The following is a 57,671-nucleotide window of genomic DNA, read 5'->3' on the forward strand; positions in this document are numbered from 1 at the left end:
TAGTATGATTTTGCTATATCGCTTCTGGCATGAATATCGCAGCTTTTAATGCCGGGGTTGTCTTGGGTTCTATAATGGGTGGTACTACGGTACGAGGGTGGGGATTAGACACACTGACATGGGTAGGTGCAGGAGTGAGTATACTGGCTATCATATCCCTTGTGTGGCAAATGGTTATTCCATCCATGCGTGAGAAACGTTCAATTTCTCACTCGCCATAATATCCAGTTACAGGAAGAAGCGAACACTTCGGAAGTTATCGTGGCTTCCAAAGCAACAGATTGCGTGGTTATGCTGTAAGATTGGCCAGGTATGCAATATTACAGTGACAACCCCGCAATGCCCCGCCAGTATTCATCACGGTCAGGGTTATTTTCTAATACCAGTGGTATTCCTTTTTGTTCATTAACCCTAAATTGTGCCACCCCCCCCCCCCAGAGAACTCAGTTTGTCTGCGAAGTTCTGACAATATAGACCTATATAAATTGCAGCAGTACTATTATTGACAGCCGATTTCAAGGCAGGCAAATTACCTGTGGGGCAAAGTAGCTCCATGACATAACCCCTGAAAAGTGAATGGTAGCGGTGAATGGTAGTGACGCAGATTATTAAATGTATTGATTTGGGGCTGTTTCCGTGCGAATGTCACATAGCTATTTGCCCTACAGAACCCAGTATTGGCACAATGGCTCGGCTGGTAATTTCGTGAAGCATTAGCAGAAGATAAGCTGACATTTTTGTAATTGTATTGGTTGAAAAATAAAGGCGTTAACTTCAATAATTTCATCTTTATAGCTGCCCGCAGGGAATATCCTGAAACATAGCTTTTCAGCGTCGTTTATGGGTTGAAGGGAATACAAAATTGGGACTACATGTGAAAAATCAGATGAATTCCATTGACGTGGGATCTATGCCATCCATCCTTCACTTTGGTCTATTGCTTCTGGCTGAATTGATCAAAGCGGGACAGAAAGAGGGCGCTGATCAGAATGATCGCGCGTTATCGTCATGTTAATCAGGGTCGAAATTCCTGTCGATGCTATGGGGATTGATCGTTTGTTGCGGCAATCTTTTGAAACATCGGCAGAGGCTGAGTTAATTCATCAACTAAGAGAAGATGGTTTATTGACACTAGGTATTGTTGCGACTGACGATGAAGGCCATGTGATTGGTTATGCCGGTTTTGCGCCCGTTGATATCAATGGTGAAGATCATCAATGGGTAGGTTTGGCACCATTGGCAGTGGCGGAACAGTATCGTAGTCATGGGCTTGGTGAAAAATTGGTTTATGAAGGATTGGATAGCCTGAACGAGTTTGGCTATGGCGCGGTAGTGGTACTGGGAGAGCCAGAATACTACAGCCGTTTTGGTTTTAAACTTGCGACTGAATATCAGGTATATTGCCAATGGCCCGATTGCGAGAATGACTTCTTGATCTATCCCCTGGCTGATATTTCGCAGGGAGATTGTCACGGTCTGGTTACTTATCCTGCCCATTTTGATCACCTGTGGGCATGACCTGAGTGAAAGATTTCTCAGATGAACCGATTTTGGTTAAATAAGTCGTTATGCAGAGAGGCTGGTCGATAACTAGCCTTTCTTTTTGCTGTTTATTCAGTTTCTTCACACGATATTCCATTTTCAATGCTACGCCTTTATCCCCTACCTGACTTTGATAGGCCAACGTTAAGGGATCTTTCCCTCTTAGGCATTTTGCGCCTTTTCCGGCTGCATGTTGCCTAAATCGACGAGATATATTGGTCGTTATTCCGGTATATAAGCTTCCGTTTCGTGTTCTGATCAGATAGATATGCCAGTTAGATACGTTAATAGTCATTATTTATTTTTAATAATTTCAATAAGTTAATTTGTATGGGAAATTAATTCATATTTTAGTGATAAATGTGGTTATAAGCTGAGTTTTTGATGGTTTTTAAATATAACAAAATGAATTTATTTAAATTATATGCCATTTATTAACCCATCGCGGTATTTTTTTTCAAAAAAATTGAAAGAATATAGCAATAATTGTTAATTATAATAATCTGAACAAGTGTATAACATGCTCACAGTTACAAGAGATTAACTCTATTTTAAAAATGATTAGAGGAGAAAAACATGAAAAATGTCAAAAATATTGTCGCTGTCTTAGCATTAAGTGCAGTTTCTTTCGGTTCTTTTGCCGCTACCGAAGTTCAGGTTGCTAAGGGAGAAAAAATCGGTGTTATTTCAGTGAGCGGTGCAGAGACACTCGATAGCCTGACCACAGAGTTATCCAAAAAAGCTGATGAAGCTGGCGCAACCTATTTCCGTATTGTGTCGGCAAATGGCCAGAATCAACTCGCTGGTGTTGCTGAAATTTATAAATAATTTATCGTGTTTCTATATAAATCTCAGGGTTTATTGAGTCAAATACATAACACGTAACTGGATAAGGCGCCTATCGTGTTCTGTTATGATTTGAATAAAATAACGGTATGGAAATATATGGATTTAAATAAAGAAATTTTAATAATTCGTCAATATCTTGCCAGGCAACATGTCATCACGCTTTGCACTTCTTCAAGCCAGGATTTATGGTGTGCGAACTGCTTTTATGTCTTTGATGCGGATAGCATGGCATTCTGGTTTATGACGGAGTCCGATACTCGCCACGGTCAGATGATGCAAAACAATCCTATCGTTGCAGGTACGGTTGCCGGCCAAACCCGCAATATTGCACAAATCAAAGGGGTCCAATTTCGTGGTGAAGTCGTGCGATTGGCAGGTGAAGCCGAATCCATCGCCAGAGCGCATTATTGCCGCCGTTTTCCCATCGCTTTAGCCGCCAAACCTCCCATCTGGCAACTTAATATCAATGAAATCAAAATGGTCAATAACACCCTCGGTTTTGGCAAAAAATTACACTGGCAGCGTTAATTTTCCTATCATAAATAGTGGATAACCTGATTATGGCTGCCTCGCCAAATTAACGTGGGATCATACAGCGCTTGTTCAAACTTCCCATCCACTACCACATGAACGTAACTGATAACTTCCTGCTGAATTTCACTTAATTCATTGAGGACATAACCTGTCCACAGCCAGATATCCTTATCCGGGCCTTCTTCCCGTACACGTTTAACCAGTTGCAGTATGCGGCGAACATTATGAGGATGCAGCGGATCGCCGCCAGACAGTGACAGACCTTGCCGTTTAATCCGGTGATCGTTCAGGTCGGCAATGATCTGATCTTCGAGGGCTTGCGTAAAAGGCTGACCTGAATCGACTCGCCATGTACTTTGGTTGTAGCAGCCACGACATTGATGCAAACAACCTGACACGAACAGCGTACAGCGGGTTCCGGGACCATTCACCACATCAACCGGATAATATTGATGATAATTCATGTTATTAACCTATCTGCCCATGGCCGAAATGTTTCACGCGGCGTTTCACTTCTTCCTGCTTACCTGCATTGAATGGGCGGGCATCTGGGCTGCCAAGGTAACCACAAACACGACGAATCACTGAAACATGGGCTGGATCATGGTTGCCACATTGAGGGCAGGTGAACCCTTTGCTGGTACAGGCAAATTCTCCGGTAAAGCCGCATTGGTAACACTCATCAATGGGCGTATTGGTGCCATAGTAAGGCACACGTGAGTAACTGTAATCCCAGACATCTTCCAATGCTTTCAAATTATGTTGCAGATTGGGATACTCGCCGTAGCAAATAAAACCCCCGTTTGCCAATGGCGGATAGGGCGCTTCAAAGTCCAGTTTATCGTAGGGATTGACCTTCTTTTCTACATCCAGATGGAAGCTGTTGGTGTAATAGCCCTTATCAGTGACACCCTGGATTACGCCAAACTCAGCGATATCCAAACGGCAGAAACGGTCACATAAATTCTCGCTGGGTGTACTGTACAAACTAAAACCATATCCCGTCTCCTGCTTCCACTGATCGACGGCCTTACGTAAGTGTTTAACAATCTCGATGGCTTTCTGCTGGCGCTGTTGATCATCAAACAGATGAATGTGATTGCCATATAACGCATTTATCGTTTCATGAATGCCAATATAGCCCAACGATATAGAAGCACGACCCTGTTTGAAAATATCGGTAATATTGTCATCCGCTTTCAGGCGTACACCACAGGCACCTTCCATATAGAGGATCGGGGCAACGCGAGCTTTAGTCTTTTCGAGGCGAGAGATTCGCGTCATCAGCGCTTTTTTGGCGAGTAACAAGCGTTGATCTAAAATTTGCCAAAAATCATCTTCATTACCCTTGGCTTCAAGCGCAATGCGGGGAAGATTCAGGCTGATAACGCCTAAATTGTTACGCCCTTCGTGAATTTGCTGACCGTTTTCCTCATAAACACTGAGAAAACTGCGGCAACCCATTGGCGTTTTAAATGATCCCGTTACCTTGATCACTTGATCATAATTGAGAATATCGGGATACATGCGTTTACTGGCACATTCCAGGGCCAATAATTTAATATCATAGTGCGGATCACCAAACCGGTGATTCAATCCATCACGAATAGTAAACACCAGTTTTGGGAAGACAGCGGTCTTGTGGTTTTTTCCCAAACCCGCAATGCGGTTGCGCAGAATTGAGATTTGAATCAGGCGGGCTTCTTTGGTTGTTCCCAAGCCGAAACCGAAAGTGACAAACGGCGTTTGCCCATTAGCGGTATGCAGCGTATTGACTTCATATTCCAGGGACTGAAAAGCGTCATAACACTCTTTTTCTGTGCGGGCTTCTGCATAGGCAGCCTGATCTACGATATTCCACTCTTGGGCAATGGCCAGATGCTTGTCATAACTGGCTTTCACAAAAGGAGCGAGGACTTCATCAATACGATTAATGGTTGTTCCGCCATAAATGTGGCTGGCAACTTGCGCGATAATCTGGGCAGTAACCGCAGTGGCGGTAGCAATGGATTTAGGCGGTTCAATTTCCGCATTGCCCATTTTAAAGCCGTTAGTCAGCATGCCCTGCAAATCGATCAGCATACAGTTGAACATAGGAAAAAACGGGGCGTAATCCAGATCATGATAGTGAATTTCGCCTCTATCGTGTGCCTGCACCACATCATGCGGCAGCATATGCTGCTTGGCATATTGTCGGGCGACAATCCCCGCCAATAGATCACGCTGGGTTGGAATAACCTTACTGTCTTTATTGGCGTTTTCATTAAGAAGAGAGAAATTACTTTGCTCGATCAGGCCCCGAATGTCTTGATCCAATCGATCATGCCATGCATGGGAAGCCTGTTCACAGGTATTGCCTTTACTCACATCATCCTGTTGCATCACAACCATTTTCACAATATGGCACCTCAATATGTTATCCACAGCAAAAATAAGAGGAAGACTCTCTTTCTGTTTTGATGTGGATAATTTTGTGTATAAATACTATATATAGTGGATTTATTATATTAAAGCACAATATGTAGGTTTTATAAGTCAATATACAACCTAAAAAGTTGATCTCAGACAAAGAAAAAGAGGAAAACCAGACGGGAATATCAACCCTGATACCGAGTGATCAGGGCTGGGAAAACGGCAAATTAGCGACGAACGGCGATGGCTTCGATTTCGATTTTCACATCTTTTGGCAGACGGGCAACTTCAACGCATGAACGGGCAGGGAACGGCGCATTATGTTCAGCGAAGAACGCTTCGTAAGTTGCGTTCACGGCAGCAAAATCATTCAGATCCTTAACGAACACCGTGGTTTTTACGATATCAGCGACTTTCAAGCCGGATTGTTCAATAATCGCTTTAACGTTTTCCAAAGATTGACGGGCTTGAGCCGTCACCTCTTCAGGGATGGTCCCCGTTTTGGGATCAACAGGGATCTGGCCGGAAGTGATAACCATGCTGCCCAGATCAACACCCTGAACATAAGGGCCGATTGCGGCGGGGGCATTCTCGGTATGGATAGAACGTGACATTAGAAACTCCTGTTTGACATCTAAATGGAAAAATTTACGGGATCGCCATTATAGTGATCCTCTGTCCCACATCAATTGATACAGGACATTCTTACAGATTGCGTGAACGGGTCGCGGGTAGATTGTTTGAACCAGCGGTTAACCGTTATTGATAACGGCCTGGCGATCAAACTCTTTTTCGCAGTACTTACAGCGCAATACCACATCGTCTTTTTCTGACATCACATGGAAGCTGCTGTTGACAGGTTCATTATGGCTGATGCAATTGCTGTTTGGGCAGACAAGAACACTGTTGATCTGGTCGGGCAGATTAATTGGCATTTTTTTAACCACAACGTAATTCTCAATGTTATTGATGGTGGCATGTGGGGCATACACGGCGAGTTGATTTGCCTGTTGCTCTGTCAGAAAGGTGTTTTCAATCTTAATCAGATCCTTTTTACCCAAATGGTTGGAAGGCAGGTTCAGGCCAATAGTAATGCGCTGGTCTGTTTCGGTGAGTTTGAACAGCGACAATAATTTAAAGCCGACATGAGCGGGGATGTGATCGATAACCGTGCCGCATTTAATCGCTTCTACTTGTAGTTGATGGTCTTGAGTCATGTTGTGTCATGAATACCGTCTCGGTATTCCTCCTCCAGGTATTAGGGGATCAAGGAAATCGGCTTATTTTGTCACAGACGATTCGGCATTTCATCTGATTAGCTTTTGAATATATACTCGATAAACTTCAAGTTGCAATCCGCAAGACGACGCGAGGCCTCATATTTCCCCGCTACGCGGGTAAATATGACACGCATCTTGAAGTTGGATTGGTATAAAAGATGATTCAATTTCATAACAGTAAATAAAATTTGATGGCTTGCATCTCTGTTGTCAATCTGTAATTGTATTGTTATTCAAATGATGCCTGTTCCAATATGATAGTGTGAGGTCAAATATGTTGTTATCTGCTTCTTCTGGAAATGTCGATTTGGGAAAATATTCTGCGGAAAAGATCCCACAAGAAAGAGATTTTAATTGGAAAATAATTAATAAAATTCCTATTTATGAATGTGATGAATATTTAGAAATTATTACTGACTCGAATAAATTAAAGCAAAAATCTGTTTATTATCTGGCGGGAATAAAAGGCGCGATTAAATATGGTATGGTAAGAAAAAGTGTGGCGGAAAAATTAAGATTGGCATCACAACTGCTTCCTGCCCATTTAGGGATTTTGGTATTGGATGGCTGGCGTTCACGGGAAACTCAACAGGCATTGCAAGAGATAACACAGGCAAAGATTGCAGAGCAATATACTGACTTATCGGCAGAAGAACAACGAAAACTCTTGCAGCAGTTTGTCGCTCCGGCGCCCGTAGAAGAAAATCAGATCAGCCCGCATCTGACAGGGGGATCCGTGGATGTCACACTCTTCGATATCGCATCGGGTCATCCACTGTTTTTGGGAACTGAGTTCGATGAAGTGAGCGAACTTTCCTACACCGCCGCATTAGAAAAAGCGCCGGAAAAAAATATGCCTGCTACTTTATATCGCCGATTACTCTATCAAGCCATGACGCAAGTAGGGTTTACCAGTTTACCCACTGAATGGTGGCATTATGATTATGGGAATTCTATGTGGGCATTTTATAAAAATCAGGCTGCTATTTATGGTGCCATAGATACAACCCCATGTTTTTAATAATTAAATCATTTAATAAGTCAGTGCGTAACTATTTTCTTTTTTATTTGATAAACATCAGGGGAAATAATGAAAAATACACTTATTGCATCTGACAATTCATTACTACTTTGGGCTTTTATCATGATTGCTGTTGCTGCCGCCATAATGGTGGAACAGCGTTTCAAATGGGCCTCTAAAATACCGGGCGCAGTGATTGCATTGATCATTGCTATCATTGCATCCAATTTCAATATTATTCCAGTCGAAGCACCGGCTTACGATGTTGTTTGGCAATATATTCTGCCATTGGCGATCCCTTTATTATTATTTAAAACCAACCTGCATAGCCTCTTTAAAGAAAGTGGGAGGTTACTGATACTTTTTCTGATTTCCTCTGTAGCGACCATGATTGGTACGATTGCCTCCTTCTGGCTTTTCAAGGCGTACATACCGGAATTAGATAAAATCAGTGGCATGATCTCTGCTTCTTACACGGGAGGCGCGGTTAATTTTGCGGCAATGTCCGCCAAACTGGGCACTTCCCAGAGCATGGTCGCTGCGACTATCGTGGCTGATAATTTTATGATGGCCGCCTATTTTATTATTCTGATACTTTTATCCGGTTGGACTGTGGCGAGGAGATTCTGGGGCAGTCCATATACTGATCAGATGGAGAAGATACCTAATTCAGATAAACCCCAACCTTTGGTGACGACTTATTGGAAACCGAAAAATATTGCCCTGAAAGACATCGCCTTATCGCTGGCATGGTCGATTTTTATCGTCGCGCTCTCATTCCATCTTTCATCATGGTTAAAAACCTTACTTGGGCAGCCAAACAACATTTACCAAGAGCTAATTTTCGGCCTGATTTCTGATAAATATCTGCTTCTGACGACAGTCACCTTCATTATCGTCTCAATATTTAAAGAGACATTCAGCAAACTGAATGGCACTCAGGAGTTGGGGACTTACGCCATTTATATGTTCTTTGTTGTCATTGGCATACCGGCATCCGTCCAGGTCATTATCAGCCATGCGCCCCTGTTGTTTGCTTTCGTCTTTGTCATTGCCATGCTCAACTTGATACTGACTTTTGCCGTGGGGAAAGTGTTTAAGTTCAGCCTGGAGGAAAATATTTTGGCGTGTAATGCCAATATTGGTGGACCAACTACCGCAGCAGCAATGGCAATCAGCCGTGGTTGGTTCAATCTGGTCGGCCCGATTATGGTCATTGGTACATTCGGCTACGTAATTGGTAATTATGTGGGGACGTTTGTTTATTTTGTGGTGGGATGAACAAGTGCAGCCAACAACACTACCAATTCATTGGAATTGTATATTTAATCGTTGCCCCACTGTTGTTATCACGCCTCTTGTTGCTATTTTGTTTGAAATAAAATCGATCTTTTCAAAAAGAGTTGTAAGTTTAGGTCGTTAGGTAAAAACGCCAAAGCCTAATGGCTCGGTTTTTTCGTGATATAACCACGGAATAATTATCACTATAGGCAGATAGGCGTATGATCACATCGGCGCTAAACCGCCAATGAATGAAATCGACGTGACGGGTTCACCTGTAGATATGTGGCCCGATGCTGGCTACGACATAAAAAATAGAGATTTTTATGAAATTCAAATCAAAAATAAAACCTTACCATGCGGCGGCGGGGGGTTGGGGTTCACTGGAGGCAACAACCCGTTTTGTCTTTGATAGTAAACAAGCACTGAAAAATATGGTTAACCTGATGCGCATGAACAAGCCCAGAGGCTTTGATTGCCCCGGATGCGCATGGGGAGATGACAACAAAAGCCTGTTTAGCTTTTGTGAAAACGGTGCCAAGGCAGTCACTTGGGAAGCGACTCGTCGGTATGTTGATCGGCAGTTTTTCGCAACCCATAGCGTTAGTCAACTCTACCAACAAAGCGATTATTTCCTTGAATACCAGGGAAGAGTGGTTGAGCCGATGAGCTATAACCCGCAGACGGATCATTACGAGCCGATCCGTTGGGATGAGGCTTTTGCCCTGATAGCCAACCATATTCAGGCGATGGATAACCCCAATCAGCTTGAACTATACACTTCGGGGCGAGCCAGTAATGAGGCTTCGTGGCTGTACCAGTTGTTTGGCCGTGTAGTGGGAACCAACAACTTCCCGGATTGTTCTAATATGTGCCATGAAGCCAGCGGTTCCGGTATGTTGGCAAGCTTAGGCGTTGGGAAAGGCACTGTCCGGCTGCAAGATTTTGATCATGCCGATGCCATCTTTATATTTGGTCAAAACCCCGGAACAAATCACCCACGAATGCTGCATAGCTTACGACATGCGGCTGAACGCGGCGCGCGCATCGTCACTTTTAATACCCTGCATGAGCGCGGTTTGGAACGTTTCGCTGATCCACAAAAACCGCTTGAAGTGATCACCCCAATGGCGGGTGAAATTAGCCATCGTTACTATCAACCGAAACTTGGTGGCGATATGGCTGCGGTACGAGGGATAGTCAAGGCACTTTTAGAAACCCATAACGCCCTGCTGGCTGAGAGCAAATCAGGTATTTTTGATCTGGCATTCATTGCCACTTACACCAACGGCGTGGAGGCTTATTTGCAAGAAGTGATTGCAACCGAGTGGTCATTGATTGAAGAGCAATCGGGATTGACCGAAGCACAACTGCGTGAAGCGGCAGCCATTTACCAGAATGCCGGGCGCGTCATCTGTACCTGGGCAATGGGGATAACCCAACATAAACACTCTTTAGTTACGGTGCGTGAAATCGTCAACCTGCAATTGCTTTTTGGACAATTGGGTAAATCGGGCGCAGGGCTTTGTCCGGTACGTGGACACAGTAATGTACAGGGTAACCGGACGATGGGAATTAATGAGAAACCGGGCAAACTTTTTTTGGATAACATGGCTGCTCATTTTGGTTTCGAGCCACCCCGAGCTCATGGTCATCATGTTGTGGAAGCGTTGAGTGCCATGTTGCGTGATGAAGTTAAGGTTCTGATCGCATTGGGTGGGAACCTCGCAGCAGCGGCTCCGGATAGCCCACGAACAGAAGCAGCACTCAGGCATTGTGATTTGACGGTACACATCAGCACAAAATTAAACCGGAGTCATCTTATTACCGGTAAAAAAGGCGCCTTGATTCTGCCGGCATTAGGGCGCACTGAACGAGATATTCAGGCTACCGGCGCACAGTTTGTGACGGTAGAAGACTCGTTCAGCATGGTTCATGCCTCAGAGGGCGTAAATAAGCCATTATTTGATAGCCAGCGTTCTGAAACAGCGATTATTGCCGGTATTGCTAATGCGACAGTCGGCAATACCACAACCATTAACTGGTTGGAACTAGCGGGAGATTACAATAAAATCCGCGATCATATTGCAGCGACTATTCCCGGGTTTGATGATTTTAATAAAAAATGTGAACACGCTGGTGGCTTCTATCTTGGCAATGCTGCGGCCGAATTACGTTTTGCAACACCGAGCAAAAAAGCTGAATTCAGTCATGCACCGTTACCAAAAACGCGGTTCCCACAAATTGAAGGCGCTGATGTTCCTTTCACTTTGCAAACCTTGCGTTCGCACGATCAATATAACACCACGATTTATGGGCTGGATGATCGTTATCGCGGGGTGTATGGTCAGCGGGAAGTGTTATTTATGAATGAGGAAGATATTGCCCAATTGGGCTATCAGGCCGGTGATTTGGTCGATATCGAAACCGTATGGCATGACGGTATTAAGCGTAAAGTTTCCGGCTTTAAGTTAGTGCCTTATGCCATTCCGCGCGGGAACCTTGCTGCTTATTACCCGGAAACCAACCCATTAGTCCCAATGGACAGTGTTGGTGATGGGACTGGCACGCCAACTTCAAAATCTGTACCGGTGAGATTATCCCTTACTGAGCTGAATGGATTTGATCCTCAGCGCATTGTATAAGGCGTTTATGGTTCTTTTGTTTAATAATCATCACAAATATGTCGGTTCAGGTCCGGTTTTTGAAAATTCATTGAGATTTGTATTCATTATTTTAAAGACGCCCCCAATCAGGAGGCGTTATCATTTTCGTTCTAACGCATTTGCTCTCTGGCTGACCTGTTTTGCTTATTTTTTCGCTATCTCGCCTATCCAATTCCGCCAAAATACGCTCAAGTTGCTGATCAACATCAGCTGGTTTCTTATCCTTGAACAAGAACAGGGCACAAGTGGACGATTTTCATCGGGTCGGTTTGATTGGAAACGCCTGCCTGCGAATAACGGGCGGCATAGATCTTGCCTCTATACTGTTCAGGGGTGGCTTTTTTTATCTCCTTCTGTCGTTCAACGGGATCATGCAGGATCACAATCTCACAACACGTCCACCAACTCCACCGCCTCCCTTGCTAATTTACCCATCGTTCGCCACTCTTTATCTCGGATCAACTGTGGGCTGACCATCCAGGAACCCCCACATGCCACAATTTGTGGGATAGCAAGGTAATCGAGAATGTTCTTAACACTGATCCCACCGGTTGGCATGACGTGTAACTGTGGGTACGGAGCGAGTAGTGCTTTAATCATCGCAATGCCACCCGAGGGTTCAGCCGGGAAAAATTTGACAAAATTGATGCCTGATTCCAGCGCTTGTTCAATCGTGCTGGCGTTATTTACGCCGGGAATGATAGGAATACCGATTTGCTGGCACGCCTGAACGGTATTTGGATTAAACCCGGGTGAAACAATAAACTCTGCCCCCGCTGCTTTTGCCTGACGTACGTGTTCACGATGAAGCACGGTTCCCGCCCCGATCAGCATATCTGGCCGCGCCGCTTTTAGCAGGCTAATCGCTTCGGCGGCACTCTCGGTACGAAACGTGATTTCAGCCACAGGCAGGCCGTTGTCTGCTAACGCGTGACCAAGGGGAATGATATCTCTGGCCTCTTCAATCGCTATCACAGGCACAATTTTAATCTGACGCAGACGTGCCATTATCTCTTGCATTATCATTCTCTCCGATTTCGTTCAAATTAAAAAAACGCGCGATAACTTCTTGTGTCGCCGCCGGTGGCACAATCGCCCCTTTATGCTGGATCACAACCCCTGCGAGCTGATGCCCCATTAATGCTGAATCATGAATGGATTTCCCATTTAACCGCCCCACGATAAAACCCGCATTAAACGCATCGCCTGCCGAAGTGGTATCAACGACAGAGGTAACAGGTTGCGTCTTAATATGTTGTGTGGCATTGCAGCCGCTTAAGTCACGATAAAAACAGCCCCGTTCACCCGCTTTGATAATGGCATGTTTAACCCCGATTCTTTTCAGGCGGTTAACGCTCTCCTCAATTGACGTGTCTCCCCAGAGACGTGCTTCGTCATCGTCAGTCACTAACGCAATATCAGTGATGGCATACATTTGCTGATAACACTCACGGGCTTGCGTTTCATTTTCCCATAAGGCCGGACGGTAATTACTGTCAAAGAAAATCAATTTCCCTTCAGAAGCTAACTGTTTCAAATCAATTAACAGCAACTGGCGATCATTTTCGGGCAAAATAGCCAGGCTGATCCCACTGAGGTAGAGCACATCCATATTCCGCAATTGTTGGCGCAACAGGGGATAATCAGGATGGCGCAAGAGATAACGCGCCGCCGAGTTATCGCGCCGGTAAAGAAACGTGCGTTCACCTTTTTCATCGAGCTGGATCAGGTATCGACCGGGCTGATGCGCGTTATCACGCAACACGAGCGAAGTATTAATGCCCTCTTGCTGCCAGCGTGAGATCATGCCTTCGCTCAAAGGGTCCGTGCCCATCGCCGTGACGAAATGGACATCAAGTGTATCGCCGCCAGCGCGAGCCAGATAAACGGCACTATTCAGCACATCACCGCCATAATTTTGTGTCATGGCACCACATGGCGTGCCATTTAGCTCAATCATCCCTTCGCCAATCAGGGCAATTTTCCACATCTGCATACTTTAATCCTTTACAGCCTGAAAATAACGTTCAGCATTATTGAAGCAGATATCCTGAACTATCTGCCCCAGCATTTTTTCATCATGGGGAATTTCACCATTTTCGACCCAATTCCCCAGCATATTGCAGAGAATGCGCCGAAAATATTCATGGCGGGTATAGGATAAGAAACTGCGTGAATCTGTCAGCATACCGACAAATTGGCTTAATAAGCCTAATTGGGAAAGTTGCTCTAATTGACGCTGCATACCGTCTTTTTGATCGTTGAACCACCAGCCCGATCCAAATTGGATCTTGCCCCTAATACTTTTATCACCCCGATTCCCGCCCTGAAAATTGCCGGTCATAGTTGCGATCACTTCGTTATCACGGGGGTTTAAGCAATAGAGAATAGTCTTTGGTAATTGGTCTGTTTTATCCATTTCATCCAGCAAGCGAGATAATGGGTAAGCGATAGGATTATCCCCAATGGAATCAAAGCCGCAGTCTGGCCCTAACCGATTAAACATACGTGTGTTGTTATTGCGCAAGGCACCAATATGCAGTTGCATGACCCAGCCGCGTTTTGCGTACTGCTTACCTAACCAAACCAGCACCGCTGTCGTAAATTGGGCTATTTCTAATTCGCTGAGTAATTGCCCCTGTCTGCGCGTTTGCAAAATGCCATCTAACACTTTTTCGTCAGGTATCGGCGCATAACGCAACTGTTCAATACCATGATCTGATGCCACACAACCGTGCTCCTGAAAGTGTTCGAGACGGCATTCTAATGCCTGCAATAAATCGGCAAAACACCCGATAGCAATATCGGCGGCTTCTCCTAATTGTTCGAGATAGTCACAAAAACCCGACAACTCAATTTTGAAGACTTTATCCGGACGCCAGCTTGGTAATACTTTGATAGTAAAGTCTTTATCTTTGGCGATCTGTTGATGATATTCGAGAGAATCAATAGGATCATCCGTTGTTCCTGCCATGCGTACCTGCATTTGCTGCATAATGCCACGGGCAGAAAATTCATCTTGAGAGAGTTTCTCGTTCGCCTCATGCCAGATAGCCTCTGCGGTGTCAGGCGCAAATAATTTTCCGCGAATGCCAAAGGGGCGCCGCAATTCCAGATGAGTCCAGTGATAAAGTGGATTGCTGATTGTCAGCGGAACCGTTTTCGCCCATGCGAGGTATTTTTCATAATCACGGCTTTCAGCACCGGTAATCAGCGCCTCTTCAATCCCTGCCGCACGCATCGCACGCCATTTATAATGATCGCCCTCCAGCCAGATTTGCCCAAGGTTGTGGAAACGGCGGTTTTGCGCAATCTCTTTGGGATTGAGATGACAGTGATAGTCATAAACCGGCATCAACGCCGCGTAATCATGATAAAGGCGACGGGCAACATCATTATTTAACAGGAAATCTTCACACATAAAGGTTTTCATTACGTTTTCCTCTATGCTCAAAGGGCCGCAACCGCCTGGCGTGCGCCAACATTGAGTAAGTTCTGATAGGCTTTGGTTACGTGATCGACAAAATCACGGTTTTTTACCAGTTTCTTGCCGAAGATCGATTCAATTGCTAATAGCTCTTTCACCACATCTTCCACCACAGCAACAGAATGACCATATTGGGCAAAAATCGCCGCAAAGGTCTCTTTTAATGGATCACGCACATCAATCGGTTGACCTTGTTCATCCACGCCACTGATATAACGCATCCAACCCGCCACACCGAGCGCTAAATGGCGATAATCACTTCCCCGCAAAAGGTGCCATTCAATGGAATCGACCATGCGCTGGGGCAATTTCTGACTGCCATCCATCGCAATTTGCCTGGTCTGATGTTTTAACGCGGGATTAGTGAACCGTTCGAGCAAGTTATCCGCATAGGTCACTAAGTCGATGTCTTCTGGCATCGACAGTGTCGGAACCTGTTCATTCAGCATTAATGCATACACGGCCCGACGATAATCGGCATTTGTCATGGTATCGGAGATATGCGCATAGCCGCCCAAATAGCCCAGATAAGCCAGAAATGAATGAGCGCCATTTAACATGCGCAATTTCATCATTTCAAAGGGCACCACATCATCCACAAATTGCGCTCCGGCCCGATCCCAATCCGGGCGACCATTGACAAAATTATCTTCAATTACCCATTGACGAAAAGGTTCACAGGCAATAGCACAAGGATCTTCAACGCCCAGCCGTTGAGCAATTTCAGTTAACGTTTCTGGTGTGGCTGCCGGCACAATACGATCCACCATCGTGCAGGGAAATGTCACCTGATTTTCTATCCATTGTGCCAATTTTTCGTCCTGCAAACGCGCCAGACCTAATACGGTCTCACGGGCAACATGCCCGTTTTCCCGCACGTTATCGCACGACAAAATCGTCACTGCCGGAAGGCTTCGTTCAAAACGCAATTTTAATGCCGCCGTGATATAGCCGATGGCTGATCTTGGCACCACAGGATTAGCAATATCTTTAATAATTAATGCATTATTGAGATCTAAACGGCCTGTCGCAGCATCGGTACAATATCCTTTTTCAGTTATTGTCAAAGAGATGATTGCGACATCAGGATCGGCCATTTTTTCAATAATCGCTTGAACGCCATCAATTAATGGATGCATCCCCTCTTTCATCGAACCAATCATTTTTAATGTCATTCCATCCGGCCCTTTCTCGGCAACGGTATAGCGCATAGACTGTTTTTTAAGATTTTTAATCAGTGAAGCATCATTGAGCATCAGATTAACTTCACAGAATCCCCAATCACTGTCAGTCTGCTCTAATACATGATGTGTATAAAGCGCCTGATGCGCCCGATGAAATGCACCGCACCCTAAATGCACAATACGGGAAGTCAGGCGTTCGGTTGTCCAGCCAGGGCATGGGACAGAAGTTATTGCATTGACAAGATTTTTTTCCATAATGGACTCACCAATAAGCGGTAGTGAGTGATATTTATCCACTACCATGTAGGGTTAGCTCAGCAACTATTTTGGGGAAAATGCGCGATGCACACCCAACTCAAGGCCACGAATTTCAGCCAGCCCTTTCAGGCGGCCGATTGCCGAATAGCCGGGGTTCGTTTTCTTTTTCAAATCATCAAGTATTTGATGACCATGATCAGGCCGCATGGGGATCAGGTGATTTTCACCCGCTGCCAACCGGCGATGTTCTTCTTCCGCAACCGCTTTGATCACTTCATACATATCCACATCACCCGCCAGATGTGCCGCTTCATGGAACGTGGATGGGTTTTCTTCACGTACGGTTGAACGCAAATGGAGAAAATAGATACGGGAACCCAATAATTTGATCATCTTCACCAAATCATTATCCGCCCGCACGCCGTAAGATCCGGTGCACATTGTGTAGCCATTGGCGTTGCTGTCCATCGTTTCAGCTATCCAGCGCATATCTTCTATCGTAGAAACAATGCGTGGCAGGCCCAGGATTTCACGCGGTGGATCATCAGGATGAACCGCCATTTTGATCCCGAGTTCTTCCGCAACCGGAATGATCTTTTGCAGGAAATAAGCAAAGTGTTCACGCAATTTGGCCTTATCCATTCCGGTATAACGTTTTAGGTGTTGGCGAAATTGTTCTAAGGTATAGCCTTCCTCTGCACCAGGGAGACCCGCAATGATCGTCTTTGTCAGTTTTTGTTTTTCTTCTGCTGTCATTGCAGCGAAGCGTGATTGTGCTTGCACAATTTCATCTTCGGAATACTCTTTTTCTGCGCCACAACGTTGCAAAATGTGGATATCAAAAACCGCAAATTCGATTTGATCAAAACGCAACGCTTTTGAGCCGTCAGGTAATTCATAGTCGAGATCAGTACGTGTCCAATCCAGAACCGGCATAAAGTTGTAGCATACTGTTTTGATCCCGCTGGCAGCGAGGTTACGCAAGGTTTGTTGATAGTTTTCGAGCCATCGGTCGTACTCTCCGGTATGCGTCTTGATATCTTCATGAACGGGAACACTTTCGACCACCGTCCACTCAAGTTGATTGGTTTCAATCAGTGCTTTACGTTGCTCTATTTCCTCGACAGGCCAGACTTCGCCGTTAGGAATATGGTGCAACGCCGTTACCACTCCTGTTGCTCCTGCCTGACGGATATCCGCTAATGAAACAGGATCTTCCGGTCCATACCAACGCCAGGTTTGTTTCATAACTCCCCCTATCACGCATTCAAGACTAATTCAGGTAACCACAAACTCAATTGCGGCAGGTATGTCACCAGCGCTAACGCCGAGATCAGCGCAATATACATCGGCAATAGTGGCTTCAGTACCTTATCAATACTCACTTCTCCTACAGAGCAACCCACAAATAACGCGCTGCCTACGGGCGGCGTACAAATCCCAATAGCCAAATTAAACGTCATGATGATGCCAAAATGTACAGGATCAATCCCTATGCTCATGGCAACGGGTAAAAAAATCGGCGTGAAGATCAAAATGGCAGGTGTCATATCCATAAAGATCCCCACAATCAGTAGGATGATATTAATGACGAGCAAAATGGTCAGCGGATTATCAGAAACCGCCATCAACGTATCGGCAATCAGATAGGGCAGGTCAGCATTGGCCATCGCCCAGGACATGCCCATTGATACACCAATCAACAGCAAAACAATAGATGTGGTAACCGCAGAATCAAGAATAATTTTGGGCAGTTGTTTGAGACTCACTTCACGATAAATCACCACCGCGAGAATAAAACTGTAGAGAACGGCAATGGCTGAGGCTTCTGTCGCCGTGAAGATCCCCGCAATAATTCCGCCCATAATCACCACAACCAACATTAATGACGGTATCGCTTTCCACGCTGTAGCAAAAAATTCGCGCCACGTTGGCCGGGCTGCGACAGGATAGCGCTTCCTCTTGGCAATAATGGCAGACACAATCATGAGTGAAACGCCCATAATAATGCCAGGGATATAACCCGCTAAAAACAAGGCAGCAATAGAGGTTCCCCCTGAAACCAACGAGTACACAATCAAGGTATTGCTGGGTGGGATCAGCAAACCAGAAGGGCAAGAAGCGATGTTCACAGCCGCAGACAGATGAGGATCGTATCCTTCTTTTCGCTGCATCGGCGCCATTGTTCCCCCGACCGCAGCCGCAGATGCCACTGCCGAGCCTGAAATTGCCCCGAACAGCATGTTCGCCATGATATTGACGTGCATTAATGATCCCGGCAAACGGCCGCCGATCATCTTAGCCAGATTGATCAAGCGTGCAGCTATCCCACCCTGGTTCATAATATTTCCGGCCAAGATAAAGAACGGGATCGCCAATAGAGAGAAGTTATCGACCCCCGCCGCCATACGTTGTGCCACAACCGTGATCGCAGACTCCAGCGGCAATGTCATCGTAATAGCGACTAACGAAGATAAGCCGATAGCAAAAGAAACGGGGATACTCAACGCCAGTAATATTGCAAATGTGCCAAAGAGTGCGGCAATGATATACCAATCCATACTCTGACCTCTTATTTCCACAAGTTAATGATTCTCAGACACAACGGGGGGTTGACCAGAAAAATGCTGAACAATCGAGATCACATCAACCAGCGCATAGAAAATCATCAATATTCCGCTAATCGGCAAACATAAATAGATGTATCCCATCTTCCAGCCTAATACAGGTGTGATTTGACCATTTTCCAGTGTCGATGCAACAAGCAGGCTGCCACCATAAAGCAGCACAATGGCAGAAAATATAATAATGGCTGCCTGAATAATCAGGCCGATAATACTTTTTTTGACTCCGGTTAATTTCATCATCAGTAAATCGATAGCAAGATGGCGATGCTGGCCGGTGGTATAGGCAGCGCCAATCATTGCGACCCACATAAACAGATAACGTGCTAATTCATCTGTCTCGGTGCTCGGTGCCTCTAAGACATAGCGTGAAATGACCTGCCACGACACACATAAAACCAAGAAGGTCAGCAGGCAGACGGTAAAAAATGCCAGACTTTTATTGGTCATCGCTACAAGGTTTTTCATTTATCTGATCCCCGTCATTTTGGTTTACCAATTAAAACCCACACAGGAATGAGAATCTATACTGATTGCACTAAAGACCTTGAAATAATGCCTTAAAAGAGGGTGAGATAGATCACAAATACAAAAGGTCAACCAATAATGCCATTTTTTGCGAGTCAGATCGACCAATTGCATTTTGCCCTTTGCCCAATAAGTCAGTTCTGATTATTGTTTGCCCACAGAAAATAACAACAATCGACCTTCACCTCTGGAGAACCAAACATGCAGAACACCAAACGACAAGTTTCAGGTATAGCAAGCATAGCGGCTGGTATCATGTTTATACTGGGAGCATCCCCGGCTTTTGCTGCGACAACACTGAAACTCAGCCATAACCAGAACCGAAACCATGCTGTCCATAAGGCCATGACCGAGTTCGCTAACGAAGTGGAAGAAAAAACTAACGGGGAAGTTCGTATTCGCATCTATTCTGATTCTCAATTGGGCAACCAGCGTGAATCCATCGAATTGATGCAAAACGGCGCTCTGGATATTGCTAAATCCAATGCGGCAGAATTAGAAGCCTTCTCGCCAGCTTATTCCATTTTTAACCTGCCCTATTTATTCCGCGATAAAAAGCACTATCAGCACGTCATCAATAGCGATATCGGTAAGGAAATCCTCGATTCAAGCCAAAACATGGGGTTTATTGGTCTTACTTACTATGATGCGGGCGCACGCAGTTTTTATGCGAAAAAACCGATTAGCACACCTGAAGATCTAAAGGGTTTGAAAATTCGCGTACAACCCAGCCCAACCGCCATTGCGATGGTAAAAGGGTTGGGAGGAAATCCAACGCCACTCGCTTACGGTGAACTCTATACCGCATTGCAACAAGGGGTTGTGGATGCCGCAGAGAACAACATTACTTCTTTTACGTTAAGTCGTCATAATGAAGTGGCAAAATTCTTTTCGCTGGATGAGCATGCGATGATCCCTGATGTCCTGTTAATATCGAACAAGTCATTGAATAAGTTAACCACTGAACAGCAAGAGATTGTGAAAAAAGCAGCGCTGAACTCCTCAAAACACATGATTCAACTGTGGGAACAATCAGAAAAAGAAGAACGTGCTAAAGCAGAAAAGCAAGGGGTTGAATTTATTGCCGTCGATAAAACCCGCTTTCAGGATGCGGTCAAACCCATGTATGACGATCTTGCTAAGATCCAACCGGAATTATTCGAAATGGTCAATCGAGTGCGTAAATTAGAATAATTTTCTCTCAAAACCACCTATTGTAACAAGAATAGGTGGTTATATTTCTGGCATTGATGTCTTAGAATAACATCATTTTTAGTCGATCCATTTAAGTATATGAACTTACGGCGGCATTAAATGATGAACCTTGCAGACTCCAGACGTCCCTATCACGAAGTAGCCCAATCATTACGTCAGATGATGATAGAGATGGATTATTCTCCCGGTGATCGTCTACCGACAGAGCGTGAAATTGCAGAAAAATTCAGCGTTTCGCGCACACTTGTTCGTGAAGCGTTAATTGTACTGGAATTGGAAAACCTCATTGAAGTACGCAAAAGCTCAGGCATTTATCTCCTCCGACGGCCACGCGCCTATTCAAACGATACCACCATCAATGCCGCAGGGCCTTTTGAGTTGTTACAGGCGCGCCAATTATTGGAAAGTAATATCGCTGAATTTGCCGCGCTCCAGGTGACTCCCGCCGATATTGCCAATATGCGCAAGGCATTGGAAAAAGAGAAAAATGATCTGATTTCGGGAGACAGTGAATCCGGTGACAGGGAGTTTCATTTAGCCATCGCGCAGGCAACGCATAACAGTATGTTAGTTGAATTGCTTAAACAGTCCTGGGCGTGGCGTGAAAATAATCCCATGTGGGTGAAACTGCATAGCCGAATTACCAATACTGATTACCGTAAAGCGTGGTTGAATGATCATCAGACCATTTTGGCAGCGATGATCAAAAAAGATCCCGCAGCAGCGAAGCAAACGATGTGGCAACACTTAGAAAACGTGAAACAGAGTTTGCTGGAGTTGTCAGATGTGGATGACCCGAATTTTGACGGGTATTTGTTTGAATCGTATCCGGTGGGAATTGGGAAGTGAGTTTTGGGGGATTGGGGAAATCATCTCATTGTTAGTTATCGTTTTTCAAGTTGCAGCGCTGTTGGCTGCACCTTGAAGTTGGATTGGTATATAGTTTTCTTAGCGGGCTATAACAACATCTTCATTCAATACCAGCGACAATAATGCCTGACGGGCAAAAATGCCATTTCCTGCTTGCTGGAAGTAGTAAGCATATGGCGTTTTATCGACATCTACCGTAATTTCATCAATACGTGGCAGCGGGTGCAGTACTTTCAGGTTTTCTTTAACATTCACCAAATCCGCCGCGCACAGGACAAACTGAGCCTTGATATTGGCATATTCTGAAGGGTCAAGACGCTCTTTCTGGACACGGGTCATATACAGAATATCCAGTTCGGGCAGCACATCTTCAAAGTTATTGTGGAGGCTGTAACTCACCTTTTTTTCTTCCAGCATATGCAGGATATAGCTTGGCATTGCAAGTGCATCTGGCGCAATAAAACAGAAATGGTTGCCGTTAAATTTCGCCAGCGCTTGTGTCAGTGAATGAACGGTACGGCCATATTTCAAATCACCGACCATCGCAATTTTCAGGTTTTCCAGCCTGCCCTGAGTTTCCTGAATGGTGAACAGGTCGAGCAACGTCTGGGTCGGATGCTGGTTTGCGCCATCGCCAGCGTTGATAACAGGGATAGGGCCGGAAAACTCAGAAGCCAATCGTGCCGCACCTTCCTGTGGGTGACGCATGACGATGGCATCGGCGTATTGGCTGATAATGGAAATGGTATCAGCCAACGTTTCTCCCTTTTTACCCAATGAAGTATTACTACTGTCAGCGAAGCCCACGACGGCAGCGCCGAGTCGCTGAATGGCGGTCTCGAAAGAGAGACGGGTACGTGTGGAGGCTTCAAAGAAGCAACTCGCTATCACCTTGTGTTTCAGTAAATCAGTCTGTGGATTGGCTTTTAATGCAGCGGCCGTCTGCAATACCAGTTCCAGATCTGCACGGCTCAGATCATTAATTGAAATGATATGCTTGCGATATAACGGATTAGCCATGTTTACGTTCCTCTTTTATGACTTCTAGACTTGGACTGGTCAGGCAAAAAAAAGCCCCTCAGTTGAGGGGCTTTTTTAATGTTCGGTTAAGCAATGGGAAAAACAACGCGCTTACGCTGCCAGCAGACAGTGTCTCGTTAGCTTGGTGTTTTGTTACAGCCTTTACAGCGCAATCTTTCATGTTTTCTCCCGGCAAATCGTCGCGCATTATACTCACGATAGCATTCATCGCAAAGATTGCGGGCAGAAATTTTTCAATGAATGGTCAGGTTAAATCGCCTGCATAATGATGTGATTATTCGTTTCGATCCCCTAAACTGACCGCTATTCTGTTAAGGGCATTCATTAAGGCGATCGTTGCTGTCAGGTCAACAATCTCTTTTTCGGTGAAAACAGCATCCAGGCGTTCTTTAATCTTATCCAAGATACTTTGTCTGGGATTTGTTGTTAAGGCTTCGCACCATTCTAATGCCAGTTTTTCTTTCGGGCTGTAGATATTGGAATTGAACCATGCAGGTAATTTATCCAATTTTACTTGTTCTATACCATGATCTTTGCGGATTGCTTCGGCATGAAGATGGCAACAATAGGCACAACCATTAATTTGAGATACCCGTGTTTCCACCAGCAGAATAAGTGTTTGATCCAGTTCAGAGGCATGGATTTCTTCATAGCTTTTATATAATGGGTTAATAATCCTGGGTGAAACTTTTGCATAATTCATTCTTATCTCTCAGATATTTTGTTTGCAACATTTTCATTTAACAATAAATAAGGCGAAATCTGCGGTCAAATCAGTATTTGGAAATATTTCCCGACATTCTGCTCTGGTGCCCATAAATTTCAGTCCATGTTGTGGCTCTTTTTTATAAACAACGCTATATACCAATCCAACTTCAATATAAGGCCTCGCGTCGTCTTACGGATTGCAACTTGAAGTTTATCGCGTATAGAAAGATAGCCAATTTAACCTGAAAAAAAATCACCAAGATTAGATGAAAATAAAATCAGTGATTTTGCTAAGTGTGAGCCAAAAAATCTCACTAAACTGGAAAAAACAGCTAAAAAGAGAGCTGTTTTTTCTGTAAAGTTAGATTGCGCTTATCGAAGAATAAGAAAACAATGCAGGAGCACCACCAGTATGAACAAAAAGCAATGGTTTCTGACTTTCGATGGTGTTATTCAGTACATTATCAATTAATCCCGCCATCGCTTTTCCGGTATAGACGGGATCTAATAAAATACCCTCTTTTTGTGCCAGTAGCGTAATGGCGTCTAATCCTGGTTTATTTGGCATGCCATACATGGGAGCGAAATAATTATCCCACAAAAGAATATCTGGGCAGGTTGTTTGGCCTAAGAGCGCACTGATCTCTTGCTGCAATTGACTCACTTTTGGCGCTTGCTCGGCGGTAACACGCGAGACGGTAACGCCAATAACCGGTGTCTGCGGTAGTACAGAATGTAACCCGACAGCCAACCCTGCATGTGTACCCGCGCTTCCAGAGGCGACAATCACGGCAGCAAACTCCACCTCTTTCGGGCGCTGCTCGGCTATTTCTAATGCACAACGCACATAACCCAATGAACCCAGAGCATTGGAACCCCCGACAGGCACAATATAGGCATCTTCGAGATTGAGTTGATCAACCAATTCTTCCATTTGCCTGTTTGGATCGGTCAATTCATCACACATGACGCATTGGGGATTGAATAATTCCGTCAGTAATTTATTACCATTATTGAGAAAATTACTGTCCTGATTTTGAATGGGATTTTCTAATAAAGCGACGCATTTTAGACCATACTTCGCCGCCATAGCGGCTGTTTGCCGGACGTGATTTGATTGAATTGCGCCAGCGGTAACAATAACTTTAGCCTTTTTTTGTAATGCGTCAGCAATAAGATACTCCAGTTTACGTAATTTATTCCCACCCATTGCCAAAGGCGTTAAATCATCTCTCTTAATATAAATATCGCGTCCTAAGTAGTGGGATAAATTTTCCAATTTATCCATCATAGTGGCCGTTTTAAGTAAATCAATCCGGGCAAATTTTGCCAAATTTTCTGTTAAAGACATATTATCCTCAGCGGATGGTAAATTAATAAGTAAGGCCTAAATAGAAATAGATAGCGAGGGTGAAACTTGCAGTAACCAACGCGTATGGCATTTGAGTCCGAATATGTTCAATATGGTCACAATCTGTTGCCATTGATGCAACGATAGCATCGCTGGAAATTGGCGATGTCATATCACCAAAAATGGAACCCGCAATTGCGGCACCGATCATATATTCAGGAGGCATACCCACTGAAATGCCTAGCTGTACCCCAATGGGGATCATCATTGCGAATGTCCCCCATGAGGTGCCTGTTGCTAATGACATGATGGAACTAATCAGGAAAATAAAGCCGATGGAAAAACCCGCCGGAATGATGCCAGACGTTATTTGTGCAATATACGCACCGGTATTTAAATCAGCGGAAACGTTACCCATTAAGAATGCCAATACCATGACAGAGCTTATTTTTATCATGCTGGCATAACCAATATAAAGCTCTTTAAAAAAGCTTTCGATGGTTAAAACACGGCGTAATAAGAACCAGAAAAAAGAGATCGTGGTTCCAAATATAACACTCCAATAGATAGAGGTTGAACCGCTGCCCTTACTAAAATCACCATCACCTGTGATATAGAGAGCAACAGGGAGCATTAATACCGTCGATAAAATAGGAATAAAAAAGTTTAATGAAGTATGGCTGTTAGGGTGTTCAATAACATCTTCACTATCTTCATTGTGTTTATCTTCAATATCACTATTTAAATGGTCATATAAGGCCCGCATTTCTGCGGTTTTCATTGGTCCCCAGGAAACATTAGAGAAAATATAAAATAAGACAGAAGCCAGAGATAACCAAGCCATAATATTATAAACCATAGAGCCAGCCAGTATATCGAATGGCTCCCCGCTGATTAACCCCCTGGAAATCTGTACACCGATGACGCCCATCATTGCGGCACCCCAACCGTTAATCATGGCAGAAGAACAGACAGAAACACAGGATGTCTGGATAATGTAAGACATTTTTTCTGGTGGGATACCGTAGTTTTTAGCTAATTTCTTGGTTGATGCTCCAGCAATTAATTGGTTAATTGAGCTTTCAATAAAAATTAATGATGTAATGATCATTGCTAAGAACTGAACAGATTTTTTATTTTTAATAAGTTGTGTTTTGTTCGTAAGTAAACGAACTAAAGATCGCACGCCTCCTGTAACAACCACAAGCCGCATTATGCCACCAATCATCAACATAAAAATAATGGTTTTTGTATTGCCTGAGGAGGAAAAGGTATCAATAATACCTTCACTAGTCCCTTGTATACCTAAAATAATATTATGGTCATTAATGACAGTAAAACCCACTAATATACCGAGTAGTAGTGATAAAATAACCTGGCGTGTAAATATAGCTAAAATAATTGTGACAACAGGGGTAATGATGGTCCAAATACCGTAATCATTCATTTTTTACTCACCTTATTTTCTTGTTATTTTTTATATTAAGCCTGAATCCATATAATAACTGCAATGCTCGAAAGAAAATTAGGACAAGGAATTTCGTTACCGATAAAATCTTCATTTGTCCGACCAAAGACGAGTGTGAGAAACGTGTATTATCAGCAGCTAACTGAAGGTCAAAGATACCAGATTGAGATTCTTTTTAAAGCAAAATTCAGTCTCACTGGAATTGCCCCGCGAATGGGGGTTCATGAGTCCACGCTAAGTTAACCTATTAAGTGTAAGCAGTGTTGGTAAAACTCGCTGGAGGGCGGGAAATGTAAAGCTGGCCGTAGCCTGATCCCGAATCGGGAGGATACCTGCCTGAATTCATTGGAAAACAAAAGTATTTTTTTGTTTCAAAAATATCCGATATGAAACTATTTCCATCTGGTACAATTCGGTGCAAAATAAGACACGCGATGACCATTCATAAAATAGTCATAAAAAATGACATATTGTTATTGTTTCGGCTTTCAATTTGGGCGTACTGCGTTTATGATGCGCGCTTCGTAATTTCAACCGGCGCCACTGGCTTTGAGCTTTAGCGGAGAAATGATGCCTTCTGCTAGCTAACACAGTCTTTTCCCGTGGCGGTTCTATCTGCATTATTCCAAGGGATAGATGATAGCATAAATGACTGAGAACACCTCTCTGACACCACTCGTTGAACTGAAAGCCTTGAGTAAGGGCTTCGACGGTAAACAAGTTATTTCACAGCTCGATCTGACAATCAATGATGGCGAGTTCTTGACCATTCTTGGGCCATCCGGTTGTGGCAAAACTACAGTACTCCGCCTGATTGCCGGGCTGGAAGATGCAGACAGCGGCAAAATTTTACTGGAAGGGCAGGATATTACTGATATTCCCGCCGAGCACCGTCACGTTAATACGGTTTTCCAAAGTTATGCCCTGTTCCCCCACATGACCGTATTTGAAAATGTCGCTTTTGGACTTCGGATGCAGAAAACACCGGAAAAAGAGATTGCTCCGCGTGTTGAGGAAGCACTGCGCATGGTGCAGCTTGAAGAGTTTGCCCAGCGTAAACCTGTCCAGCTTTCCGGCGGCCAACAGCAACGTGTGGCGATTGCCCGTGCGGTTGTCAATAAACCGAAAGTCTTGCTGCTGGATGAATCACTCTCCGCGCTCGATTACAAGTTGCGCAAGCAGATGCAAAATGAGCTAAAGGCGCTCCAGCGTAAGCTCGGCATCACCTTTATCTTCGTGACCCACGATCAGGAAGAAGCTCTGGTCATGTCAGACCGCATCGTGGTTATGCGGAACGGTCGCATTGAACAGGATGGCTCTCCGCGTGAGATTTATGAAGAGCCGAAAAACCTGTTTGTTGCCCGCTTTATCGGCGAAATCAATATCTTTGATGCTGAAGTGCTGCATCGTATTGATGATCAACGGATACGCGCCAATGTCGAAGGCCATGAATGTGATATTTTCACCTCGCTGCCCGTGACGGTGGGGCAAACGTTGAAAGTCTTACTGCGCCCGGAAGACCTGCGCGTGGAAGAGATCAACAACGGTGAGCAGGTATCGGGGCTGATTGGTTATGTCCGTGAGCGTAACTACAAGGGCATGACGCTGGATTCCGTGGTCGAAATGGAAAATGGCAAGATGGTCATGGTCAGTGAATTCTTCAACGAAGATGATCCGGACGTTGACCATTCCCTGAACCAGAAGATTGCCGTCACTTGGGTAGAAAGCTGGGAGGTTGTGCTGGTCGATGAAGAAGACGCGTAAACTATTCCAGAATATCGTCATTACGGGCATCGTATCCTGGCTGATGCTATTCGTCTTTTTGCCGAACCTGATGATCATCGGAACCAGCTTCCTGACCCGTGATGATGCCAATTTAGTGCAGATGGTATTCTCGCTGGATAACTATAGCCGATTGTTCGATCCGCTGTATGCCGAGGTGCTGCTGCATTCGCTGAATATGGCGATTATAGCGACGTTGTGCTGTCTGGTGATTGGCTATCCGTTCGCTTTTTTCCTGACTCGTATGCCGAAGAAACAGCGTTCGCTGATGCTATTCCTGTTGATCGTGCCGTTCTGGACGAACTCGTTAATCCGTATTTATGGCTTGAAGATGTTTCTCAGTACCCGTGGGTATTTGAATGATTTTCTGCTGTGGATAGGCATTACCGATAAACCCTTTCGCATCATGTATACCCCCGAAGCGGTTGTGCTGGGGCTGGTTTACATCTTGTTGCCGTTTATGGTGATGCCGCTCTATTCCAGCATTGAAAAGCTGGATAAACCTTGCCTGGAAGCGGCACGCGATTTGGGTGCGGGGAAATTGCAGACCTTTATCCGCATCATTGTGCCATTGACCATGCCAGGCATTATCGCCGGTTGTTTGCTGGTATTGCTGCCCGCGATGGGGCTGTTCTACGTAGCTGATTTGATGGGTGGGGCGAAGAACCTGCTGATCGGTAATGTGATTAAGAGCCAATTCCTCAATATCCGCGACTGGCCGTTTGGGGCGGCGACCAGCATCTGTTTGACGCTGGTCATGGGATTGATGTTACTGGTTTATTATCGTGCGGCTAAGTTGCTGAACAAGAAGGTGGAACTGGAATGATCGGACGCCTGTTGCGCGGTGGCTTCATGACCATCGTTTACGCTTACCTGTATATCCCGATGATTATCCTGCTGATCAGCTCGTTTAACCAATCACGCTTTGGCATTAGCTGGCAGGGTTTTACCACTGAATGGTATAGCCTGCTGTTCGCTAATGACAGTCTGGTTCAAGCGGCAGGCCATTCCCTGACGATGGCGGTAACGTCCGCCACGTTTGCCACCTTAATTGGCTCCCTGACGGCGGTCGCTCTGTATCGTTACTCATTCCGAGGCAAAAAGTTTGTTGGCGGTATGCTGTTCGTCGTGATGATGTCGCCAGATATCGTGATGGCAATCTCTTTGTTGGTACTGTTTATGCTGCTCGGTGTTTCACTGGGATTCTGGTCATTGCTGTTTTCGCATATCACCTTCTGCTTGCCGTTTGTGGTGATAACAGTTTACTCCCGCCTGAAAGACTTTGACGTCAAGATGCTGGAAGCGGCGCGTGATTTGGGTGCAGGTGAATTGACTATCCTGCGAAAAATCATCCTGCCGCTGGCGATGCCGGCGGTGATGGCGGGTTGGTTACTGAGCTTTACCTTATCGATGGATGATGTGGTTGTTTCCTCATTCGTGACAGGGCCAAGCTATGAGATTTTGCCACTTAAGATCTATTCAATGGTAAAAGTGGGAATTTCGCCGGAAGTGAACGCATTAGCAACGATTTTGTTACTTATGTCGTTGGTTTTGGTGCTGATTAGCCAATTTGTGATGCGTGATCGCACAGAGAAATCTTAATCTTCTTTTAAGCGTGGTTGCGAGTTGACCACGCTGTTTCCCCCTTTTTATGGGTATGATAAACCGGCAACATAACAAGTGACTTTACCCTATAAAATGCGGCTTTTATAATAGCCCCTTTTTCGGGGATAGGTTCACGCCGAACCTATATATGATACTAACGCACCAACTGCGAGGGAAAACACGACATGAAAAACAACATGAAAAAGTGGTTCAGTCTGTTAGCCGCTGGGATGATGGCATTAAGCATTGGTTCGGTGAATGCCGCTGCCGCTGATGATGGCAAAACGCTGTATTTCTACAACTGGACTGAATATGTTCCGCCTGGTTTGCTCAACCAGTTCACCAAAGAGACTGGGATTAAGGTGATTTATTCCACCTATGAATCCAATGAGAGCATGTACACCAAGCTGAAAACCTATAAAGACGGCGCTTATGATTTAGTAGTTCCATCCACTTACTTTATCTCAAAGATGAGTAAAGAAGGGATGTTGCAAAAAATTGATACCCGTAAATTGAGCAACTTCCATAACCTTGATCCTAACCTGCTCCATAAGTCTTTTGACCCGAAGAACGAGTACTCTGTCCCCTATATTTGGGGTGCAACGGCAATTGGCGTCAATGGCGATAATATTGATCCCAAGTCTCTCTCTTCCTGGGCTGATCTTTGGAAACCTGAGTACAAAAACAGTTTAGTACTGACTGATGATGCGCGTGAAGTCTTCCAGATGGCGCTGCTGAAATTGGGCTATTCCGGCAATACCTCTGATCCGAAAGAGATTGAAGCCGCTTATCAGGAACTGAGAAAACTGATGCCAAATGTACTGGCATTTAACTCTGACAACCCTGCCAACCCATTTATGGAAGGCGAAGCGGATATCGGTATGATGTGGAACGGCTCTGCTTATGTTGCACGTCAGGCTGGCACACCGGTTGAGATTATTTGGCCGAAAGAGGGCGGGATTTTCTGGATGGACAGTTTGGCTATTCCAGCGAATGCTAAAAATGTCGATGGCGCGATGAAATTGATCAATTTCTTGTTGCGCCCGGAAATTGCGGCACAGGTTGCCGAGAAAATTGGCTACCCAACCCCGAATCTGGAGGCGAGAAAATTACTGCCGAAATCGATGACAGAAGATAAATCGCTGTATCCAGATGCCGCCGAGATCAAAAAAGGCGAATGGCAGAGTGATGTTGGTAACGCCAATATCCTGTACGAAGAGTACTTTCAAAAACTGAAAGCCAGCCAGTGATCTGGCATCACCTTGAATGATGGGGGAGCTTTGGCTCCCCTTTTTTATCTACTTGAAGTCTGTACGCGATAAACGTCAAGTTGCAATCCGTAAGACGACGCGAGGCCTTATATTTCACTGCTGCGCGGGGAAATATAACACGCATCCTGAAGTTGGATTGGTATATTAGTGGATTACTATTTTTTTGTTTTAAGATAAATTAAGAAGATTAAATTAATACTTATTCGGAACTCTCAAGACTTCTATCTTTATATAATTAACCAATGAAATAAAAACCAAAAGAAATTATTGCCATTAATTAAATCAAGTTGATTTATTTGTCAATTAATATTGATTTTTGTTTTACATAGAAGCAACAAATATCATCATTAAATCTCATAACATGCTTTCTTCATTAAAAAAAGTTCATCATATTGAAATAATGAACTGAAAAAACTTTCTATTTTTCATATGGCTGCATTTAATATTTCAATTTAATAATATGATGTATCATAAATATATACTTCCTGTTTAATCAGCTATCTGATAAATATTTATTTATTCTCTCCCTAATCAGAATTAACTTCATATTCTGACAATAAAATTAAACAAAAAATTAACATCTGGAAGTAATAAAAAAAATGAAAAGTTCAAATGAATTGATCCCATTAAAGATCATTGCGTCTGGTATTGCTTTACCAGAAAAAAAAGTGTATTCATCCGATTTAGATTTGAAACTCAATAAACCAAAGGGTTTTGTCGAAAAACATTCTGGAATAGAGTATCGTTATCATTCTGATTATGCAGCATCACCGGCTAAATTAGCCTCAGATGCATTGCATAATACGTTAGAAACACATCAAATCTCGCCAGATTCCATTGATTTGCTGATTTCAGCTTCTGCTATCCCGATTCAAGCCTTACCTTATTCCGCCGCACATATTTTAAAAGAGAGTCGATTAAAGGCAGGAACGGCCTGTTTTGATATTAATGCAAGCTGTGTGAGTTTTATCTCTGCGCTGAGTGTGGCGGGTGGATTATTGTCAACCCGCCAGTATCGGCGGATTGCCATTGTCTGCTCAGAAATGGCTTCCCGTGGCATTGACTGGTCACATCAGGAGTCCTCGTTGATTTTTGGTGATGGGGCGGCGTGTATGATCGTCGAAAGAGGGGATGGGCAAAGCGGGATTGTTACCTACAAACATGAAACCTACCCGGAAGGCCTTGAATTATGTGAGATTCGGGCGGGTGGAACCCGTAAAAATCTGCGTACCGGCATGGAAGATAGCGATTTTCTGTTCCAGATGCAGGGTAAACCACTGTTTAAACTGACTGCCTCATTGATTGAAGAATTTACTGCACGCGTATTAGACAGTGCCAATCTTGCCATGTCCGATATTGATACCGTGATACCGCATCAGGCAAGCCATTTGGGATTGAAGCATATTCTCAAGCGACTGAATATCAAAAATGAGAGATTTGTGAATATCTATCGTTATCGCGGTAATCAGGTTGCGGCATCCATTCCAAGCGCGCTGCATGAAGCCATTATGACAAATCGCTATTATGGCCGTGATTATGTGATGTTGCTTGGTACCGCGGCCGGGCTTTCATTAAGTGAGATGATCCTGATACCATGAAAATTCTTGTAACTGGCGCAACCAGTGGTTTAGGTCGTAATGCCGTTGATTATCTGTTATCCCGTGGAGAAACGGTGGTGGCAACCGGGCGTGATCCGCAGGCGGGAGCATTCTTGACTCAATTGGGCGCGGAGTTTCGTCGTGCTGAACTGGCGACGTTAACGGAGGATGACGCCATCGCATTGATGTCAGATTGTGATGCCGTCTGGCATTGTGCCGCCAAATCCTCTCCCTGGGGTGATCCTGATGAGTTTGAACGTATCAACGTGGCTGCGACCTATACGTTAGCACAGGCAGCAGGAATAGGTGGTATCCGGCGCTTTATCCATATTTCTACTCCAGCCGTGTATTTTAATTTTTCCCACCAACAGCATGTTACCGAAAATCAGCGCAGCCAGTATTTCGCCAATGATTACGCCCGTACTAAGTTTCTGGCGGAAGAGAGCATACGCCAATTGTTTCCCCGCTATCCTGACACAACTTACATTATCCTGCGTCCCCGTGGATTATTTGGCCCGCATGACAGGGTATTGTTACCGCGTCTGATGGCTCAGGTTAAGGCCAGCAAAGGCGTGGTGGCTTTACCGGCCGGGGGAAGGAATGCGCTGGATCTCACTTACGTTATGAATGTTGTCCATGCCATGTCGTTGGCAACTCAGCGCGAAGGCGTACAAAGCGGGGCGATATATAACATTACCAATCAGCAGCCACAGCCATTGGCAAAAACGCTGGGGCAGTTATTTGATGAGATGCAGTTTAGTTACCGGATCAAATCATTGCCTTATCCACTTTTGTATGGCGTTGCGGCAATTTTGGAAGGCATTGCCATGTTCACCCGAAAAGAGCCGTTGCTGACGCGTTATGGTATTGGCGCGGTTTATTACGCCATGACACTGGATAATTCAAAGGCGCAGGAAGAGCTGGGTTATTCGCCGATTTATACCATGGAAGAAGGCATTCATTTAACGGCCAATTGGCTAAAACAGGCAGACCAGCAAACGGGTTCACATGGTTAAAATACGTGTTTTTGAAGTGGGATATTGCACTCATTCCGGTTGCATGGCACTGAAAGGCGCCAGTCTTCGCGTATGCAAATTTCCAGCCCGTGCGTGGTTGCTGGCGTGTCATGATAAGCGTTGGCTACTTGATACCGGATACGCCAACCATTTTTACGATCATACCCGCAATGGGATTATTCGGTTATATCGCACGGTCACGCCGGTTTACTTTGACAGTAAAGACGCACTGGTGATGCAACTCAAGGAAGAAGGTATTCAGGCACGTGATATTGATGGCATCATCATTTCTCACTTTCATGGTGATCATATTGCCGGATTACGGGATTTCCCGCAGTCTAAATTTATCTGTTCTGGGGAAGGTTGGCGGCAAACCCGTCATTTACGTGGGATCACCGCACTACGAAAAGCGTTTGTGCGGGGGTTAGTCCCGGAAGATTTCGAATCCAGAGTCCGTTTTTATGAAGGATTTGAAACCAGCTCATTGCCAGAAGAATTAGCGGTATTGGGGGAAGGTTATGCAGTGCCAGGAAGTCAGAAACAGATCCTGATTGTTCCGCTGCCCGGTCATGCGGCCGGGCACCTTGGCCTTTGTGTATTGACTGAACAGGGTTGGGTATTGTTGGCGGGAGATGCTGCCTGGTCACCGACGAATTACCGTGAACTGCGCGGGCCTGCAAAGCTGGCGAATCTTATTATGGATGACAGCCGGGCTTATTACGAAACACTGAATAAGTTGCATCAAATTGACCAAAAACAGATCCCTATCCAGCTATGCCATGAGGGAGATTTGGAATGATATTCAAAACGCTTTGCTACTATTGGCGAGCCAAAAAACGGTGGAAATTTGCCAACCGACAGCAGCTCGAGCAGCATCAATTGAGAGAACTGGCGAGATTTAAGCATAGGGTTCTGGCGAAAAGCCCTTATTTTTCCTCATACGGTGATTTACCGTTAGCGGAATATCCGCTGATGAATAAAGCCATCATGATGGAAAATTTCGACCAGATGAATACAGCGGGTCTCAGGCGTGACGAGCTTTTGGCATGTGCGCGGTTGAGCGAACAGTCACGAGATTTCAAGCCAACAGTCGGCAAATTCAGCGTTGGCATGTCATCAGGGACATCAGGACAGCGGGGTATTTTTGTTGCCAGCCCGAAAGAGCGGAGCATTTGGGCAGGAATGATGCTTGCTAAGATGCTGCCAAATGGCTTATTTCACGGTGAACGGGTTGCGCTGTTTTTACGGGCGGGGAACACGCTCTACGATAGTGTCCAGAATCGTTGGATATCCTTCCGTTTTTTTGATTTGTTCGCTGACTTTAATCAGCAGGTGCAAGCGTTAGTAGAGTATGGGCCGACGATTATTGTGGCACCAGCTCAAGTATTGCGGGCGTTGGCATTGAAGATCCAGCAAGGTGAAGCCTCGTTGCCGCCGGTTAAAGTGATCTCGGTGGCAGAAGTGTTGGAGCCGCAAGATCGCCAACTGTTGCAGGCCGTATTCAGGGAGGTGGGAGAAATTTATCAGGCAACGGAAGGTTTTCTGGCGTGTACTTGCTCTCATGGGACGCTGCATCTTAATGAAACGTTTTTGCATATTGAGCCAAAATGGATTGATGAAACGCGTTTTAACCCAATTATTACCGATTTCACGCGGGAAACTCAGCCCATTGTGCGTTACCAGATTGATGATATTTTGGTCGTGAAGAAAACCCCGTGTGCTTGTGGCAATCCGGCATTGGCGATAGAGCGTATAGAGGGGCGCAATGATGATCAGTTGATTTTACCTGCGCTTAAAGGGGAAATGGTGAGTATTTTCGCTGATCCCTGTTCGCGGATCATCGCTAATACTTTGCCACTGACGAGTGATTATCGGCTAACTCAAACTGAGTTGTTGCTGAAATTGGAAGGGAATTGTGCCATTGAAGTACTCGGACAATGCCAGTCAGCGCTGTCAGACTATTTTGTCAAACAGGGGGTTGATATCGATAAAATTGAGTGGCAGTGCGTATCGCAGACGATCCTGCCGGATCTGTTTAATAAGCGCCGCCGGATTATCAGGAGGAAGGGAGAGTCCGGGGGAAGGTAGCTTGGTTTAAGCGAGCGACATTGTGGGGACTTGCCATCAAATAGGCGATTTCATGTCTGATAGACAGCAGCCGGGTGAACCGTTCAGGGAAAAATTTTGATGTTTAAAGCCTGACCCGGAATTAAATCTACAACCCTTACTTTTCAAGTTACAGTGTTATTATCTGTAACTTGAAATTTATCATAAAATAAATTTTTCTCGAAAAATAAATATAAAAAACACACCATTACCCTCCTGTTTTATTGAATAGCAGCCTGACTTTTTTACGCTAATTCGCACCTCATGTGATCATCTGATATCAAAAACAGAAAGTGATAACTTTTTTCTATCAACTAATAAAAAATTTTCATTAAGCAGATTGTCAATAAGTCACCTAATGTATCTTAAGTGCACAAAAAAGATTAATTTTTTTTACTCTTATTAAGTATTGGGACATCAAATATTCTATGAGGTACTATATATGGACTCATATATGCGTAATAAGTTCATTAGGTTTTTTCTATATATAGGTTCTTTGTTTTTACCATTTATATCAATGAATACATTTGCTATAGGTGAAAAAAACACTGACCAGCAAACCCAGAAAGTGGCAAATGAAAATCAGTTAAATAATAGGGGAGATGAAACAGAAAATTTAATTGCGCAAAATATTCAGACGGTCAGCAGGGTACTGTCGTCTTCACCTTCCGAACTGACTGAACAAGCGAAATCCTACGCGTTAGGAAGAATTAATGGGGCAATATCCGGCGAGACACAGAAATGGTTATCGCAGTTTGGTACAGCCAAAATTAACTTTGGCTTAGACAGAAAAGGCAAACTGGATAATGGCTCTCTGGATATGCTGCTTCCGCTTTACGACAATAAAGCCGATTGGTTGGTTTTCTCCCAATTTGGTTATCGTCATAAAGACAGCCGCCATACCCTGAACGTCGGCTTGGGCGGGCGTTATTTTACGCCTCAGTGGATGTATGGGTTGAACACCTTCTTTGACCATGATGTCACTGGTAAAAATCAGCGTATTGGTTTAGGGGCGGAAGCCTGGACAAATTATGTCAAACTCTCTGCCAATTCATACTGGCGTCTGACTAACTGGCGTCAGTCACTGAAAGAACAGGATTGGGAAGAGCGTCCTGCTAACGGCTTTGATCTGCATGGCGAATTCTATTTACCGGCTTACCCGAACCTGGGGGGTAAATTAGGCTTTGAACAATACTTTGGTGATAACGTTGTGCTGTTCAATCGTGACAGCAAACAGAAAAACCCCAGTCTGGGTAGAGTTGGCCTGAATTATACGCCGATTCCGTTGGTGACAATGGGAGTAGATTACAAATATGGCGGCAGCGGGCACAGTGAAACGCTGTTCCAGGCCAACCTGAATTATCGCTTTGGTGTACCGTTTGGTGTGCAGTTCTCACCTGGTAGTGTTGCTTCCATGCGTACACTGGCAGGTAGCCGCTATGATTTAGTGGAAAGAAACAACCATATTGTGCTTGATCACAGGAAGAAACCAGACGAATTACAATTGGTGTTATCGCAAAACTCTATTGTTGGTTATAGCCAGCAAGCATGGCCAACACCAATACCTGTAACGGCTAATATAAAATCCCGCGTCAAGAGCATCCTATTTCAGGCAGATAATGCATTTATAAAAAATGGCGGCGCTATTTCCAATATTGGCGGTGGTAATGAGCTAATTGCGCTTGTATTACCTAAATATGTTCCGGAGGGACCGAATACGCATACGATCAATATCGTTGCGAAAGAAAATAACGGTAAGTTCAGCAAGCCCGCTATTTTGAATGTGACAGTACAGCCTTTTGTTGTCAGACAATTTAAGACTGAGCAATTAACATCCTCTGCTACGGGTGCTCAGGGGGGTTATAATTTACTGGCAACTGTCGCCCATGGTACAGCCGATAAAGACATTATCCGCGATGGCGTGATCCAGAATGTCATCTGGTCTATTGAGCCACAAAATAAGGATGTGAGCCTGAATTGGGAGAACCCCAGCAAAACCAATTCCCAGGGGCAATTGCAAGCAACGGTAACAACTTCCCAGCCGCTGAAAGATGTGAAAGTTTTCCTGGAAATGCCTGGCATGCCAAAAACCCATATTGGTAATATTGGCTTTAGTGGCCTTATCTCTGACTTTGCGGTTCAATCTGTCAAGCCGTTGGCATCAGGGACTCTTCTCGCCGGAGATAATGGTTATACCTTTACGGCAGATGTGAAAGATAAGAATGGTATCCCGCTGAAAAATCATAAAGTGGATGTTAAGTGGTATCCTGAACAATTGCCGGAAGGCATGAAGTGGTCGTCAGTGCAAGAGACTACGGATACTAATGGACGCTTGTTTGCTACCTTAACCAGTACCAACCCTGTACAAGGTATTAAAGTAGGGGCATCAATTGATGGTGGGAAAACAAAGGCATACGCTGAAAATCCAGTGACTTTCATCGGTGACATCAATATTGGCGAGCTGGAAATCTCACCGGCTGATAAGACGCTCAATGGTGACGGAAAAGAGGCTTATACCTATCAGGCAAAAGTGACGGATCCTTCCGGTGCTGGCATACCCCATCTGACCCTTGGTCACGATAAGGTGATTTGGAGCGCTGTTAATCCTGGCAAGCTTGACCATAACAAGCTGATAGAGGAAGGTAACCTGGTTTTCGGTAATAAAAAGTTAACCACGAATGATCAGGGATACTTAACTGCAACGTTGACCAGTTCTGTCGGTGTCAAAAATGTCAAAGCCAAGCTGGAAATTGTGACGAAAGAGAAAAAACTGGAATCGACGGCTAACACTGACGTGACATTTATATCGGTAGATCAGCCTGCGGGATTGTATGTTTACAATAGCGATAACACAAATGTCAGTCGATTCTACCAGAGTCATGAAAATGGACCTTACAACCTTTTCCAATCGTTATACGCGGAGTTACGAGTTGATCCAGGTACGCCTCTTATTACTGATGCAAATGTTGAAACAGGCGATTATAAGATAGTATCAGGGTTAGCAGCTTCGAATTATACTAAGTCGAAGCAGACTCTTAAGTCAATAACAGATGGTATTAATGGGACTATCGAATTTATTTACCTACCAAATACAGCAATGATACCGACAAAGTTCAGGGCCACTATTACTAACAATCAGACAGGAGCAATAAAGACTTACACTTACACAATGAAGCCATTACGCTCTTTTGCAGCACTGTATGCAGACACACAAAAATATACATGTGAATCGTATTTGGAAGATAAACCAGCAAGCGACCCAAGGGTGGCGGGATTTTCGACAGTGAAGTTGAGCAATTTGTGGCCACTAAGTGATTCGTCAGGTGTTAATAACATTGTGAAAGATGGCACATCCCTACTTGAAGATTTTCCCAATATCATGAATTGGGGCCTTCTAGGTTCGGATCCAATGAAACCTTCTAGCGCTCCTTCAACTACTACGGTGGTGTATAGTGACTCGGTTATTCCATACGATTTTGCTGGATTTGATGTTCAAAACCAGACAGTTGTTAATAGACACAAAGCTGATCCTCATTATTTACTTTGTCTACAGACATCACCTGTGGGTGAATATCTGTCAGGAACCTAAAATTAATAAAAACCGATCAGCAAGATAAGTAATAAACAGGCTCAGAGTTATTGGGCCTGTTTTATTATTGAATAAGTAAGGTATTCTAAACAAAATATACTGATGCTATCGCTTTTAACAACAATTTTATTGCGTCTTTGCTGCTTCCAGCGCTTGCGCGAGGTCGGCAATAATATCATCGCTATGTTCGATACCGATGGATAAGCGAATTAAATCACGTGAAACGCCTGCTTTTACCATTTCTTCATCATTTAGCATATCATACTGAAACGAGATAAAGATCTTGACCATAGGTTTGCATCTATATAGTATTTCATCTATATTGTGCGAGGGATAATCATGTGGACCATAGAGACAACGGACACCTTTGATGAGTGGTTCAATGTTCTGGATGACACCGACCGTACCAACGTTCTGGCTTCAATGATGGTGCTTCGGGAGCGAGGCCCGATGTTACCCCGGCCATACGCAGACGCCGTTAGGGGTTCATTCTACAGCAACATGAAAGAGCTGCGGGTTCAAAGTAAAGGAGATCCAATCCGAGCGTTCTTTGCGTTCGATCCTAAACGTAAAGGGATTCTTCTTTGTGCCGGTAACAAGAACGGAAATGAGAAAAGGTTTTACGAAATTATGATTCCGATTGCTGACCGCGAATTCACGGCGCATCTGGAGAAATTGAAGAAGGAGTAGATAATTATGGCAAGAACTCTTGACCAAATACTGGTAAGTGAAAAGCCTGAAGTTGTTGCCAACGCACAAAAAGCAGCGACTGAGATGTTGCTTAACATCCATCTGGCAGAACTTCGTGAACGCATGAATCTGACTCAAGGCGACATTGCTGTGGCCCTCGGCATTAAGCAACCAACTGTCTCCGATATGGAGAAACCTGGCCGCGACTTGAAGTTATCTTCTCTCAAACGTTACGTGGAAGCATCCGGTGGTAAGTTGCGTATCGACGTAGAGTTACCCGACGGCACACACTATGGCTTTGTAGTTTAATCTAAAGCACAGGCTCAAAATTAGAGCCTGTGCTTATTTTTATTACATTTGCAATATTCTGGTATTACCGCTATTAACAACGATCTTACTGCGTCTTTGCTGCCTCCAGCGCTTGCGCGAGGTCGGCAATAATATCATCGCTATGTTCGATACCGATGGATAAGCGAATTAAATCACGTGAAACGCCTGCTTTTACCATTTCTTCATCATTTAGCTGACGATGGGTGGTTGAGGCTGGATGACAGGCCAGCGATTTGGCATCACCGATATTGACCAAACGCACAATAAGTTGCAGGGCATCAATAAAGCGTATACCGGCTTTTTCCCCGCCTTTAATGCCGAAAGACAGAATAGAGGCTGGCTTGCCCCCCATATAGCGGATAGCCAAATTATATTCAGGATGTGCAGGCAATCCTGCATAGTTAACCCAAGATACCTGAGAATGTCTTTCCAGATATTGTGCGATCTTCAGGGCATTTTCAGTATGGCGCTCCATACGCAGTGCCAGAGTTTCCAGCCCCTGTAAAATCAGGAAAGCATTGAACGGTGATAAAGCGGCTCCTGTGCTACGCAGTGGCCCGACACGGCAACGTGCGATAAAGGCGGCGGCCCCAAAATGTTCGGTATAGGTGATGCCGTGATACGAAGGATCCGGGGTACCTAAAATCGCAAAGCGCTCCTGATGCGCAGCCCAGGGAAATTTGCCAGAATCGACAATTATCCCTCCAATAGAAGTGCCATGCCCACCAATATATTTGGTCAGAGAATGAATAATAATATCGGCACCCTGTTCAAACGGGCGGCATAAATAGGGCGTTGCGACGGTATTATCGACAATAAGAGGAATGCCGTGCCGATGGGCAATATCTGCCAGCGCCTGAATATCAACGATATTCCCACTTGGGTTGGTGATGGATTCACAATAAACGGCTTTGGTTTTCTTGTCGATCAATGCGTCAACGGCAGCGAGATCGTCATGATCAACAAAACGGGTTTCAATTCCCAGGTTTGGGAAACTGTGCGCCATCAGGTTATAAGTTCCGCCATACAATTTTGCGACAGAGACAATATTATCCCCGACAGTCGCAATGGTTTGTATGGCGTAGGTGATGGCCGCCATACCAGAAGCAACCGCCAGCGCACCGATACCACCTTCCAAAGCGGCGATACGTTTTTCCAATACATCATTGGTTGGGTTCATAATGCGGGAATAAATATTACCTTCCACTTTTAAATCAAACAGATCAGCGCCATGTTGGGAATCATCAAAAGCGTAGGAAGTGGTCTGGTAAATCGGGACAGCAACGGCTTTGGTGGTTGGATCGGGAGAATAACCTGCGTGGATGGATAAAGTTTCTAATTTCATTGTCATTTCCTTTCGTTAGGTAAAGTGCTACTGACATTTAAGACTGACAATTAAAAAGAGTAACGCGTTTTTTCTGTTCTGGTTGATATCAAAAAATAATCCTGAATTAAAAATGGCAATACAATGAGGCAATATATACCAATCCAATTTCAATATACGTGTTATATTTCCCCGCACAGCGGGGAAATATAAGGCCTCGCGTCGTCTTGCGGATTGCAACCTGAAGTTTATCGAGTATAAACCGCCAATTCATATTACTTAGGTTGATACAAATAAAAATAGTGATTTAACTCACTATTTTTATTTAATTATATTCTTAAAATTGAAAATGTAATATGAGTGGACGCAAAATATAAAGCAACGATTACAACATGAGGTTTTCCACCAGTGTTGCTACCATCACGGCCTTAATGGTATGCATTCGGTTTTCAGCCTGATCAAACACAATGCTGTGTTTTGATTCAAATACTTCATTTGTGACTTCCAGGCCACCATATAAATTGAATTCCTCTGCCAGTTGCTTACCGAGTGTTGTTTCTTCATCATGGAAAGCAGGCAGGCAATGCAGGAATTTAACATCTGGATTCCCTGTGAGTTTCACAACCGCCATATTGACCTGATAGGGTTTCAGTAATGCAATGCGTTCTTGCCAGACTGGTTTCGGTTCTCCCATTGATACCCAAACATCGGTATACAGAAAATCGACCCCTTTTACCCCTTGCGCAATATCTTCTGTCAGCGTGATCTGGCCGCCCGTTTTCTCTGCCTGTTTTTGGCATTCCGCCACTAAATTTTTTTCCGGCCAGCATGTTCGTGGCGCAACTAAACGGAGATCTATACCCGTCAGTGCAGCAGCTTCCAGCAGGGTATTGCCCATGTTATTGCGGGCATCGCCCAAATAGGCAAATTTGATTTCAGGTAGTGGTTTTTGGCTGTGTTCCTGCATCGTCATTAAATCAGCCAAAAGTTGGGTTGGATGGAATTCATCAGTCAGGCCATTCCAAACCGGAACTCCTGCATACTGTGCCAACGTTTCAACAATTTTCTGACTATATCCACGGTATTGAATACCATCATACAAACGCCCAAGTACCCGCGCGGTGTCCTTGATGGATTCTTTGTGTCCGATCTGACTGCCGCTTGAGCCTAAATAGGTAACATTGGCACCTTGATCATGCGCCGCGACTTCAAATGCGCAGCGTGTACGAGTGGAGTCTTTTTCGAAAATCAGGGCAATGTTTTTCCCTGTAAGGACGGGAGATTCTGAACCTGATTTTTTATTCGCTTTTAATGCATGGGATAAAGTTAAAAGAGTATCAATTTCTGTGGAGGAAATATCAAGTAATCTTAGGAAAGAACGCTTGAAAAAAGGGTTCATTATGCATTGTCTCCATTAGGGCAATATTGAATTTATATTCACTATATATCGATAAAAAATGCAATTACAAGCCCTGTGTGCAGCGTTTACTGGCATGAAGGTATCAAGACAGGTTATAGATCAGCCGCTTATGTTATGCATTTCTTTTTGGACAAAATTGGATAGATATATCCTTTGTACATAAAAGATGGGAGAATGCAAAACAAGACAGCCGACTGACAGAGGGGATTGGCATGGCAGACCCACATGCTTTAGAAGAACAGTGCGAAGAAACTCGTTTGATCATCGAAGAATTATTGGAAGATGGCAGTGATCCTGATGCACTCTATATTATTGAACACCATTTTTCGGCAGAAAACTTCGATCAACTGGAAAAAGCAGCCCTTGAAGCATTCAGGTTAGGCTATGAAGTCACGGATGCGGAAGAGCTGGAAACCGAAGAGGGTGTCGTTTTGATGTGTTGTGATGTGATCAGTGAAAGTCGTTTAGAGGCTGAATTGATCAACGTACAGGTTGTGCAACTCATCGATCTGGCAGAAAAGATCGGTGTCTATTACGACGGTTGGGGGACGTATTTTGAAGATCCTAACGCGCCTGATGATGAAGATGATGGTGATCTCTTTCCCCCTGAAGACGATGAACCCGAACCCAGACTCCATTAAGATCGATTGAAGATAACGTCGAAAAAGATAGCGTTAAACCCAAATGCCCCACTTAAACCGTGGGGCTGATTTATGGGCGTTATAGTGTTTTTATCATTTCATATAAGGCAATGGCGGCTTTCAGGTTTTCTGTCGTTTCCAGATAGCGCATTTAAAGCCTTGCTCTGTGCCAAACTCAAGAGATTGCTTCACGATTTGTCGGGCAATCCCTGCATTTTTCGAATACGTGCCCCAAATTCTGATGAAAAGGGCGTTTTTTTATTTATCATCCCAGTGTTGAATTAATCTTTTGCGACAGGCAATGAGTTTAATTTCTTATCCAACATTCAGGTTATTGAGAATTTATTTTTTCATTTCAATAATGTATTGGCTTCCTCCCGTCAGGGAAAAATTCAGGTTGTAGGTATTGGTGATAGAGAGTCCAGCCTGTTTTGCTATAACTTCAAATTCTGATTGATACCGTTCTTTACCTGATAAAAGGATATCCATATGTAAATCAAATGACTCTGCCTCTGCATCATTTTGATCTTTAAGCATATCGATAACATATAAAACGGAATCTTCACCCATTGCTTGCTGGCAATTCTTGAGAATATCAATAGCTTGATTATCTGGCCAATTGTGCAAAACATTTTTTATGCAATAAGCATCATACCCTGATGGAATAGTGGAAAAGAAATTGCCATTGATGAAAGTAACCTCTTCTGATTCTTGCTTAGCAAAATCATACTGATCCATAACGTGGCATTGGATATGTGGATAATGCATTTTTATATTTTTGGCTAAAGCGCCTGAGCCTCCCCCTATATCAAGGAGTGCAGAAATGCCATTTAGAGGGATATGTTCAATAATATATTTATTCATTGTACCGGTAATTTTTGTCATTAAATCATCAAAAGTTGTTTTGAGGAATTTATTATTTTCATGATGTAAATAGTCAAAAAATTTTGCATGATGGCTAAGTTCAAAAGCAGGTTGGTTGTTTATGTTACTTAAGGATGTACTGTATTGTGACCAGGCGTTCCAGCAGGTTGGGCTTAATTCAAATTTGATATGTAATGTTTCAAGGCTGTCTGGATCGGAGAGTGATGAACATTGCTCAGTAAGGTAAAATTTATCCTCTTTTTTTGTTAATACATTAAGTGATAGCATATAATTTAATAGCCGATGGAATCTATCCTGAGAAACGCTGCATAGTTGAGCCAGTTGCTCCACCGTTTTGCCATCTAGGGGGCTTAAATATAGTGGCGCTTTGCTTTCTACAAAAGCAAACAGTGCGTTAGATTTACGATAAGCCGTGATCATTTCCGATATCATTATTTATTTTCCTTATTCAAACTTTGTATAGTAGACTCTTTTTTGGTGTAACTATTTGAATGAAAATATATTATTTTTAACTCGTTTATAGAATATTTATACTCGATAAACTTCAAACTTCAAACTTCAAACTTCAAACTGCAATCCGCAAGACAACGCGAGGCCTTATATTTCCCCGCTGCGCGGGAAAATATAACATGCATCTTGAAGTTGGATTGGTATATAAATTTCCTTTGTGAATGTTTTTAGTTTTAGTGAGAATAGGTTGAATCATAGAATTTTATAGCGTTTAGTTAAATGCTTTCAGTATGTTTAAATATATTAATGGTTTTTAATAAAAATGATGATGGTTTGTGAAGAGGGAGTTTTGTTTTTTAATATAAAAAAGGCGACCTAATAAAAATGCCGCCATCTATTTAGGAAAATAAAACTTTATTTGGAAATATCCACGCCAAAGTATTTCTCAGAGATACGGGCATACGTACCGTCATCCTTTATCTCTTGCAGGGCCTTATTCACTGCTTCCAGTAACTCAGCATCCCCTTTACGCAGCAAGACAGCTGATTTGCTCGCATCGGTTTGCTGGGCGACAATTTTTACCGGCGCATTAGGGCGCTGTTTTTTGAAATCCAAAAATGACAGACGATCATTGAGTGTGGCATCAGCGCGTCCGGTAGCGACCAGATCAATAGCCTGATTAAAACCATCTGTACTGACCAGACTCGCGCCGTAAGTGGTTGCCAGTTGCCCGTAATTGCTGGTCAATGATTGGGCTGAACGTTTGTTTTTAATATCCGCGAAGGTTTTAATATCACCGTTATCGTTACGGGTGATCAACACAACCTGAGACGTCGTGTAAGGAAGAGAAAAACTGTATTTCGCTGTCCGCTCCGGGGTAACGCCGACCTGATTGATAACCGCATCAAAACGTTTAGCATCCAATCCAGCAATCAAACCATCCCATTTGACTTCCATAAATTCAGGTTTGACGTTCAAACGTCGGGCGATTTCCCGCGCGATATCGACGTCAAAGCCGGTTAATTGATTGCTGGTATCGTGGTAGGTAAAAGGAGGATAAGTGCCTTCCGTGCCGATTTTAAAGACGCCAGCGGCTTTGATGGCATCAAAATCTTTGCCGGCATAGCCAGGGGCTGAAATAGCAAGAGCAGTCGCACTCGCCAGTAATAAATTCAAAATTTTTTTCATCGCGTTTCTCCGAATAAATAATGTACCGTGACTGCTCGCTATATTTCCCAATCCGGTAAGGTTTCTGTCAGGGTTGAGATAAATTCGACTGTTCGCACCTTGCTGGGGTGGGTGAAAATAGTTTTTGCCGTGCCCGATTCGATAATTTCACCCGATTCCAGAAATACGACATTATGGGCAAGGTTGGCCGCCAGACGCAGATCGTGCGTTGCCATTAACATGGTAGTGCCTTCTCCGGCGAGTTGTTTCAAAACTGAGACGACTTCTTTGGATAACTCAGGATCAAGCGCCGATGTCGGTTCATCGCATAGCAGCACCTTGGGGGAAGGTGCCATTGCTCTGGCGATTGCCACACGTTGCTGCTGACCGCCCGACAGTGTGGCGGGCCAAACATCCGCCTTGTGGGATAAGCCGACTTTATCCAGCAACGCCAGCGCCCGTTCTCTGGCGCGTTCACGGGACCATTTCTGGACCCAAATCAGCCCTTCCATAATGTTCTCAATCACCGTCAGATGCGGAAAAAGCTGAAAGTTCTGGAATACCATGCCGGTTTGCCGGTTAAAACGCTGGATTTCCCGATGTGGCAGTCGTTCCTTACCGGTAAAGGTAATCTGTTCTTTGCCGATTTCCAGCTTGCCAGCCTGTGGGATCTCCAACAGATTAATGCAACGCAGTAAAGTACTTTTGCCGCTACCGGAAGGGCCAATCAGTGCCGTCAGGCTGCCTTCTTTAATGGTCAGGCTAATCTTTTTCAGCACCTTCTGTCCGTCGAAACTTTTTTCAATGTTGGTAAGCTGAATCATCTTTGCCTTCCTTATTTTTACGGCTGTTTTGCTGAGTGAATTTCTTTTCTAACCGGACTTGCAGTGCTGATAACACCGAACTTAAAAGGAGGTAGAGAATGGCGGCTTCGGTATACAGGATCAGCGGCTGGTAGGTGACGGCGGCGATGCGCTGTGCCGCCAGAAACATTTCTGGCACGGTAATGACGGAAGCCAGCGAAGTGTCTTTTACCAGTGAAATAAAGGTATTGGATAAGGGCGGAATTGAAACCCGTGCCGCTTGTGGCAGGACAATCCGGCGCAGCGATTGCCACCAACTCATGCCGATAGAGTGAGAGGCTTCCCATTGCCCTTTGGGAACAGAAGTCAGTGCGGCACGGATCACTTCTGAGGTATAGGCCCCCACATTCAGGGTAAAGCCGATAACGGCGGAGGTGAACGCTTCCAACGTAATCCCTACGCTGGGCAGGGCGTAGAAGATCAGGAATAGCTGTACCAGCAGAGGCGTACCACGAATCAACCAGACGTAAAACCGAACGACAGCCACCAGTGGCTTAGGGCCATACAACCTGATGAGCGCAACGAAAAACCCCAATGAGATCCCCAGTACGAATGTTATCAGTGTGAGGGGAATCGTGAATGTCAGGCCGGCGTAAATCATCGGCCATAGGGAATCCAACGCTAAATTGAGCCATGATGGGTTCATAAAACCTTCCTGATAGAGATTAAAAATATATTTATTTTTTATAGGGTTGTTTTAATGATGATATGGCAAGAAAAGATGAACGTTATATACAATAAAGTTCTAGCTTAGAACCTAAGATTTTTTTTAAAAGCCTATTCCGTTAGGCTCCTATTTTCATGATTGGTTAGTCGCTTTCAGCGAAATATTTATCCCAAATGCGTTGATAAGTCCCATCCGCTTTTATCTCAGTAATCGCTTTATCTATTGCAGCTTTTAATTCAGTATCATTTTTACGCAATAGCACGGCGGTTTGTGCTGCCTGGGTATCTGCGGCAACAATTTTTACCGGTGCATCCGGGCGATGTTTTTTGTAATCGAGGTAAGAAAGTTTATCGTTAATTGTCGCATCTGCGCGGCCTGTGCTCACCAGTTCTATTTCCTGATTAAAACCATTAGTGCCGATAATGTCAGCACCATAATGTCTGGCGATTTGGGCAAAGTTATTCGTCAGGGTATGCGCCGATTTTTTCCCTTTTAAATCGCTGAACGTCTTAATATCGTTGTTATCTTTGCGGGTAATCAGTACGGCTTTTGAGATAACATAGGGCAGGGAGAAACGATATTTCTTCTCGCGCTCCGGTGTAATGGCAATCTGGTTCATCACAGCATCGAAACGTCCGGCATCCAGTCCACCAATCAAACCATCCCATTTACTTTCAATAAATTCAGGTTTCATTTTCATGTGTAATGCAATTTCGCGGCCGATTTCCACATCAAACCCGGTCAGTTTCCCAGAAGCATCATGATAACTGAATGGAGAATAGGCACCTTCGGTTCCGATCCTGAATATCCCCGTGGATTGAATGTTATCAAGGGTAGATTGTGCATAGGCAAGTGAGGTGACACCTAACTGGATAATACCCGCTAATAATATATTGAGTATGGCTTTCATGTTATTTCTCCGAGAGGGAATTATTGTTTTTTTAAATTATTTCCACTATAGCGGTAATATCATCAGCCTTATATATAAAATAAAGTTATATCATATCCTGATGTCATGGATAATAAACTGGGTCTATCTTGGTTTTCTATTGATTATTATTTAATGATATTTATCATGAAATAGATTAACTTCTCCGTTACCCTAAATATAATGCTAACTATAGGTGCCAGGTGTTAAATTCGCTCTTTAGGAAAGGCATGGTTGATTCTTTGCCTGTTTGTATCTCATTTTTCTTTATTTTTACCTCGATTGGTGCGCTTTATCAGAGTCATGGTATTCCATTAATGGAAACGTTGGTTGGCTCATTGTTGATATACGCTGCACCGTTACAAGTGGCGGCGGTAGGTTATCTGGCTGATGGGACGATACTTTCTGTTATCGCTCTGGCATTGCTGATCAACTTCCGTTTTTTCTTGATGGCGATGGTAATGTCACCATATTTTCGTGGTGTGCCTAAACAACATGTTTTGTTGTCAATGTTGGGATTTAGCGCCAGCACTTATACGGTGACGCATGCACATCTCTCTGCGGAAAATATCACAGATGGGAAATCCCAATTTCATTTTTATCTCGGCGTTGCTGTACCCTGTTTTGTGATGACCTTATGTGCCACTTTGTTGGGGTACATTTCGGCAGAATATCTGGATTATGGTTCCCTTTCTCTGTTTCTCATGATGTTGGTTCCCATCCATTTTGCTTCCCTGACAGCCAGGCGTTCAGGCAAGGACATGTCTGTCCTAGCGACAGTGACAGGAGGGATTTGCGCACCATTATTAAATGAAGTGGATATGAAACTCATCGATCTTGCCGTTCCCGTTTTATGTGGGATAGCGATTGCGTTTATTGAGCGGAAAATCAGACAGGATAAAAGATCATGATGTTGTTGATCATATTAATGGGGTTAATCAGTTTTATATTAAGGGCCGCGCCTTTTTTGATGAATAAGCATAGCGAGTCAAAAGGAAAAGGTTTGCTAATTACCTCACTGGATTATGCCATTTGTTTTATTCTGGGGACGATTATCGTTAATATTTCATTGGATAATTTATCCCTAAGTGAATTAATTGACCAGTTTAATATTAAATATGTATTTGCATTGATGACGGTGGTATTGGCGTATTTTATCAGTAAATATACGCACTCAATATTAAAGAGTTTGGGGTTTTCTCTGTTGTTTTTTATGTTGATGCAGTGGTTGTGGTGAAGAAACGGTCTATAAATCCAGACGGCTGCAATAGACGTATTTCCGTGATGGAAGTCAGGGCAGTTTCCTGCCCTGTAGGTCACATAGGTATCTACACATTTATTGAAATCATTTTCAGCATCCATTCAACTTCTCTATCGCCGGGCTTAACCTCCGATAACGTGGTGCTTTGCAGAGCACTTGCCTTGGGACAGATTGGCATGTTCGCTTTTGAAATAAGACCTGCCGCTTACCACTTTAAGTGGACATGGCATGGCAAAATGTAGCACTATTGAAAATAGTTAATTATTTTAATGGGATAAATTTGTAAAAAAAATTTAACGTGCGCTTAAAAAAGCCAAATCTAGCAAAATAGTAATTAACACATGAGCTAATAAAAGTGTAATTTTTGTCTACTTTCACATAAAACACCACGAAAAATCCAAATCTCGGAGGCGGTTATATGCAAAATAAGAATTCTATGCTCTTACTCGTTTTATCTATTGCAGTTTTTAGTGTTATTACTACCGAAGTGGCTGTAATTGGATTGCTTCCACAATTAGAATCACAACTTCATGTTACGCCTACTCAGGTTGGTTTTCTTGTAAGTATCTATGCTATTATTGTAGCCATAACAGGTCCATTTGTTACTCTAATGCTATCGAGGTATAATAAAAAATATACTCTACTTATTATTCTCTTCATATTTGTTATTTCTAACCTTATATATGCCACGACGGATAATTTTAATGTGATGCTTTTCTTTAGAATACTTCCAGCACTGGTGCATGCTGTTTTCTTTGCAGTCGCACTTGTGGTTGCTGCCAACTCAGTATCTAAAGAAAAAAGCCCAGGAGCGGTAGCAAAAGTTTTTGCAGGTGTTGCTGTGGGATTGGTATTAGGTGTACCAATGAGTTCGCTCATCGCAGAGCATTTGTCATTAAGTGCTGCATTTTACTTTGGGGCAGTGTCCTGCGTATTAGCTTTCATCGGTATTATGTTTTTTGTTCCTTCTTTTCCCTCTACAAAAAAAATTGTTTTTTCTAGCCAATTAGCAGTGTTAAGAAAGGGAAAACTGTGGTTGACGATTTTTACGGTGATACTGATTTTCTCGGCGATGTTTTCAAACTTCAGTTATATCGCAGATTACCTTTCTAAAATTACACACCTCAATAATAATCTTATTAGCGCAATTTTAATTTTATTTGGTGTGAGTGGATTCTTGGGAAATTTTGTCTTTAGTCATTTTTTACAAAAAAGCGTTGTAAAAACAACCCATGCATACCCTATTTTATTAAGCCTTCTATATGTCTTTATCTGGTATTTAGGGTTTTCACCAATGGCCATATTTGTGTTGACTATTTTTTGGGGAGCGCTACATTCTGCTGGGCTTGTTATCAGCCAGACTTGGTTGATGCGGGAAGCCAGTGAAGCTCCAGAATTCGCCAACAGTTTATATATTTCTTTTTCTAACTTAGGTATAACAATTGGTGCTGTCACTGGAGGATGGGTTGTATCACATTCAGGAATACATACAGTTGTTCTCAGTAGTATTGTTTTTACATTTATGGCATTTTTAAGCATTTATATTAAAAATAAGGTCGATAATAATGACAAAAAACTTATCAAAAAAACAACATAATTCGATACTGATTTTTTGAAAAAATCTATTTTTTATCCATTATTTTGTTTTCCCAAGTTCCGTTCATTAGACGGAGCTTGTTGTCATGTTATGAGCGGGACGAGATCATATGGTTGCTATTGCTCTGGTGTTTGCATTGATAACGGTGGTGTAGACTTATTTTATCAGTCAATACACGAACTCAATATTAAATAATTTAGTGTTTTCTCTGCTGTTTTTTATGTTGATGCAGTGGTTATTTAATTAAAAAAACAAATTACAAAAAAACACTGCTCACTAAATTGCAGTGGCTTAATCAAGGTATTCATTTCTAAGTTGGTAATATTTAGTGACAGTTTATTCTTTTTAAGGCCATAAAAATGACAGGATTTCGCATCACCGTGAAACCTAATGCCGTTATGTTATAAATCAATTCTTTTTGTGGTTCAATCGTATATCAATGGTTGATTATTTGTTTTGTTTTTGTATATGTTGTTGGCGCTATACTCCAGGAGTCATCGCAAGTTTCGGCATGACATCTAATTTAAAAAATAAGGATATATCATGAGCAAATTACAACGTGAAATAGCAGAAAACAAAGCGCAAAGAACTCGTCGATAGTCTGCTGGATACAGCTTAAGGAACTCAAATGCCAGCGCTTCGATTTCCTCATACCTGATGATCAGCACGCTGATAGCATTGACGTCGAGGATATACCCAAAAATAAAAAAGTGAGCTACAACAATGATGAAATTTAATTATTGGTTAGCAATGTTTGCATTTTTTTCTTTTACTCTCTTTTCAGAGGGTTCGGTTGCGAATATAAAAAATTCTGTAACATTAAAACTGAACTTTGATGAATATTCTGTTCCTCATACAACATTTATAATTGATGGGCAGCCAGTATATGCAATGGTTGATGCCGGCTCTTCTATGGGTTTTCACCTTTACAACTCTCAGATAAATAAAATAAAAGGACTCAAAAAAGAAAGTACTTATCACAGTACAGATTTAACCGGAAAAATCCAGAGAAATATAAATTATCTTGCTCATTCTCTGAATGTAAATAATATGAGGTTTAAAGATGTGATCGTGACTCCATTTAAGCAATGGGGGTATAATAAAGGAAAATTACCAAATACACCTGTTGTAGGTCTCGGCGCTTTTAAAGATAAACAAATAACACTGGATTATATCTCTAATACATTAACTATAGCAGATAGTTTTACTGGTAAAAAGAAGAAGGCTCCAAAAGGTTTTACACAATTTCCTTTTCAAATATCCTCTGAAGGAATGGTTTTTTATGTCGAACAATCCGGCCATGAATACCATATGATTCTGGATACGGGTGCCACAGTATCTATAATATGGCGTGAAAGACTTAAGTCTTACAAACCTATAAGCTGTCTCTCAGTTAATCCGGAAATAGATAACAAAGGATGTGAAGCTACAGTGCTCACAATGAAATCAATAACTGGAAAACCGGAACAGTTTAGTTCAGTTATTGTTGATGGACATTTTCAACATATGGGGAAAATTGATGGCATTATAGGAAACAGCTTCCTTAGAAACCGAAAAATCATTATAGATTTTAAAAATAAGAAGGTTTTTGTTTCTGATGAGCACAGAAAAGAACCCTGTACCTGATTTTGTGTCATCGGCATCGTCCATTTTTTCGAGGCCGCCTGAATTGCCCACCAGACCACTTTTTTCACAGATCTCATGGAACAAGGTGCAATAACAACAGGCATTCTATTTGCCTTTATGCTTTACGCTGATATGTTCCTTACCCGTTCTATCAAGGTGGTAAATTCGCTTTTTAACTTTCATCTTATATCAATACATTCGGATCGTCTCACAGACATTGCAACCGCAGAGACAGAAAGCGCTTGGTATCCGCAAAACTTAGTATCTCTTGATAGTGTGGCGGGTCGGATAACACTACATAGTCTCGCCTATCGTTACGGAGAAGCTGAACCATTCATTTTTAACGACATCAATATGGAGTTCAATGCTGGCGAGAACGTAGCGATCTGACTAAAATTAAAAAATAGATGACGGAAAAAAGCCACTGCAAACTAAATTGCAGTGGCTTATATGAAAAAATTTCAACTAAGAAAAATTACAGGGCAGCGATAGTCTCTTTCTGCGCCAGTAACTTCTCTTTTGCGGCATTGTTGGTCGCCAGACGTTCGCGCTCCTTGGCAACAACGGCTTCCGGTGCACGGCTGACAAAGCCTTCGTTAGCCAGTTTGCCTTCAATGCTGCTAATCTCTTTATCCAGCTTCTCGATTTCTTTATCCAGGCGTGCCAGCTCTGCATCTTTATTAATCAAACCGGCCATTGGGATCAGCACTTCCGCCCCATTGATCAGTTTGGTGACAGAAACAGGTGCTGCTTCTCCGGCCGCCAATACGGTAACAGAAGAGAGACGCCCCATTGCCTGAAGGAAATTGAGGTTTTCAGCGACACGGCGTTGTGCATCATCATTCGCATCACGCAGCAGAACTTCCAGCGGCTTGCTTGGCGCGATGTTCATTTCTGCACGAATGTTACGCACCGCAATGATCGCTTCCTTGATCCACTCCAGATCGTTCAATGCCAACTCATCGGCTTTCGCCTGATCGAATTCAGGGAACGGTTGCAGCATGATGGTATCCGCATCTATACCCTTGACGACTTTCACCCGCTGCCAGATGGTTTCAGTGATAAATGGAATGATGGGGTGTGCCAGACGCAGTAAACCTTCCAAAACTTCAATCAGGGTATGGCGAGCCGCACGGACTTCGGCTTCTGTCCCTTTGTTGATTGCCGGTTTAGACAGCTCCAGATACCAGTCACAGAATTGGTTCCAGGTGAATTCGTAAAGAATGTTAGCGGCGATGTCGAAACGGTGAGTATCCAGCGCTTCACGATAGGCTTTAATGGTCTGGTTGAACTCTGCCAGGATCCAGCGATCAGCCAGTGACAGCGACATTTCACCACCGTTCTGGCCACAATCCTGTCGCTCTGTGTTCATCAGGACAAAACGGCTGGCGTTCCACAGTTTGTTACAGAAGTTGCGATAGCCTTGCAGGCGCTTCATGTCCCAGTTGATATCACGACCGGTAGAAGCCAGTGCCGCCAGCGTGAAACGCAGGGCGTCAGTACCGTGGGCTTCAATGCCTTCCGGGAACTGTTTTTCGGTGCGCTTGCGGATTTTCTCGGCCATTTGTGGCTGCATCATATTGCCGGTACGTTTTTCCAGCAGATTTTCCAGCGGAATACCGTCGATCATATCCAGAGGGTCGATCACGTTCCCTTTGGATTTTGACATTTTTTGGCCTTCTTCATCGCGGATCAGGCCAGTCATGTAGACCGTCTTGAATGGCACTTGTGGCTTGCCGTTTTCATCTTTGATGAAGTGCATGGTCAGCATGATCATGCGCGCAATCCAGAAAAAGATAATATCGAAGCCACTGACCAGCACATCAGTCGGATGGAAGGTTTTCAATGCTTCGGTCTGCTCAGGCCAGCCGAGGGTGGAAAATGTCCACAGGCCAGAGGAGAACCAGGTATCCAGTACGTCTTCGTCTTGGGTCAGGATGATATCGGTGCCCAGATTGTTCTCGCGGCGAACTTCTTCTTCATTGCGACCAACATAAACGTTGCCTTGTGCGTCATACCACGCCGGAATACGGTGGCCCCACCACAATTGACGGGAGATGCACCAATCCTGAATATCACGCATCCACGAGTAGTACATGTTTTCGTACTGTTTGGGTACGAACTGGATATCACCATTTTCAACCGCTTCAATCGCCACTTTTGCCAATGGTGCCGTACGAACATACCATTGGTCGGTCAGCATTGGCTCGATAACCACGCCGCCACGGTCGCCGTAAGGGACAGTCAGGTCATGAGGTTTGATCTCAACCAGCAGGCCCTGTTTTTCGAATTCTGCCACCACCGCTTTACGGGCAGCGAAACGCTCCATGCCACGGTATTCGGCAGGAATGTCGGTCGGGTAGAGATCGGAAACTTCGCCGTTGCTGTCGAACACTTCTGCGGCTTCACGAATATTGCCGTCGAAGGTCAGGATGTTGATCATTGGCAGGCTGTGGCGCTTACCGACTTCATAGTCATTGAAATCGTGGGCTGGAGTGATTTTCACGCAGCCGGTGCCTTTTTCCATATCCGCGTGCTCGTCGCCAACAACAGGAATACGGCGGTTCACCAGTGGCAGGAGGATCTCTTTGCCGATCAGATCCTGATAGCGCGGATCTTCCGGGTTCACGGCAACACCGGTATCTCCCAGCATGGTTTCTGGACGGGTTGTGGCAACGATCAGATAGTCTTTGCCTTCTGCGGTCTTAACGCCGTCAGCCAGCGGATAGCGCAGGTGCCACATGGAACCTTTTACTTCACGGTTTTCGACTTCCAGATCAGAAATCGCCGTGCGCAATTTCGGGTCCCAGTTAACCAGACGTTTGCCACGGTAAATCAGATCGTCCTGATACAGGCGTACGAAGGCTTCTTTCACTGCTTTGGACAAACCTTCATCCATAGTGAAGCGCTCACGTTCCCAATCAACGGAGTTACCCATACGGCGCATCTGGTTGGAGATATTGCCACCCGATTCTGCTTTCCACTGCCAAATTTTGTCGATAAAAGCTTCACGACCATAATCGTGGCGGGTTTTGCCTTCTTCTGCCGCGATCTTACGCTCAACAACCATTTGGGTCGCGATACCCGCGTGGTCAGTTCCGGCTTGCCACAGGGTATTTTTACCCTGCATACGTTGGTAACGCACCATAGTATCCATGATAGTCTGCTGGAAGGCGTGTCCCATATGCAGGCTGCCGGTGACGTTTGGGGGGGGAATGACGATGCAGAAACTTTCGCGGCTGGTATCGCCATTCGGTTTGAAGTAACCACTCTGTTCCCAGTGGTTGTAAAGGGGTTGCTCTATCTCTGTCGGGTTGTATGTTTTATCGAGAGATGGCTCAGATTGCGTTTGAGTAGCGGGTGTCTTTTCCATTGTGTCTTGATATTCAATAGGTTGGCGGGGTTGCCATGGTCAAATTAAAGCCGACGCTACGATAAGATTTATATCGTTCGCGCGCTAACTGTTTCAGATTTTCATCAATAGGAACGAAGTCTATCACTTCATGGAAAGCTGTGGCAAAGTCTGCAAAATGAGGAAGCAGTGTCACTAATACATCGCGGGGTACATTGCCTCTTTTTTGCGGCCAGCATAACTCCACGGGTGCGCCGTATCGAGGGCCTTCGCCGGCAAGATTGTGTGGTACAAATTGATTCGGCTCCCGTTGCCATAATGCTTCGTCCAATTTTTCGGCCTGTTGCTGGCTTTCACAAGCAATCAGAACCCGCTTCCCTGCACGCCATTGATCAGCAGCAAACTGACATGCCAGCCATTCATGTGGCTGTAGTTCCTCCGACGAGGATTGTTCCGATAACCGCTTTTCCGGTGACAGCTTTTCTAATAATGGCAGCTTTTCTAATAAATAGAAGGTGGCGTTTTTCATAGTTTCTTGGTTGCAAGGTTACTGAAACAGTATGGGTATTGCAGTTGCAATACCCTAATTCCATTAAGCGGTGGGAGCATTAATCATCAGAATTCAAACCTGAACGATTTAACAGGAATTGTGACAGGAGTGCAACCGGACGACCTGTTGCTCCTTTCGCTTTACCTGAACGCCATGCTGTACCCGCAATATCCAGATGTGCCCAGTGATATTTGGCGGTAAAGCGGGACAGGAAAGCGCCTGCGGTAATTGCACCACCAGAGCGCCCACACGCGTTGACCATATCCGCAAAGTTGGATTCTAACTGTTCGGTATATTCATCCGCTAACGGCAGACGCCATGCACGATCTCCTGCCTGCTCTGAGGCATTCAGCAGTTCATGCGCCAAGGGATTATGGTTAGACAACAGGCCGGTGTAGTGACCGCCCAGCGCGACAACACAAGCGCCGGTCAAGGTGGCGACATCAATGACTGATTCCGGCTCAAAACGCTCAACATAAGTCAACGCATCACACAGTACCAGACGGCCTTCCGCATCCGTGTTTGTCACTTCAACAGTCTGACCGGACAGGGTAGTCAGAATATCTCCAGGGCGATAGGCGCGTCCACCAGGCATATTTTCACAGCCTGCCAGAACACCGATGACATTGATTGG

At 44.1% G+C, this 57,671-nt stretch carries 54 protein-coding genes and 1 pseudogene (1 of these 55 running past the window's edge); 27 read left to right on the forward strand and 28 right to left on the reverse strand.

Going from position 1 to position 57,671, the window contains the following annotated elements:
* Positions 1 to 29: 29 nt before the first annotated feature.
* Positions 30 to 221: a hypothetical protein gene (locus ABLA76_RS12635; RefSeq protein ID WP_348988187.1), complete on the forward strand. Its 192-nt coding sequence runs from the start codon at positions 30 to 32 to the stop codon at positions 219 to 221.
* A gap of 250 nt (positions 222 to 471) precedes the next feature.
* On the opposite strand, the pseudogene ABLA76_RS12640 reads toward ABLA76_RS12635, so the two are convergent.
* Positions 472 to 555 (reverse strand): annotated as a pseudogene (locus ABLA76_RS12640) (peptidase); the annotation flags it as partial.
* A gap of 331 nt (positions 556 to 886) precedes the next feature.
* Between ABLA76_RS12640 and ABLA76_RS12645 the strand changes: the two are divergent.
* A complete protein-coding gene (locus tag ABLA76_RS12645) occupies positions 887 to 1,015 on the forward strand; it encodes a hypothetical protein (RefSeq protein ID WP_348988188.1) in 129 nt (42 codons plus the stop codon).
* On the forward strand, positions 1,009 to 1,518 hold the full coding sequence (locus ABLA76_RS12650; protein WP_285808700.1) for an N-acetyltransferase: 510 nt from the start codon (positions 1,009 to 1,011) through the stop codon (positions 1,516 to 1,518). Before ABLA76_RS12645 ends, ABLA76_RS12650 begins: the two co-directional genes overlap by 7 nt.
* On the opposite strand, the gene ABLA76_RS12655 is transcribed toward ABLA76_RS12650, so the two are convergent.
* Positions 1,481 to 1,831 carry a GIY-YIG nuclease family protein gene (locus ABLA76_RS12655; protein ID WP_304437604.1) on the reverse strand — a complete coding sequence of 117 codons (351 nt, stop codon included), beginning with the start codon at positions 1,829 to 1,831 and terminating at the stop codon, positions 1,481 to 1,483. The genes ABLA76_RS12650 and ABLA76_RS12655 overlap by 38 nt on opposite strands.
* 287 nt (positions 1,832 to 2,118) lie before the next feature.
* Here ABLA76_RS12655 and ABLA76_RS12660 point away from each other — a divergent pair, with 287 nt between their 5' ends.
* Both ABLA76_RS12660 and ABLA76_RS12665 read left to right on the forward strand, forming a co-directional pair.
* Positions 2,119 to 2,370: a YdgH/BhsA/McbA-like domain containing protein gene (locus ABLA76_RS12660; protein WP_285808701.1), complete on the forward strand. Its 252-nt coding sequence runs from the start codon at positions 2,119 to 2,121 to the stop codon at positions 2,368 to 2,370.
* Between the two features lie 117 nt (positions 2,371 to 2,487).
* Complete coding sequence (locus tag ABLA76_RS12665) at positions 2,488 to 2,919, forward strand: YhbP family protein (protein WP_348988189.1); 432 nt, start codon at positions 2,488 to 2,490, stop codon at positions 2,917 to 2,919.
* Positions 2,920 to 2,927: 8 nt separating this feature from the next.
* Here ABLA76_RS12665 and nrdG read toward each other — a convergent pair whose 3' ends face one another.
* From nrdG to pyrI, 4 genes are all read right to left on the reverse strand, one after another.
* Positions 2,928 to 3,389, reverse strand: coding sequence for an anaerobic ribonucleoside-triphosphate reductase-activating protein (gene nrdG, locus ABLA76_RS12670; RefSeq protein WP_348988190.1), 462 nt, complete (start codon positions 3,387 to 3,389; stop codon positions 2,928 to 2,930).
* A gap of 4 nt (positions 3,390 to 3,393) precedes the next feature.
* Positions 3,394 to 5,316 carry an anaerobic ribonucleoside-triphosphate reductase gene (nrdD, locus tag ABLA76_RS12675; protein WP_348988231.1) on the reverse strand — a complete coding sequence of 641 codons (1,923 nt, stop codon included), beginning with the start codon at positions 5,314 to 5,316 and terminating at the stop codon, positions 3,394 to 3,396.
* Between the two features lie 248 nt (positions 5,317 to 5,564).
* Complete coding sequence (gene ridA, locus ABLA76_RS12680) at positions 5,565 to 5,951, reverse strand: 2-iminobutanoate/2-iminopropanoate deaminase (RefSeq protein ID WP_047771188.1); 387 nt, start codon at positions 5,949 to 5,951, stop codon at positions 5,565 to 5,567.
* A 138-nt stretch (positions 5,952 to 6,089) separates the two neighbouring features.
* Positions 6,090 to 6,554 (reverse strand): aspartate carbamoyltransferase regulatory subunit, encoded by a 465-nt coding sequence (pyrI, locus tag ABLA76_RS12685; RefSeq protein WP_285808711.1) that lies wholly within the window; start codon positions 6,552 to 6,554, stop codon positions 6,090 to 6,092.
* 337 nt (positions 6,555 to 6,891) lie between these two features.
* Between pyrI and ABLA76_RS12690 the strand changes: the two genes are divergently transcribed.
* The 3 genes from ABLA76_RS12690 (at position 6,892) to ABLA76_RS12700 (ending at position 11,564) form a co-directional block, all read left to right on the forward strand.
* Complete coding sequence (locus ABLA76_RS12690) at positions 6,892 to 7,638, forward strand: M15 family metallopeptidase (protein WP_152669827.1); 747 nt, start codon at positions 6,892 to 6,894, stop codon at positions 7,636 to 7,638.
* Positions 7,639 to 7,707: 69 nt separating this feature from the next.
* The gene (locus tag ABLA76_RS12695; RefSeq protein ID WP_348988191.1) at positions 7,708 to 8,919 is read left to right on the forward strand and encodes a DUF819 family protein; all 1,212 of its coding nucleotides are present in this window, start codon (positions 7,708 to 7,710) and stop codon (positions 8,917 to 8,919) included.
* Between the two features lie 326 nt (positions 8,920 to 9,245).
* Positions 9,246 to 11,564: an FdhF/YdeP family oxidoreductase gene (locus tag ABLA76_RS12700; RefSeq protein ID WP_348988192.1), complete on the forward strand. Its 2,319-nt coding sequence runs from the start codon at positions 9,246 to 9,248 to the stop codon at positions 11,562 to 11,564.
* Between the two features lie 408 nt (positions 11,565 to 11,972).
* Here the strand turns inward: ABLA76_RS12700 and ABLA76_RS12705 are convergent, their stop codons facing one another.
* The 7 genes from ABLA76_RS12705 to ABLA76_RS12735 all read right to left on the reverse strand — a co-directional run bounded on the left by ABLA76_RS12705 (position 11,973) and on the right by ABLA76_RS12735 (position 19,606).
* Complete coding sequence (locus tag ABLA76_RS12705; RefSeq protein WP_047769622.1) at positions 11,973 to 12,605, reverse strand: bifunctional 4-hydroxy-2-oxoglutarate aldolase/2-dehydro-3-deoxy-phosphogluconate aldolase; 633 nt, start codon at positions 12,603 to 12,605, stop codon at positions 11,973 to 11,975.
* On the reverse strand, positions 12,571 to 13,581 hold the full coding sequence (locus tag ABLA76_RS12710) for a sugar kinase (RefSeq protein WP_285808715.1): 1,011 nt from the start codon (positions 13,579 to 13,581) through the stop codon (positions 12,571 to 12,573). The genes ABLA76_RS12705 and ABLA76_RS12710 overlap by 35 nt, the downstream gene beginning before the upstream one ends.
* A 3-nt stretch (positions 13,582 to 13,584) precedes the next feature.
* Positions 13,585 to 15,018, reverse strand: a complete 1,434-nt coding sequence (uxaC, locus tag ABLA76_RS12715) for a glucuronate isomerase (RefSeq protein ID WP_348988193.1) — start codon at positions 15,016 to 15,018, stop codon at positions 13,585 to 13,587.
* A 17-nt stretch (positions 15,019 to 15,035) separates the two neighbouring features.
* Positions 15,036 to 16,511: a fructuronate reductase gene (locus ABLA76_RS12720; RefSeq protein WP_348988194.1), complete on the reverse strand. Its 1,476-nt coding sequence runs from the start codon at positions 16,509 to 16,511 to the stop codon at positions 15,036 to 15,038.
* Between the two features lie 66 nt (positions 16,512 to 16,577).
* On the reverse strand, positions 16,578 to 17,762 hold the full coding sequence (gene uxuA / locus ABLA76_RS12725) for a mannonate dehydratase (protein ID WP_348988195.1): 1,185 nt from the start codon (positions 17,760 to 17,762) through the stop codon (positions 16,578 to 16,580).
* An 11-nt stretch (positions 17,763 to 17,773) separates the two neighbouring features.
* Positions 17,774 to 19,075 carry a TRAP transporter large permease subunit gene (locus tag ABLA76_RS12730; RefSeq protein ID WP_047769614.1) on the reverse strand — a complete coding sequence of 434 codons (1,302 nt, stop codon included), beginning with the start codon at positions 19,073 to 19,075 and terminating at the stop codon, positions 17,774 to 17,776.
* Between the two features lie 24 nt (positions 19,076 to 19,099).
* A complete protein-coding gene (locus ABLA76_RS12735) occupies positions 19,100 to 19,606 on the reverse strand; it encodes a TRAP transporter small permease (protein ID WP_047769612.1) in 507 nt (168 codons plus the stop codon).
* A gap of 261 nt (positions 19,607 to 19,867) precedes the next feature.
* On the opposite strand from ABLA76_RS12735, the gene ABLA76_RS12740 reads away from it, so the two are divergent.
* Positions 19,868 to 20,860: a TRAP transporter substrate-binding protein gene (locus tag ABLA76_RS12740; RefSeq protein WP_348988196.1), complete on the forward strand. Its 993-nt coding sequence runs from the start codon at positions 19,868 to 19,870 to the stop codon at positions 20,858 to 20,860.
* A 120-nt stretch (positions 20,861 to 20,980) separates the two neighbouring features.
* Entirely contained in the window at positions 20,981 to 21,730 is a 750-nt protein-coding gene (locus tag ABLA76_RS12745; RefSeq protein WP_348988197.1) for an FCD domain-containing protein, read from the forward strand.
* A 99-nt stretch (positions 21,731 to 21,829) separates the two neighbouring features.
* Here ABLA76_RS12745 and pyrB read toward each other — a convergent pair whose 3' ends face one another.
* The 4 genes from pyrB to ABLA76_RS12765 form a co-directional block, all read right to left on the reverse strand.
* Entirely contained in the window at positions 21,830 to 22,771 is a 942-nt protein-coding gene (gene pyrB / locus ABLA76_RS12750) for an aspartate carbamoyltransferase (protein ID WP_348988198.1), read from the reverse strand.
* 295 nt (positions 22,772 to 23,066) lie between these two features.
* Entirely contained in the window at positions 23,067 to 23,495 is a 429-nt protein-coding gene (locus ABLA76_RS12755) for a carboxymuconolactone decarboxylase family protein (protein ID WP_348988199.1), read from the reverse strand.
* A 366-nt stretch (positions 23,496 to 23,861) separates the two neighbouring features.
* The gene (locus tag ABLA76_RS12760) at positions 23,862 to 24,851 is read right to left on the reverse strand and encodes a D-cysteine desulfhydrase (protein WP_285808719.1); all 990 of its coding nucleotides are present in this window, start codon (positions 24,849 to 24,851) and stop codon (positions 23,862 to 23,864) included.
* Between the two features lie 22 nt (positions 24,852 to 24,873).
* The gene (locus ABLA76_RS12765) at positions 24,874 to 26,298 is read right to left on the reverse strand and encodes a Na+/H+ antiporter NhaC family protein (RefSeq protein WP_348988200.1); all 1,425 of its coding nucleotides are present in this window, start codon (positions 26,296 to 26,298) and stop codon (positions 24,874 to 24,876) included.
* Between the two features lie 669 nt (positions 26,299 to 26,967).
* On the opposite strand from ABLA76_RS12765, the gene potA reads away from it, so the two are divergent.
* From potA to ABLA76_RS12810, 9 genes are all read left to right on the forward strand, one after another.
* A complete protein-coding gene (gene potA, locus ABLA76_RS12770; RefSeq protein ID WP_047769599.1) occupies positions 26,968 to 28,083 on the forward strand; it encodes a spermidine/putrescine ABC transporter ATP-binding protein PotA in 1,116 nt (371 codons plus the stop codon).
* Positions 28,067 to 28,927: a spermidine/putrescine ABC transporter permease PotB gene (gene potB, locus ABLA76_RS12775; RefSeq protein ID WP_047769597.1), complete on the forward strand. Its 861-nt coding sequence runs from the start codon at positions 28,067 to 28,069 to the stop codon at positions 28,925 to 28,927. Before potA ends, potB begins: the two co-directional genes overlap by 17 nt.
* A complete protein-coding gene (gene potC, locus ABLA76_RS12780) occupies positions 28,924 to 29,703 on the forward strand; it encodes a spermidine/putrescine ABC transporter permease PotC (RefSeq protein ID WP_348988201.1) in 780 nt (259 codons plus the stop codon). The genes potB and potC overlap by 4 nt, the downstream gene beginning before the upstream one ends.
* Positions 29,704 to 29,903: 200 nt before the next feature.
* Entirely contained in the window at positions 29,904 to 30,956 is a 1,053-nt protein-coding gene (gene potD / locus ABLA76_RS12785; RefSeq protein WP_348988232.1) for a spermidine/putrescine ABC transporter substrate-binding protein PotD, read from the forward strand.
* 620 nt (positions 30,957 to 31,576) lie between these two features.
* Positions 31,577 to 32,575 carry a 3-oxoacyl-[acyl-carrier-protein] synthase III C-terminal domain-containing protein gene (locus tag ABLA76_RS12790; protein WP_047769593.1) on the forward strand — a complete coding sequence of 333 codons (999 nt, stop codon included), beginning with the start codon at positions 31,577 to 31,579 and terminating at the stop codon, positions 32,573 to 32,575.
* Positions 32,572 to 33,591, forward strand: coding sequence for an NAD-dependent epimerase/dehydratase family protein (locus ABLA76_RS12795; RefSeq protein WP_348988202.1), 1,020 nt, complete (start codon positions 32,572 to 32,574; stop codon positions 33,589 to 33,591). The genes ABLA76_RS12790 and ABLA76_RS12795 overlap by 4 nt, the downstream gene beginning before the upstream one ends.
* The gene (locus ABLA76_RS12800; RefSeq protein WP_348988203.1) at positions 33,584 to 34,390 is read left to right on the forward strand and encodes an MBL fold metallo-hydrolase; all 807 of its coding nucleotides are present in this window, start codon (positions 33,584 to 33,586) and stop codon (positions 34,388 to 34,390) included. The genes ABLA76_RS12795 and ABLA76_RS12800 overlap by 8 nt, the downstream gene beginning before the upstream one ends.
* Positions 34,387 to 35,679, forward strand: a complete 1,293-nt coding sequence (locus tag ABLA76_RS12805; protein ID WP_348988204.1) for a F390 synthetase-related protein — start codon at positions 34,387 to 34,389, stop codon at positions 35,677 to 35,679. The genes ABLA76_RS12800 and ABLA76_RS12805 overlap by 4 nt, the downstream gene beginning before the upstream one ends.
* A gap of 535 nt (positions 35,680 to 36,214) precedes the next feature.
* Complete coding sequence (locus tag ABLA76_RS12810) at positions 36,215 to 39,286, forward strand: inverse autotransporter beta domain-containing protein (RefSeq protein ID WP_348988205.1); 3,072 nt, start codon at positions 36,215 to 36,217, stop codon at positions 39,284 to 39,286.
* A gap of 126 nt (positions 39,287 to 39,412) precedes the next feature.
* Here the strand turns inward: ABLA76_RS12810 and ABLA76_RS12815 are convergent, their stop codons facing one another.
* Positions 39,413 to 39,679, reverse strand: coding sequence for a PLP-dependent transferase (locus tag ABLA76_RS12815; protein ID WP_348988233.1), 267 nt, complete (start codon positions 39,677 to 39,679; stop codon positions 39,413 to 39,415).
* Between ABLA76_RS12815 and ABLA76_RS12820 the strand changes: the two genes are divergently transcribed.
* Positions 39,626 to 39,976 (forward strand): type II toxin-antitoxin system RelE/ParE family toxin, encoded by a 351-nt coding sequence (locus ABLA76_RS12820; RefSeq protein ID WP_047769586.1) that lies wholly within the window; start codon positions 39,626 to 39,628, stop codon positions 39,974 to 39,976. The genes ABLA76_RS12815 and ABLA76_RS12820 overlap by 54 nt on opposite strands.
* A gap of 6 nt (positions 39,977 to 39,982) precedes the next feature.
* Positions 39,983 to 40,285, forward strand: a complete 303-nt coding sequence (locus ABLA76_RS12825) for an XRE family transcriptional regulator (protein WP_047769584.1) — start codon at positions 39,983 to 39,985, stop codon at positions 40,283 to 40,285.
* A gap of 85 nt (positions 40,286 to 40,370) precedes the next feature.
* On the opposite strand, the gene ABLA76_RS12830 is transcribed toward ABLA76_RS12825, so the two are convergent.
* On the reverse strand, positions 40,371 to 41,651 hold the full coding sequence (locus ABLA76_RS12830; RefSeq protein WP_348988206.1) for a bifunctional O-acetylhomoserine aminocarboxypropyltransferase/cysteine synthase: 1,281 nt from the start codon (positions 41,649 to 41,651) through the stop codon (positions 40,371 to 40,373).
* 364 nt (positions 41,652 to 42,015) lie between these two features.
* A complete protein-coding gene (gene argF / locus ABLA76_RS12835) occupies positions 42,016 to 43,029 on the reverse strand; it encodes an ornithine carbamoyltransferase (RefSeq protein WP_348988207.1) in 1,014 nt (337 codons plus the stop codon).
* Positions 43,030 to 43,262: 233 nt separating this feature from the next.
* Between argF and rraB the strand changes: the two genes are divergently transcribed.
* Positions 43,263 to 43,691, forward strand: coding sequence for a ribonuclease E inhibitor RraB (rraB, locus tag ABLA76_RS12840; RefSeq protein ID WP_348988208.1), 429 nt, complete (start codon positions 43,263 to 43,265; stop codon positions 43,689 to 43,691).
* A 342-nt stretch (positions 43,692 to 44,033) separates the two neighbouring features.
* Here the strand turns inward: rraB and ABLA76_RS12845 are convergent, their stop codons facing one another.
* The 5 genes from ABLA76_RS12845 to ABLA76_RS12865 form a co-directional block, all read right to left on the reverse strand.
* On the reverse strand, positions 44,034 to 45,008 hold the full coding sequence (locus ABLA76_RS12845) for a methyltransferase (RefSeq protein WP_348988209.1): 975 nt from the start codon (positions 45,006 to 45,008) through the stop codon (positions 44,034 to 44,036).
* Positions 45,009 to 45,440: 432 nt separating this feature from the next.
* Entirely contained in the window at positions 45,441 to 46,214 is a 774-nt protein-coding gene (locus tag ABLA76_RS12850) for an amino acid ABC transporter substrate-binding protein (RefSeq protein ID WP_348988210.1), read from the reverse strand.
* A 38-nt stretch (positions 46,215 to 46,252) separates the two neighbouring features.
* Positions 46,253 to 47,017: an amino acid ABC transporter ATP-binding protein gene (locus tag ABLA76_RS12855; RefSeq protein WP_348988211.1), complete on the reverse strand. Its 765-nt coding sequence runs from the start codon at positions 47,015 to 47,017 to the stop codon at positions 46,253 to 46,255.
* On the reverse strand, positions 46,995 to 47,702 hold the full coding sequence (locus ABLA76_RS12860; protein WP_047769572.1) for an amino acid ABC transporter permease: 708 nt from the start codon (positions 47,700 to 47,702) through the stop codon (positions 46,995 to 46,997). The genes ABLA76_RS12855 and ABLA76_RS12860 overlap by 23 nt, the downstream gene beginning before the upstream one ends.
* 163 nt (positions 47,703 to 47,865) lie before the next feature.
* A complete protein-coding gene (locus ABLA76_RS12865) occupies positions 47,866 to 48,633 on the reverse strand; it encodes an amino acid ABC transporter substrate-binding protein (protein ID WP_348988212.1) in 768 nt (255 codons plus the stop codon).
* Positions 48,634 to 48,881: 248 nt separating this feature from the next.
* Between ABLA76_RS12865 and ABLA76_RS12870 the strand changes: the two genes are divergently transcribed.
* The 5 genes from ABLA76_RS12870 (at position 48,882) to ABLA76_RS12890 (ending at position 53,525) form a co-directional block, all read left to right on the forward strand.
* A complete protein-coding gene (locus ABLA76_RS12870; protein WP_348988213.1) occupies positions 48,882 to 49,562 on the forward strand; it encodes an AzlC family ABC transporter permease in 681 nt (226 codons plus the stop codon).
* Entirely contained in the window at positions 49,559 to 49,888 is a 330-nt protein-coding gene (locus tag ABLA76_RS12875; protein ID WP_348988214.1) for an AzlD domain-containing protein, read from the forward strand. The genes ABLA76_RS12870 and ABLA76_RS12875 overlap by 4 nt, the downstream gene beginning before the upstream one ends.
* A gap of 442 nt (positions 49,889 to 50,330) precedes the next feature.
* Entirely contained in the window at positions 50,331 to 51,509 is a 1,179-nt protein-coding gene (locus ABLA76_RS12880) for an MFS transporter (RefSeq protein ID WP_348988215.1), read from the forward strand.
* Positions 51,510 to 52,232: 723 nt separating this feature from the next.
* Positions 52,233 to 53,135, forward strand: a complete 903-nt coding sequence (locus ABLA76_RS12885) for a hypothetical protein (RefSeq protein WP_348988216.1) — start codon at positions 52,233 to 52,235, stop codon at positions 53,133 to 53,135.
* Between the two features lie 75 nt (positions 53,136 to 53,210).
* Entirely contained in the window at positions 53,211 to 53,525 is a 315-nt protein-coding gene (locus ABLA76_RS12890; protein WP_348988217.1) for a hypothetical protein, read from the forward strand.
* Between the two features lie 85 nt (positions 53,526 to 53,610).
* Here the strand turns inward: ABLA76_RS12890 and ABLA76_RS12895 are convergent, their stop codons facing one another.
* The 3 genes from ABLA76_RS12895 to pepA all read right to left on the reverse strand — a co-directional run.
* The gene (locus tag ABLA76_RS12895) at positions 53,611 to 56,508 is read right to left on the reverse strand and encodes a valine--tRNA ligase (protein WP_348988218.1); all 2,898 of its coding nucleotides are present in this window, start codon (positions 56,506 to 56,508) and stop codon (positions 53,611 to 53,613) included.
* A gap of 13 nt (positions 56,509 to 56,521) precedes the next feature.
* Positions 56,522 to 57,016: a DNA polymerase III subunit chi gene (locus ABLA76_RS12900; protein ID WP_348988219.1), complete on the reverse strand. Its 495-nt coding sequence runs from the start codon at positions 57,014 to 57,016 to the stop codon at positions 56,522 to 56,524.
* Between the two features lie 79 nt (positions 57,017 to 57,095).
* Positions 57,096 to 57,671, reverse strand: partial view of a leucyl aminopeptidase gene (gene pepA, locus ABLA76_RS12905; protein WP_285808736.1) — the final stretch only. 933 nt of this gene lie beyond the right edge of the window; the window shows 576 of its 1,509 coding nt (coding positions 934–1,509); its start codon lies off the right edge, out of view — the gene reads right to left on this strand; the stop codon is at positions 57,096 to 57,098.

This window comes from Xenorhabdus sp. SGI240 (assembly GCF_040081915.1).
GTDB classification, from domain to species: Bacteria; Pseudomonadota; Gammaproteobacteria; order Enterobacterales; family Enterobacteriaceae; genus Xenorhabdus; species Xenorhabdus bakwenae.

What these genes read in the sequence shown, in the direction of transcription:
- ABLA76_RS12635 (WP_348988187.1), top strand. Translation starts at nt 30, where the DNA reads ATGAATATCGCAGCTTTTAATGCCGGGGTTGTCTTGGGTTCTATAATG.
- ABLA76_RS12645 (WP_348988188.1), top strand. Translation starts at nt 887, where the DNA reads ATGAATTCCATTGACGTGGGATCTATGCCATCCATCCTTCACTTTGGT.
- ABLA76_RS12650 (WP_285808700.1), top strand. Translation starts at nt 1,009, where the DNA reads ATGTTAATCAGGGTCGAAATTCCTGTCGATGCTATGGGGATTGATCGT.
- ABLA76_RS12660 (WP_285808701.1), top strand. Translation starts at nt 2,119, where the DNA reads ATGAAAAATGTCAAAAATATTGTCGCTGTCTTAGCATTAAGTGCAGTT.
- ABLA76_RS12665 (WP_348988189.1), top strand. Translation starts at nt 2,488, where the DNA reads ATGGATTTAAATAAAGAAATTTTAATAATTCGTCAATATCTTGCCAGG.
- nrdG (WP_348988190.1), bottom strand. Translation starts at nt 3,389, where the DNA reads ATGAATTATCATCAATATTATCCGGTTGATGTGGTGAATGGTCCCGGA.
- nrdD (WP_348988231.1), bottom strand. Translation starts at nt 5,316, where the DNA reads ATGGTTGTGATGCAACAGGATGATGTGAGTAAAGGCAATACCTGTGAA.
- ridA (WP_047771188.1), bottom strand. Translation starts at nt 5,951, where the DNA reads ATGTCACGTTCTATCCATACCGAGAATGCCCCCGCCGCAATCGGCCCT.
- pyrI (WP_285808711.1), bottom strand. Translation starts at nt 6,554, where the DNA reads ATGACTCAAGACCATCAACTACAAGTAGAAGCGATTAAATGCGGCACG.
- ABLA76_RS12690 (WP_152669827.1), top strand. Translation starts at nt 6,892, where the DNA reads ATGTTGTTATCTGCTTCTTCTGGAAATGTCGATTTGGGAAAATATTCT.
- ABLA76_RS12695 (WP_348988191.1), top strand. Translation starts at nt 7,708, where the DNA reads ATGAAAAATACACTTATTGCATCTGACAATTCATTACTACTTTGGGCT.
- ABLA76_RS12700 (WP_348988192.1), top strand. Translation starts at nt 9,246, where the DNA reads ATGAAATTCAAATCAAAAATAAAACCTTACCATGCGGCGGCGGGGGGT.
- ABLA76_RS12705 (WP_047769622.1), bottom strand. Translation starts at nt 12,605, where the DNA reads ATGCAAGAGATAATGGCACGTCTGCGTCAGATTAAAATTGTGCCTGTG.
- ABLA76_RS12710 (WP_285808715.1), bottom strand. Translation starts at nt 13,581, where the DNA reads ATGCAGATGTGGAAAATTGCCCTGATTGGCGAAGGGATGATTGAGCTA.
- uxaC (WP_348988193.1), bottom strand. Translation starts at nt 15,018, where the DNA reads ATGAAAACCTTTATGTGTGAAGATTTCCTGTTAAATAATGATGTTGCC.
- ABLA76_RS12720 (WP_348988194.1), bottom strand. Translation starts at nt 16,511, where the DNA reads ATGGAAAAAAATCTTGTCAATGCAATAACTTCTGTCCCATGCCCTGGC.
- uxuA (WP_348988195.1), bottom strand. Translation starts at nt 17,762, where the DNA reads ATGAAACAAACCTGGCGTTGGTATGGACCGGAAGATCCTGTTTCATTA.
- ABLA76_RS12730 (WP_047769614.1), bottom strand. Translation starts at nt 19,075, where the DNA reads ATGGATTGGTATATCATTGCCGCACTCTTTGGCACATTTGCAATATTA.
- ABLA76_RS12735 (WP_047769612.1), bottom strand. Translation starts at nt 19,606, where the DNA reads ATGAAAAACCTTGTAGCGATGACCAATAAAAGTCTGGCATTTTTTACC.
- ABLA76_RS12740 (WP_348988196.1), top strand. Translation starts at nt 19,868, where the DNA reads ATGCAGAACACCAAACGACAAGTTTCAGGTATAGCAAGCATAGCGGCT.
- ABLA76_RS12745 (WP_348988197.1), top strand. Translation starts at nt 20,981, where the DNA reads ATGATGAACCTTGCAGACTCCAGACGTCCCTATCACGAAGTAGCCCAA.
- pyrB (WP_348988198.1), bottom strand. Translation starts at nt 22,771, where the DNA reads ATGGCTAATCCGTTATATCGCAAGCATATCATTTCAATTAATGATCTG.
- ABLA76_RS12755 (WP_348988199.1), bottom strand. Translation starts at nt 23,495, where the DNA reads ATGAATTATGCAAAAGTTTCACCCAGGATTATTAACCCATTATATAAA.
- ABLA76_RS12760 (WP_285808719.1), bottom strand. Translation starts at nt 24,851, where the DNA reads ATGTCTTTAACAGAAAATTTGGCAAAATTTGCCCGGATTGATTTACTT.
- ABLA76_RS12765 (WP_348988200.1), bottom strand. Translation starts at nt 26,298, where the DNA reads ATGAATGATTACGGTATTTGGACCATCATTACCCCTGTTGTCACAATT.
- potA (WP_047769599.1), top strand. Translation starts at nt 26,968, where the DNA reads ATGACTGAGAACACCTCTCTGACACCACTCGTTGAACTGAAAGCCTTG.
- potB (WP_047769597.1), top strand. Translation starts at nt 28,067, where the DNA reads ATGAAGAAGACGCGTAAACTATTCCAGAATATCGTCATTACGGGCATC.
- potC (WP_348988201.1), top strand. Translation starts at nt 28,924, where the DNA reads ATGATCGGACGCCTGTTGCGCGGTGGCTTCATGACCATCGTTTACGCT.
- potD (WP_348988232.1), top strand. Translation starts at nt 29,904, where the DNA reads ATGAAAAAGTGGTTCAGTCTGTTAGCCGCTGGGATGATGGCATTAAGC.
- ABLA76_RS12790 (WP_047769593.1), top strand. Translation starts at nt 31,577, where the DNA reads ATGAAAAGTTCAAATGAATTGATCCCATTAAAGATCATTGCGTCTGGT.
- ABLA76_RS12795 (WP_348988202.1), top strand. Translation starts at nt 32,572, where the DNA reads ATGAAAATTCTTGTAACTGGCGCAACCAGTGGTTTAGGTCGTAATGCC.
- ABLA76_RS12800 (WP_348988203.1), top strand. Translation starts at nt 33,584, where the DNA reads ATGGTTAAAATACGTGTTTTTGAAGTGGGATATTGCACTCATTCCGGT.
- ABLA76_RS12805 (WP_348988204.1), top strand. Translation starts at nt 34,387, where the DNA reads ATGATATTCAAAACGCTTTGCTACTATTGGCGAGCCAAAAAACGGTGG.
- ABLA76_RS12810 (WP_348988205.1), top strand. Translation starts at nt 36,215, where the DNA reads ATGAATACATTTGCTATAGGTGAAAAAAACACTGACCAGCAAACCCAG.
- ABLA76_RS12820 (WP_047769586.1), top strand. Translation starts at nt 39,626, where the DNA reads ATGTGGACCATAGAGACAACGGACACCTTTGATGAGTGGTTCAATGTT.
- ABLA76_RS12825 (WP_047769584.1), top strand. Translation starts at nt 39,983, where the DNA reads ATGGCAAGAACTCTTGACCAAATACTGGTAAGTGAAAAGCCTGAAGTT.
- ABLA76_RS12830 (WP_348988206.1), bottom strand. Translation starts at nt 41,651, where the DNA reads ATGAAATTAGAAACTTTATCCATCCACGCAGGTTATTCTCCCGATCCA.
- argF (WP_348988207.1), bottom strand. Translation starts at nt 43,029, where the DNA reads ATGAACCCTTTTTTCAAGCGTTCTTTCCTAAGATTACTTGATATTTCC.
- rraB (WP_348988208.1), top strand. Translation starts at nt 43,263, where the DNA reads ATGGCAGACCCACATGCTTTAGAAGAACAGTGCGAAGAAACTCGTTTG.
- ABLA76_RS12845 (WP_348988209.1), bottom strand. Translation starts at nt 45,008, where the DNA reads ATGATATCGGAAATGATCACGGCTTATCGTAAATCTAACGCACTGTTT.
- ABLA76_RS12850 (WP_348988210.1), bottom strand. Translation starts at nt 46,214, where the DNA reads ATGAAAAAAATTTTGAATTTATTACTGGCGAGTGCGACTGCTCTTGCT.
- ABLA76_RS12855 (WP_348988211.1), bottom strand. Translation starts at nt 47,017, where the DNA reads ATGATTCAGCTTACCAACATTGAAAAAAGTTTCGACGGACAGAAGGTG.
- ABLA76_RS12860 (WP_047769572.1), bottom strand. Translation starts at nt 47,702, where the DNA reads ATGAACCCATCATGGCTCAATTTAGCGTTGGATTCCCTATGGCCGATG.
- ABLA76_RS12865 (WP_348988212.1), bottom strand. Translation starts at nt 48,633, where the DNA reads ATGAAAGCCATACTCAATATATTATTAGCGGGTATTATCCAGTTAGGT.
- ABLA76_RS12870 (WP_348988213.1), top strand. Translation starts at nt 48,882, where the DNA reads ATGGTTGATTCTTTGCCTGTTTGTATCTCATTTTTCTTTATTTTTACC.
- ABLA76_RS12875 (WP_348988214.1), top strand. Translation starts at nt 49,559, where the DNA reads ATGATGTTGTTGATCATATTAATGGGGTTAATCAGTTTTATATTAAGG.
- ABLA76_RS12880 (WP_348988215.1), top strand. Translation starts at nt 50,331, where the DNA reads ATGCAAAATAAGAATTCTATGCTCTTACTCGTTTTATCTATTGCAGTT.
- ABLA76_RS12885 (WP_348988216.1), top strand. Translation starts at nt 52,233, where the DNA reads ATGATGAAATTTAATTATTGGTTAGCAATGTTTGCATTTTTTTCTTTT.
- ABLA76_RS12890 (WP_348988217.1), top strand. Translation starts at nt 53,211, where the DNA reads ATGGAACAAGGTGCAATAACAACAGGCATTCTATTTGCCTTTATGCTT.
- ABLA76_RS12895 (WP_348988218.1), bottom strand. Translation starts at nt 56,508, where the DNA reads ATGGAAAAGACACCCGCTACTCAAACGCAATCTGAGCCATCTCTCGAT.
- ABLA76_RS12900 (WP_348988219.1), bottom strand. Translation starts at nt 57,016, where the DNA reads ATGAAAAACGCCACCTTCTATTTATTAGAAAAGCTGCCATTATTAGAA.